42 protein-coding genes, 4 tRNA genes and 1 riboswitch (1 of these 47 running past the window's edge) are annotated in these 57671 nt (G+C 41.5%); of the genes, 36 read left to right on the top strand and 10 right to left on the bottom strand.

All coding sequences use genetic code 11. The features are described from left to right. Positions 1-230 precede the first annotated feature (230 nt). The 4 genes from recC (at position 231) to CXF93_RS15525 (ending at position 10653) form a co-directional block, all read left to right on the top strand. Complete coding sequence (gene recC / locus CXF93_RS15510) at positions 231-3623, top strand: exodeoxyribonuclease V subunit gamma (RefSeq protein ID WP_101063454.1); 3393 nt, start codon at positions 231-233, stop codon at positions 3621-3623. Beyond that, a complete protein-coding gene (gene recB, locus CXF93_RS15515) occupies positions 3623-7204 on the top strand; it encodes an exodeoxyribonuclease V subunit beta (protein ID WP_101063455.1) in 3582 nt (1193 codons plus the stop codon). The genes recC and recB overlap by 1 nt, the downstream gene beginning before the upstream one ends. Next, positions 7204-9231: an exodeoxyribonuclease V subunit alpha gene (recD, locus tag CXF93_RS15520; RefSeq protein WP_101063456.1), complete on the top strand. Its 2028-nt coding sequence runs from the start codon at positions 7204-7206 to the stop codon at positions 9229-9231. The genes recB and recD overlap by 1 nt, the downstream gene beginning before the upstream one ends. Positions 9232-9417: 186 nt before the next feature. Continuing rightward, positions 9418-10653 (top strand): dicarboxylate/amino acid:cation symporter, encoded by a 1236-nt coding sequence (locus CXF93_RS15525; protein ID WP_101063457.1) that lies wholly within the window; start codon positions 9418-9420, stop codon positions 10651-10653. A 104-nt stretch (positions 10654-10757) separates the two neighbouring features. Here CXF93_RS15525 and miaA read toward each other — a convergent pair whose 3' ends face one another. Beyond that, a complete protein-coding gene (gene miaA / locus CXF93_RS15530) occupies positions 10758-11681 on the bottom strand; it encodes a tRNA (adenosine(37)-N6)-dimethylallyltransferase MiaA (RefSeq protein WP_101063458.1) in 924 nt (307 codons plus the stop codon). Between the two features lie 270 nt (positions 11682-11951). Between miaA and asnC the strand changes: the two genes are divergently transcribed. Both asnC and CXF93_RS15540 read left to right on the top strand, forming a co-directional pair. Further along, complete coding sequence (asnC, locus tag CXF93_RS15535) at positions 11952-12413, top strand: transcriptional regulator AsnC (RefSeq protein ID WP_017222470.1); 462 nt, start codon at positions 11952-11954, stop codon at positions 12411-12413. Between the two features lie 97 nt (positions 12414-12510). Beyond that, entirely contained in the window at positions 12511-13746 is a 1236-nt protein-coding gene (locus CXF93_RS15540) for a cystathionine gamma-synthase family protein (RefSeq protein WP_101063459.1), read from the top strand. A 90-nt stretch (positions 13747-13836) separates the two neighbouring features. Here CXF93_RS15540 and CXF93_RS15545 read toward each other — a convergent pair whose 3' ends face one another. Further along, entirely contained in the window at positions 13837-15519 is a 1683-nt protein-coding gene (locus CXF93_RS15545; protein ID WP_101063460.1) for a DUF342 domain-containing protein, read from the bottom strand. 571 nt (positions 15520-16090) lie between these two features. Between CXF93_RS15545 and rplY the strand changes: the two genes are divergently transcribed. Next, positions 16091-16381 (top strand): 50S ribosomal protein L25, encoded by a 291-nt coding sequence (gene rplY, locus CXF93_RS15550; RefSeq protein WP_017222473.1) that lies wholly within the window; start codon positions 16091-16093, stop codon positions 16379-16381. A 53-nt stretch (positions 16382-16434) separates the two neighbouring features. Here the strand turns inward: rplY and CXF93_RS15555 are convergent, their stop codons facing one another. Next, positions 16435-16944: a methyltransferase gene (locus CXF93_RS15555; protein WP_101063461.1), complete on the bottom strand. Its 510-nt coding sequence runs from the start codon at positions 16942-16944 to the stop codon at positions 16435-16437. A 9-nt stretch (positions 16945-16953) separates the two neighbouring features. Continuing rightward, the gene (locus CXF93_RS15560; protein WP_101063462.1) at positions 16954-17343 is read right to left on the bottom strand and encodes a SirB2 family protein; all 390 of its coding nucleotides are present in this window, start codon (positions 17341-17343) and stop codon (positions 16954-16956) included. Positions 17344-17563: 220 nt separating this feature from the next. Between CXF93_RS15560 and CXF93_RS15565 the strand changes: the two genes are divergently transcribed. Next, on the top strand, positions 17564-19603 hold the full coding sequence (locus CXF93_RS15565) for a protein-disulfide reductase DsbD (protein ID WP_101063463.1): 2040 nt from the start codon (positions 17564-17566) through the stop codon (positions 19601-19603). Between the two features lie 214 nt (positions 19604-19817). Further along, a complete protein-coding gene (locus CXF93_RS15570) occupies positions 19818-20183 on the top strand; it encodes a nitrous oxide-stimulated promoter family protein (RefSeq protein WP_101063464.1) in 366 nt (121 codons plus the stop codon). Here CXF93_RS15570 and CXF93_RS15575 read toward each other — a convergent pair. Further along, positions 20164-20994 (bottom strand): NAD(P)H-binding protein, encoded by an 831-nt coding sequence (locus CXF93_RS15575; RefSeq protein ID WP_101063465.1) that lies wholly within the window; start codon positions 20992-20994, stop codon positions 20164-20166. The genes CXF93_RS15570 and CXF93_RS15575 overlap by 20 nt on opposite strands. A 96-nt stretch (positions 20995-21090) precedes the next feature. On the opposite strand from CXF93_RS15575, the gene CXF93_RS15580 reads away from it, so the two are divergent. The 8 genes from CXF93_RS15580 (at position 21091) to CXF93_RS15615 (ending at position 30587) form a co-directional block, all read left to right on the top strand. Further along, a complete protein-coding gene (locus CXF93_RS15580) occupies positions 21091-21561 on the top strand; it encodes a hypothetical protein (protein WP_101063466.1) in 471 nt (156 codons plus the stop codon). Between the two features lie 155 nt (positions 21562-21716). Continuing rightward, positions 21717-23666: a DNA topoisomerase III gene (locus CXF93_RS15585; RefSeq protein ID WP_101063467.1), complete on the top strand. Its 1950-nt coding sequence runs from the start codon at positions 21717-21719 to the stop codon at positions 23664-23666. A gap of 147 nt (positions 23667-23813) precedes the next feature. After that, positions 23814-24836: a protein-methionine-sulfoxide reductase catalytic subunit MsrP gene (msrP, locus tag CXF93_RS15590; protein ID WP_101063468.1), complete on the top strand. Its 1023-nt coding sequence runs from the start codon at positions 23814-23816 to the stop codon at positions 24834-24836. Positions 24837-24838: 2 nt separating this feature from the next. Next, the gene (gene msrQ, locus CXF93_RS15595) at positions 24839-25417 is read left to right on the top strand and encodes a protein-methionine-sulfoxide reductase heme-binding subunit MsrQ (RefSeq protein ID WP_101063469.1); all 579 of its coding nucleotides are present in this window, start codon (positions 24839-24841) and stop codon (positions 25415-25417) included. Positions 25418-25967: 550 nt separating this feature from the next. Continuing rightward, positions 25968-26132, top strand: coding sequence for a periplasmic nitrate reductase, NapE protein (locus CXF93_RS15600; protein WP_101063470.1), 165 nt, complete (start codon positions 25968-25970; stop codon positions 26130-26132). A gap of 39 nt (positions 26133-26171) precedes the next feature. Continuing rightward, the gene (torC, locus tag CXF93_RS15605) at positions 26172-27365 is read left to right on the top strand and encodes a pentaheme c-type cytochrome TorC (protein ID WP_101063471.1); all 1194 of its coding nucleotides are present in this window, start codon (positions 26172-26174) and stop codon (positions 27363-27365) included. A 13-nt stretch (positions 27366-27378) separates the two neighbouring features. After that, entirely contained in the window at positions 27379-29892 is a 2514-nt protein-coding gene (torA, locus tag CXF93_RS15610; RefSeq protein ID WP_101063472.1) for a trimethylamine-N-oxide reductase TorA, read from the top strand. Between the two features lie 158 nt (positions 29893-30050). Then, the gene (locus CXF93_RS15615) at positions 30051-30587 is read left to right on the top strand and encodes a YaeQ family protein (protein ID WP_101063513.1); all 537 of its coding nucleotides are present in this window, start codon (positions 30051-30053) and stop codon (positions 30585-30587) included. A 127-nt stretch (positions 30588-30714) separates the two neighbouring features. On the opposite strand, the gene CXF93_RS15620 is transcribed toward CXF93_RS15615, so the two are convergent. Together CXF93_RS15620 and CXF93_RS15625 are read right to left on the bottom strand one after the other, a co-directional pair. Then, positions 30715-31626 carry a DUF808 domain-containing protein gene (locus tag CXF93_RS15620; RefSeq protein WP_101063473.1) on the bottom strand — a complete coding sequence of 304 codons (912 nt, stop codon included), beginning with the start codon at positions 31624-31626 and terminating at the stop codon, positions 30715-30717. A 121-nt stretch (positions 31627-31747) separates the two neighbouring features. Then, positions 31748-33130 carry a DEAD/DEAH box helicase gene (locus CXF93_RS15625; RefSeq protein ID WP_101063474.1) on the bottom strand — a complete coding sequence of 461 codons (1383 nt, stop codon included), beginning with the start codon at positions 33128-33130 and terminating at the stop codon, positions 31748-31750. Positions 33131-33414: 284 nt separating this feature from the next. Here CXF93_RS15625 and CXF93_RS15630 point away from each other — a divergent pair, with 284 nt between their 5' ends. Then, positions 33415-35052, top strand: a complete 1638-nt coding sequence (locus CXF93_RS15630; RefSeq protein WP_101063475.1) for a hybrid sensor histidine kinase/response regulator — start codon at positions 33415-33417, stop codon at positions 35050-35052. Between the two features lie 35 nt (positions 35053-35087). Here the strand turns inward: CXF93_RS15630 and CXF93_RS22140 are convergent, their stop codons facing one another. Further along, positions 35088-35234, bottom strand: a complete 147-nt coding sequence (locus CXF93_RS22140; RefSeq protein ID WP_198551686.1) for a hypothetical protein — start codon at positions 35232-35234, stop codon at positions 35088-35090. 210 nt (positions 35235-35444) lie between these two features. On the opposite strand from CXF93_RS22140, the gene CXF93_RS15635 reads away from it, so the two are divergent. The 3 genes from CXF93_RS15635 to glpX all read left to right on the top strand — a co-directional run bounded on the left by CXF93_RS15635 (position 35445) and on the right by glpX (position 39217). Then, complete coding sequence (locus tag CXF93_RS15635; protein WP_101063476.1) at positions 35445-36089, top strand: lysoplasmalogenase; 645 nt, start codon at positions 35445-35447, stop codon at positions 36087-36089. Between the two features lie 47 nt (positions 36090-36136). Further along, the gene (locus CXF93_RS15640) at positions 36137-38050 is read left to right on the top strand and encodes an MOSC N-terminal beta barrel domain-containing protein (protein ID WP_101063477.1); all 1914 of its coding nucleotides are present in this window, start codon (positions 36137-36139) and stop codon (positions 38048-38050) included. A 150-nt stretch (positions 38051-38200) separates the two neighbouring features. After that, positions 38201-39217, top strand: a complete 1017-nt coding sequence (glpX, locus tag CXF93_RS15645) for a class II fructose-bisphosphatase (protein WP_101063478.1) — start codon at positions 38201-38203, stop codon at positions 39215-39217. Between the two features lie 100 nt (positions 39218-39317). On the opposite strand, the gene CXF93_RS15650 is transcribed toward glpX, so the two are convergent. Together CXF93_RS15650 and CXF93_RS15655 are read right to left on the bottom strand one after the other, a co-directional pair. Then, positions 39318-40376: a 3-deoxy-7-phosphoheptulonate synthase gene (locus tag CXF93_RS15650; protein WP_101063479.1), complete on the bottom strand. Its 1059-nt coding sequence runs from the start codon at positions 40374-40376 to the stop codon at positions 39318-39320. Positions 40377-40442: 66 nt separating this feature from the next. After that, a complete protein-coding gene (locus tag CXF93_RS15655) occupies positions 40443-40871 on the bottom strand; it encodes a GNAT family N-acetyltransferase (RefSeq protein ID WP_101063480.1) in 429 nt (142 codons plus the stop codon). Between the two features lie 83 nt (positions 40872-40954). On the opposite strand from CXF93_RS15655, the gene murB reads away from it, so the two are divergent. From murB to thiC, 15 genes are all read left to right on the top strand, one after another. Then, complete coding sequence (gene murB, locus CXF93_RS15660; RefSeq protein WP_232784239.1) at positions 40955-41986, top strand: UDP-N-acetylmuramate dehydrogenase; 1032 nt, start codon at positions 40955-40957, stop codon at positions 41984-41986. Position 41987: 1 nt separating this feature from the next. Beyond that, positions 41988-42947, top strand: a complete 960-nt coding sequence (gene birA, locus CXF93_RS15665) for a bifunctional biotin--[acetyl-CoA-carboxylase] ligase/biotin operon repressor BirA (protein WP_232784240.1) — start codon at positions 41988-41990, stop codon at positions 42945-42947. 150 nt (positions 42948-43097) lie between these two features. Beyond that, positions 43098-43173, top strand: a tRNA-Thr gene (locus tag CXF93_RS15670). A 28-nt stretch (positions 43174-43201) separates the two neighbouring features. Then, positions 43202-43286 (top strand) — tRNA-Tyr (locus tag CXF93_RS15675). Positions 43287-43305: 19 nt separating this feature from the next. Continuing rightward, positions 43306-43380 (top strand) — tRNA-Gly (locus tag CXF93_RS15680). A gap of 5 nt (positions 43381-43385) precedes the next feature. Continuing rightward, positions 43386-43461 (top strand) — tRNA-Thr (locus tag CXF93_RS15685). A gap of 329 nt (positions 43462-43790) precedes the next feature. After that, positions 43791-44168, top strand: coding sequence for a preprotein translocase subunit SecE (secE, locus tag CXF93_RS15690; RefSeq protein ID WP_019442535.1), 378 nt, complete (start codon positions 43791-43793; stop codon positions 44166-44168). A gap of 4 nt (positions 44169-44172) precedes the next feature. After that, a complete protein-coding gene (gene nusG, locus CXF93_RS15695) occupies positions 44173-44715 on the top strand; it encodes a transcription termination/antitermination protein NusG (RefSeq protein ID WP_017222499.1) in 543 nt (180 codons plus the stop codon). A gap of 185 nt (positions 44716-44900) precedes the next feature. After that, a complete protein-coding gene (gene rplK / locus CXF93_RS15700; protein ID WP_101063482.1) occupies positions 44901-45329 on the top strand; it encodes a 50S ribosomal protein L11 in 429 nt (142 codons plus the stop codon). Between the two features lie 6 nt (positions 45330-45335). Continuing rightward, positions 45336-46034 (top strand): 50S ribosomal protein L1, encoded by a 699-nt coding sequence (rplA, locus tag CXF93_RS15705; RefSeq protein WP_101063483.1) that lies wholly within the window; start codon positions 45336-45338, stop codon positions 46032-46034. 372 nt (positions 46035-46406) lie between these two features. Beyond that, positions 46407-46910, top strand: a complete 504-nt coding sequence (rplJ, locus tag CXF93_RS15710) for a 50S ribosomal protein L10 (RefSeq protein WP_017222502.1) — start codon at positions 46407-46409, stop codon at positions 46908-46910. Between the two features lie 47 nt (positions 46911-46957). Next, positions 46958-47323, top strand: a complete 366-nt coding sequence (gene rplL, locus CXF93_RS15715; RefSeq protein WP_101063484.1) for a 50S ribosomal protein L7/L12 — start codon at positions 46958-46960, stop codon at positions 47321-47323. A gap of 233 nt (positions 47324-47556) precedes the next feature. Then, positions 47557-51594, top strand: a complete 4038-nt coding sequence (gene rpoB, locus CXF93_RS15720) for a DNA-directed RNA polymerase subunit beta (RefSeq protein ID WP_101063485.1) — start codon at positions 47557-47559, stop codon at positions 51592-51594. Between the two features lie 97 nt (positions 51595-51691). After that, a complete protein-coding gene (gene rpoC / locus CXF93_RS15725; RefSeq protein ID WP_101063486.1) occupies positions 51692-55975 on the top strand; it encodes a DNA-directed RNA polymerase subunit beta' in 4284 nt (1427 codons plus the stop codon). 145 nt (positions 55976-56120) lie between these two features. Then, positions 56121-56222: riboswitch (TPP riboswitch) on the top strand. Between the two features lie 129 nt (positions 56223-56351). Further along, positions 56352-57671, top strand: partial view of a phosphomethylpyrimidine synthase ThiC gene (thiC, locus tag CXF93_RS15730; protein ID WP_198551687.1) — the 5' portion only. The gene runs 735 nt beyond the window's last position; only the first 1320 of its 2055 coding nucleotides appear in the window; it begins with the start codon at positions 56352-56354; its stop codon lies off the right edge, out of view.

The raw sequence follows: 57671 nt of genomic DNA on the forward strand, positions 1-57671 counted from the left end.
AGAGAGAGCCGATATCAGAGATGATATCGGCTTTTTTGTGTGAAATTTAAGGGCTGGCTATCTGTGTAATATCTAACATAATAAGAGCTGCCCATCCTAATCATCTAAGATTCTTCTATTTACGGATGTTTATCTATTTCTGTCGCAAAAACAAACATGTTGTTTTTTCTATATTGCATAGTTAGTAGCTATGCTCCACAATTCCAGTAGGTTATCAGTCTGGAGTTACCGTGTTTAATCTTTATCATTCGAATCAGTTAGATATTTTAAAAGAGCTTATGGCTCACTTTATTGCTAAAGACCCACTTGCCGACCCTTTTGTCGAAGAACAAGTTTTGGTGCAAAGCCCTGGTATGGCACAATGGGTGAAAATGGAGTTAGCTAAGTCGATGGGTATATCGGCTAATATCACCTTTCCATTACCGGCCTCTTTTATTTGGAAAATGTTCCAGAAAGTATTACCTAATATCCCAGACAAAAGTGCTTTTAATAAAGAAGCGATGTCGTGGAAGTTAATGCTGATACTGCCTGATTTATTAGAACATATTGAATTTGAATCATTAAAGCATTACTTAGCGGATGACAAAGATGATTATCGCTTATTTCAGCTATGTCAAAAAATATCGGATACCTTTGATCAATATTTAGTGTATCGACCAGAATGGGTTGCGGCTTGGGAGTCAGGTGAAAATGTTCATGCGGATACACACCCTTGGCAACCGCTATTATGGCGCGCGTTAGTCACAAAGACAGAAGAACTTGGTCAATCTCATTACCATCGTGCAAACTTATACGATCAATTTATTGCGTCTCTTAATCACCCGAGTTTTGATGCTAAGCTTTTACCTGCCCGGATATTTGTATTCGGTGTTTCAGCACTGCCTCCGCGCTATTTAGATGCTCTGCAAACGCTTGGCAAACACACTGATGTTCACTTCATGTTATCAAATCCGTGTCGATTATATTGGGGTGACCTTATCGACCCTAAGTGGCTGTTAAAACAACGCACTATGCTTAATCACAATAATGAAAAGTTGGGCATGAGTAATAAAGTTAGCGCTAGTGATGAAGATACAGTTCGGGCTTTATTTGATGAAGATGACGCCTTTAAAGTTGGTAATCCATTATTAGCTTCTATGGGTAAACTAGGTCGTGATAACTTGGCGCTATTAACTGGATTTGGCTGTCAGGAGTTAGACGTATTTGTTGAGCCGACAAGTGAAGGCTTACTGGCTAGTATCCATCGTGATATTTTAGATTTGTCCGATCGTAGCATGGCTGAATTTAATATATCGCTAAATAATACGCACGATCGTGACAGTAGCTATAAACTGCCTGTTGATATTTCCGATACTTCGCTTGAGTTTCATAGTTGCCACAGCCCGATGCGAGAAGTCGAAGTACTACATAATAATCTGCTCACTATGTTTGCGGAAAATCCAGATTTAAACCCACGTGATGTGGTTATCATGATGCCAGATGTGAATGGCTATAGCCCTTATATTCAAGCGGTGTTTGGTGCGATTGACCGTTATGATGAACGCTATATCCCTTTTTCTATTTCAGATAGTGGTGCCCAGTATGATAATCCGATCTTACTGAGTTTTTTACAATTATTGGCTCTGCCTTTATTACGTTGTAATGTATCTGAACTGTTGTCTCTACTTGAAGTACCAGCAGTACTTGCACGTTTTGCTATTACGCCTGATGAGTTTAACCGTTTACGTCAGTGGATCGACGAGTCTGGTATTCGTTGGGGATTAGATGAGGATGATGCAACGCGTTTTGATTTACCTGGGATGAAACAAAATACTTGGTTATTTGGCTTACATCGGATGCTGTTGGGTTACGCTTATGGCGGCGATGATATTTATCAGGGCATATTACCCTATCAAGAAGTTCAAGGTATCGAAGCCGAACTACTGGGGAAATTAGCCCAATTTATTGAGTCACTACTAGATAGCCTAATATTATTGCAAGATCCGAAATCAATCTCGGACTGGATAAAATTAGGTAATACTCTCATTGATAGTTTCTACAAAATCGATGTGGATGATGAACAGTCAATAAAAATGATCCGAGACGCTTTTTCGCATTTAGATGAACAATTAAAAAGTGCTAGTTACGATAAAGCTATTACACCGTTAGTATTACGTGATTATTTAAATAATGCGCTTTCCCAAGTTGGTTCGAGCCAAAAATTCCTCGCTGGGCAAGTTAACTTTTGTACGCTTATGCCAATGCGTTCAATACCGTTTAAAGTCATTTGCTTACTTGGTATGAATGATGGTGTTTATCCGCGTTCTATTCCACCGATGGGCTTTGATTTAATGGCTAATGATCACAAACAAGGTGATCGAAGTCGCCGTGATGATGACCGTTATCTATTTTTAGAAGCGTTGATTTCAGCACAAAGTAAATTATACATTAGTTACATTGGTAACAGTATTCGCGATAAGAGTGAACGTTTACCATCGGTATTGATTACTGAATTATTACAGTATTGCCAGCAAAGTTTTTGTATTGCGGGTGATGAACATCTTTCACCAGATGAATCTGCAGAGCGCTTATTGGCTAATTTAATTATTTATCATGCGCTGCAACCTTTTGATGCGCGTTATTTTAATCCAGAGTCGCCAATGTCTTTCGCTAAAGAGTGGTTACCTGCATTAGCGCCGAATGTTGAATTAAGAGAATTCTTAAGCGAACCTTTGCCGGCATTATCTGTTAATGATGATACTCAAGAAATTGAGCTTGCGGAGTTACTGCGTTTTTACCGTCATCCAACTAAGTATTTCTTTAACCGCCGTTTGAAAGTTTACTTTAACCAAGCAAGTCTTGATGTACTGGATGACGAACCTTTTGATGTGGATAATTTAGAAAAATATCACCTTAAAGCGCAATTGCTAGAAACAGAATTAGCGGGTGGTGATGTTGCGCAAGTGACAGCTCGATTAGTTGCCTCTGGTAGTCTGCCTCTAGGCCGATTTGGACAAATATCATTAAATAAAGAAGTGGCTACGGTAAGCCAACTTGCCCAGGTGTTAACACCTCTTTTAACTAATAATAATGATGATATCGAAGTTGATATCCCGTTGATATCTGGGCGCTTAGTTGGTTGGTTAAAACAAGTGTATAACGGTGGTTTGGTGCGACATAAGCCGAGCGGATTCAATGGTAAAGACTACTTACAAGTTTGGTTGGAGCACTTGTGCTTTTGTATTAGTGTTAAAAATCCGATGCCGACTACTTTGGTTCACTTAACTGCGGGTAAACCTATCGTACAAAGCCTGAAAGTAATTGAAGCATCTCGTGCTCGGGAATTATTATTTCAATTACTCGAAGTATATAGCGATGGTTGTTGCCAGCCTTTTGCGCTATTTCCAAAAACTGGCTGGGGCTGGGCAAAGGCAATGTGTTCAAGTTCTGAACCTGATGAATATAAATTACGTGCTGAAGCATTGTTAAATTTTGAAGGTGGTTATAACCGTATGGGTGAAAATGCGGATGATTACTTACAGCGCAGTTTTCCACGTTTAAATGATGACGTTTATGGCTTAATGAAAGCATCCTCTGAAACCACACTATTTCCGATATTTGATTACCTAGAGGATGTTGAATAATGGCTGATGTAAATATTCTAAATGCAATGACGTTTCCCTTATATGGAGAACGCCTTATTGAAGCATCTGCTGGTACGGGTAAAACATTCACCATTGCCAGTTTATATCTGCGTTTACTTTTAGGGCATGGCGGCGAAAATGCTTATCACAAAGATGGTGAAAACCAACTTCTCACGGTTGAGCAAATATTAGTTGTAACCTTTACCGAAGCGGCTACTGCAGAATTACGCGATCGTATTCGTGCGCGTATTCATCAAGCGCGGATCGCATTTAGTATTCGTCGCAGTAATGACCCTGTGATCAGCTTGCTGCTGGCAGATATTAAAGAACAAGATTACGGGCGTTGTGCAAAATTACTATTAGCTGCAGAAAGACAAATGGATGAAGCGGCTATTTATACCATTCATGGTTTTTGTCAGCGCATGCTAAAGCAAAATGCATTTGAATCGGGGGCATTATTTGAAAGTGAATTTATTACCGATGAATCACAGCTAAAATTTAATGCCGTTGCAGATTTCTGGCGTAGTCATTTCTATCGCTATAGTGATGGCATGGTGGATATGGTACATAGCTTTTGGTCATCGCCTCAAGCGCTATTACGAGACATATCTGGATACCTATCAAATACTGATATTGAGTTTATTGCTAAAACTAGTAGTGATGATATTACAGAAGATTACGACAAGCTCATGTCATCGATACAGCAGGTCAAAGATTCGTGGTTTAAAAACGTAGGCGATCTTTGTGAGTTGATTCAAGCGGGAAATTTAAACGGTAATAGTTACCGTCCTGCGAGCGTATCGAAATGGTTACATGAAATGCTGACGTGGTCGCAATCAGAAACCACACAAAACGATCTGCCTGATTGTCTGGTTAAGTTTTCCCAATATGCTTTAACGACTAAAACCAAAAAGGGTAAAGTATCACCAGAGCATCAAGTATTTGATGATATTGAACGGCTATTAGAAAAACCATTATCGCTTAAAGATTGCTTCATTGTTAAAGCCGTTGAATACGTGCGTGCGCGTGTGATGAAAACTAAAAATCAATCACAGCTGTTGTCGTTTGATGATTTACTGTCAGGGTTATCTGATGCTCTCACTGGTGACCAAGCTGTTAGCCTCGCGGAATGTATCCGTAGCCAATATCCAATCGCGATGATTGATGAATTCCAAGATACCGATCAACAACAATACGATATTTTTAATACCATTTATGGCAAGCAAGATGGTGCTGGTTTGTTCATGATTGGCGATCCTAAACAAGCAATTTATAGTTTCCGTGGAGCGGACATTTTTACTTACATGCAAGCGCGTAAAAATGTTGAAGCTCATTATACGTTAGCTAAAAACTGGCGATCTTCGAATTCGATGGTTAGCGCAGTTAACCGCGTATTTGAACATGCCAATAAGCCGTTTATTTATGAAGACAGTATCAGCTTCCAGCCAGTTGATTCACAAGGTAAAAGCAAGCCATTATTATTAAATGGTATTGAACCAGCGGCGCTACAACTGTGGTTGCATGAAGAGGAAGACCAAAAAAATATCACCAAGGGTCGATACCAACAAGTTTATGCGAAAGCAACTGCGAACCAAATTGCGACCTTATTGACGGATGCCCAGCAAGGTAATGCCATGCTATCGGGACGTCCGATAAAAGCAGGTGATATTGCCATTCTTGTGCGTACTGGTGCTGAAGCTAAATTAGTGCGTGATCAGCTTGATGCTTTAGCTATTCCTAGTGTGTATATGTCGAATCGCGAAAGTGTATTCGCCAGTCGTGAAGCGCGTGAGTTGTACCATATCTTTGCCGCCATATTGAATCCTGAAGATGAGGGGTTATTACGAGCGGCATTAGCGACATCTATTTTTGAAAAACCTGCCATTAAGTTAGACCAGCTCAGTAATGATGAAAAAGTGTGGGAACAAACAGTTGCTGAATTTAAGCTGTATCAAAAAACCTTACAGTGGCAAGGTTTCTTACCGGCATTAAGATTGTTACTGAATAAACAAAATATTGCCGCGATCATGCTTTCAGCACAAGGTGGTGACCGACGTTTAACTGACGTTCTGCATTTAGGTGAACTATTGCAAGAAGCAAGTTTAGAGCTTGATGGTGAATACAGTTTATTCCGTTGGTTTGGTGAAAAAATTGAAAACCCTAATGGTGATGCACAAGAGCAATTAGTACGTTTAGAAAGTGAAGCAGATTTGGTGCAGGTTGTTACTATTCACAAATCCAAAGGGCTGGAATATAACTTAGTATTCCTGCCATTCATTTGTGCGACCAGACAAGCATCAACACCACTTTATCATCAAGATGGGCATACTTATGTGCATCTTGATTTAGATGATGTAGAGAAGCTTGAAGCAGCTAAAGAGCAAGCGGATGAAGAGCGCTTGGCGGAAGATTTACGTTTGCTTTATGTTGCGTTAACGCGTGGTGTTTATGCCACGTGGCTAGGACTTGGCGCCGTTAAAATGGGTAACGCTCATAATAAGATGCACCTTAATGCGATGGGTTATCTATTACAGCAAGGTGACGAGTGCAAAGATACCGACTTTAAAACCTGTGTTGAAAAACTTGCAGAGCAACAAGCATACGCGGCGATTGTGGAACCGCCGTTAGCAGCAGTACCTGTTTTCCAGCCTGTTGCTGAGCCAGTGGTAATCTATCAAGCTAAAATCATGACTAACCCGATAAGTAAGAATTGGTGGGTAACGAGTTATTCGGCATTGTCTCGCCATCGCTCTAGCGGTAACTCTGGTAACAATAATTCTAGTTACGATGCTTCACTGGAATTACCGGGTTTTGATGCTGAAGTGAATACCGAGAAAGATGAAGAGAAGGAAATGAGTTGGGATATCTTTAGTTTCCCACGTGGTGCTGCCGCTGGTACTTTATTACATACTGTGTTTGAGCATATTGATTTTGCGAATGTAGATGAAGAAGCGCTAACCGAACAGATCTTACAATTGTTAGAGCGTGAAGGTTACGATATTGCTTGGTTACCGATTTTACTTGAATTGGTGAATCAGGTACTGGATTGTCCATTACAAGATGGTTTTAGTTTACGTCAATTAACCCCCTCAAAAAAGAAAGTGGAGATGGAATTCTTTATGCCTATCTCATCGCTTAACTGTGATGATTTGAACGTATTGATAAAGCAGCATGACGGATTATCTCAGCAAGCGGGCGAGTTAGACTTCCAGCAAGTCAGTGGTATGTTAAAAGGTTTCATCGATCTGGTGTTTGTTTATGAAGGCCGTTATTACGTCCTTGATTATAAATCTAACCATTTAGGTGATAGCCAAGCTGAGTACACTGCCGATGCGATTGATCATGTCATGATTGAGCATCGCTATGAACTGCAGTATCAGTTGTATACCTTAGCATTGCATCGTTTTCTACGTTCGCGTATTCCAGATTATGATTACGAACAGCATTTTGGTGGTGTCTATTACTTATTCTTACGTGGAATGAGGGTTGAGACGGGTAATGAGCATGGTGTGTTTTTCACTAAACCATCACTCGATTTTGTTATGCAGTTAGATGAATTATTTTTAGGAGAACTTGCATAATGAGCATACTTCAGTGTTTAAAAGAATTAGCCAATGAAAATCAGATCCGTCAACTTGATTATCAGTTCGCTCGATTTATTAGTAATTATGAATCTGACCCCGCGGTTATTTTATTAGCCTGTTTAACCAGTTATCAACTGGGTAAAGGTCATGTGTGCATTGACTTACAGCGTATAGATAGCAATGCGTTATTTGATCTAAACTTAACTCGTTCACACTTATTACTGACGGAAATATCGAGTCGTAATGAGTCTTGGCCAAGTTTATTAGCAAACTCAGTTGTTGTGGGTGAGTCTGCGCCACTACAGTTTGTTGCTGATTCGGGTAAATTATATTTACAGCGTTACTGGGCTTACGAGTTACAAGTTGCACAGCAGTTAAAGAGTTTAGCCAAGCAAAGCCAGCAACCTGATCTAAGTGCCAGCCTTAATCGCTTATTTAAACGTGATTATGGATTTCTATTCCCTATTTTAGCGAAAGAGCGAGAAGTTAACTTTAGCGCGCAGTCATTTGTGGCTAAGTACTTAGACGTTGTAAAGAAAGGCCGTATTAGTTGGAATGATGTTGAGCAAGTATTACTCACGGCTAAGAATGCTCAAGAATTACATGCCTTAGATAGCTTGATCCCAGAAGCCTATTGTCTTAACTGGCAAAAGTTATCTGTTGCTGTCGCTGCGACACGGCATTTTTCGGTGATATCCGGTGGCCCAGGTACGGGTAAAACAACCACAGTAACTAAATTATTAGCTTTGTTAATTGAACAAGGTTTATTAGCGCAGCAAGCGTTAACCATTAAACTTGTTGCACCAACAGGTAAAGCGGCAGCTCGTTTAACAGAGTCGATTGCGGGTGCGAAGGGCAAGTTAGATTTACAGGTGAGCGTAGCAGATTTAATTCCCGAGCAAGCAGGGACAATACATCGATTATTAGGTGTGATCCCGAATAGACAAGCATTCCGTCACAATAAAGGTAACCCATTACACCTTGATGTACTGGTTGTTGATGAAGCATCAATGGTGGATTTACCCTTGATGGCGAAATTGTTAGCGGCATTACCACCCCATGCTCGATTGATATTATTGGGTGATAAAGATCAGCTTGCGTCGGTAGAGGCGGGTTCTGTACTTGCGGATATCTGTGCTTATGCAACGAAGGGTTATTCTGCTGGGCAAGTGAACTGGTTATCTAGTATTACTGATTACGATCTAAACCAGTACCAAGCCACAGATGCGACGGCGATATATGACAGCCTCTGCTTATTACGTAAGAGCTATCGTTTCGATGCTGAATCTGGTATTGGTTGTCTAGCTGGGGCGGTGAATCGAGGTGATCTAAACGAATTTGATAGCGTCTGGGAAAACCAACATGATGATATTAACCTGCACCCTTTATCGACAGAAACCTATGACGCGCTTATTACGATGGCCAAAACTGGTTATCAAGATTACTTGGCTAAGGTAGTTGTATCGCCGAGTGACGAGGACGCCAAATCGATACTACGTAGTTTTAATGATTTCCAAATTTTAACCGCGATCAGAGAAGGCGATTTTGGTGTTGAAGGTTTAAATCAACGTATCGAAAAAGCATTATTAGCGGCGCGCAAGATACGTAAAGATCAATCGGAATGGTATGCAGGTAGACCGATTATGATCACCAATAATGATCATGGCCTTGGTTTATACAATGGTGATATTGGTATTTGTATGCAGGATGAAGACCGCCGTATACGGGTTTATTTTGAAATGGCGGACGGTAATGTGCAATCTTTCTTACCGAGTCGATTACCGCCACATCAAACCGTCTTTGCAATGACCATCCATAAATCACAAGGTTCTGAGTTTAGACACACGGTAATGATTTTACCTAATCGTTTCAATCCAGTGCTGACAAGAGAGCTGGTTTATACCGGTATTACTCGTGCCAAAGAGCAGTTAGACATATTTACCAACGTCACAGTAATGAAAAAAGCGATTAAATTGCGTACCGAACGGGTGAGTGGCTTAATGGCATTACTTAATCAAGATTGATGAATCGTAGATTTAGAGCCTAGATTATCATTTATCCTAAAAAGGCTATGCTTTGTTATCGATATTGCAAATATACACTTACAAAGTTAGTGTTTGATCACATTTATGCCTTACTTGCTGTGTTATCTTCGCCGCGTTTTTCGTTAACGTATAATATATCGCATAAAGCCTTATTTGGAGAGTGTTTTGCTTAGGGATAAAAAAAGTCTAGTTAAAAATATTGGATTTCAAGTTGTAGTTGCCATGATCATAGGTGCGGCCGTCGGTGCCTTTATGGGCGAAGGCGCTGCTATTTTTGCACCTCTAGGTGCCTTGTTCATTAATCTGATCAAAATGTTGGTGATACCGCTGGTTGCTGTATCTATTATTGCTGGCGCAGCGAACCTCGGTGATAGTCCTTCTGCAGGTAAAATTGGTGTTGGCACGTTTGTATTCTTTATGCTGACATCGGCGATTGCTGTGACACTTGCTTTAGTGATGGGTAATGTATTTGAACCAGGTGTGGGTGTTGATTTTTCTCAACATACTGCGGGTCTTGCTGTTGTAACTGCAGAGCAGGGCGCATTACCAGGTGTATTTGATACCATCATTGGCATGATCCCAACGAATGTATTTAGTGCGCTTACTAGTGGCAATATTCTGCAAATTTTAGTATTCAGTATCTTCTTCGGTATTGCGTTAACGAAAGTTGAACGTGAACGTTCAAAGCCGATTATGGATGGTTTGAACACCATTATTGACGCGTTTGTATGGATGATTAACTGTGTCATGGTTATTGCCCCAATTGGTGTATTTGGCCTGATGGCTGAATCGGTTGGTACTTTTGGTTTTAGCGCGCTTGCTGTGGTACTGAAATTATTCGTTGTTTATATCGCAGCTACTATTATCTACGGCTTTATCTTCTATCCATTAGTAGTGAAATTCTTCTCAGATACGCCAGTACTGAAATTCATGTCGGCGATGAAGAAACCACAAGCATTAGCATTATCTACAGCGTCATCAATGGCGACATTGCCTGTGACACTGGAAGTGTGTGAACAAGAATTAAAAGTAGCTAAATCAACAGCCTCGTTTGTATTACCATTAGGCGCAACAATTAATATGAGCGGTAACGCCATTTATTATGGTCTTGTTGCTGTGTTCTTTGCGCAAATGTTTAACGTTGAATTAGGTATGGCGGCTTACGCGGCTATTATCTTTACATCGACATTGGGTGCGATTGGTCAAGCGGGTGTTCCGGGACCATCATTTCTTGTGGTTGCGGTATTATTAGCGGCAGGCATTCCAATTGAAGGTTTACCACTGTTATTCGCATTAGACCGTATTTTTGACATGGTGCGTACTGCTCTGAATATTACCGGCGATGCCGTGTGTGCTGTGGTGATGGATAAATACAATCCGGAGCATCAAATCACGAAATAATAAAGGCTTAGAAATACATATTGAAGTTAATAAGCCACACCAATTCGGTGTGGCTTTTTTATGTTCGGAAGTTAGAGCTTAGATTTATTCTTGGAGATGAATCATTAACTTTTTTGAAATTGATTCATCACTGTTTGAGCTTGTAGGTTAATGTCGCCAGTCCCTTCCAACCAATGAATCTTTGCACCTTGTCGCTCCATTCTTCTAAACCAGGTATCTTGGCGTTTGGCATATTTATGAATGGCAATATTCAATATATCAAACATTTCATCATAGCTTATCTTACCTTCGATATATTGGCTTACAAAGCGGTATTCAAGGCCAAGGTACTCTAACTTTTCATGCGTAATACCTTGCGCTAATAGTCCTTCGACTTCTTCAATCATGCCGTTTTCTAAACGTTCTTTTAAGCGTAAGGTGATACGTTGACGTAATACACTGCGCTCCCATTTTATACCGAAATACAGAGGTTTTATTTCTGGTAGTACTGTTTTGACTGCGGCACTTGTTTGTAATGCTGCATGTTGCGCTATTTCAATGGCGCGATACAAGCGTGGACGTACGGTAATATCTGTCGCTTCATAGGATTGGCTATCAAGCTCAAGCAAAATTTGTTGTACATCTGCTAAAGCCATCTCAGCAAACTGCACACGCTGAGTAATATTTTTATCGACTTGCACAAATTCATAACCAGCAACCACTGCATCTATGTATAAACCCGTGCCGCCGACAAGTAGCGGTAATTTGTTACGCTGGTTAATGTCTGTAAATGCCTTGAAGAAGTCACGCTGAAATTGAAAGGCGTTATATTCTTTACCGGGTTCGATAATATCAATCAAATGGTAAGGTACATCACCGTACTCAGCTAAATCTTTGCCTGAGCCAATATCGAGGCCTGTATAGACCTGTCGAGAATCGCCCGAGATCACTTCACCGTTTAATTGCTTGGCCAGATCGACACCTAAACGTGTTTTTCCCGATGCGGTGGCGCCGAGTACGACGATAAGATTGTATTGTTGCTGAGACATTAAGTTACCTGAATAAATAATTGCGCTGTGTGCAGACCGAAATGGTAACTCAAGCAGGCTATGTGGCCAATAGTATTTTTAACATTGCCATTAAACTAATTTCGAATTTGGTAAATTAAGCCATTAATTAAGGAGATCGTGGCTAAATCGCAGTTATGCAGTCAAAAAGGTGGTGATTTATCAAGATTATTCAAATTATACGCTAGATGATTATGGTTTTAGCGTTATAATCGACTTCTTGTATTGTTACTTATGATCGGAATCGTTGTAATGTCGCTTAATGCTCATCTTGATGAATTAGATAAAAAAATCCTTAATGCACTCATGGTCAATGCACGTGTACCTTATGCTGAACTGGCGAAAAAATTTAACGTCAGTGCGGGTACTATTCACGTTCGTGTCGAAAAAATGAAATCAACAGGTGTTATCCTTGGTACTAAAGTTGAAGTGTGTCCGAAGAAACTCGGTTATGACGTATGTTGTTTTATTGGTATTAATCTAAAGAGCGCAAAAGATTACCCTTCTGCGTTAGTGCAATTAAAAGCGCTAGATGAAGTCGTTGAAGCGTATTACACCACGGGTAATTACAATATTTTTGTGAAATTGATGACGCGCTCTATCGATGAATTACAAAAAGTATTGATTGATAAAATTCAACAGATTGAAGAAGTACAATCGACTGAAACATTGATCTCGTTACAAAATCCAATTAGCCGTGATGTTCATCCGTAAATGTACCAGTAGTGAGAAAATGACATAAATGCTATAAGTTAACCTCATCCTGATCAATAATGAGGTTAACGTCAATTTGTTGTATGAAGGAATAACAATGAAAGAGCAGGGATTCACTACTCACTTAGTTCATCATGATCACAATCAAAATTTAGAGTTTGGGGCTATTCACGCACCAATTTATAACTCTGCCACTTACGGTTATGATGATATTCAAGATCTTATCGATATCTTCCAAGGTCGCCAAGCTGGCCAAGCCTATGCTCGTCAAGCTACGCCAACGATTGATATGTTACAAAATATGATCTGCGAAATGGAGCAGGGAAAAGCATCACTTTGTTTTAGCTCTGGTATGGCGGCGATTGTCGCAATATTTTTGACTTTACTAAAAGGTGGCGATCATATTGTTGCCAGCCGTTTCTTATTCGGTAATACCTCAAGTGTGTTTGGCACTTTAAAAAGTTTTGGTATTGAAGTGACGCTCGTTGATGCTACCGATGTTGCTAATGTTGCTGCCGCTTGCCAAGCGAACACTAAAATGGTGTTTGTAGAAACAATTGCCAATCCAGCAACACAAGTCTGTGATTTAGCTGAAATCGGCGAGTTATGCGACGCGAAAGGATTGCTTTATGTTGTCGATAATACTCTAACATCAGCCTATCTATTCCAGCCTAAAGCGGTGAAATGCCATCTTATCGTTACCTCGTTATCCAAGTACTTTGGTGGCCACGGTAATGTGATTGGCGGTTCTGTCACTGACACCGGTTTATTTGATTGGTCACAGTATCCAAATATCTTTGAAGCGTACCGTAAAGGTGATCCTGCAATGTGGGGTTATGTGCAAATGAAGAAGAAAGGGTTACGCGACATGGGCGCTTGCCTGAGTTCTGAAGCGGCTGGCCAATTAGCGCTAGGTTCAGAGACGATGGCACTGCGTGTTAAACAATCGTCAGGTTCGGCATTAGCACTCGCATTAATGTTAGAGAATCACCCGAAAGTTGACCGCGTTTATTATCCTGGACTCGAATCGCATCCACAATATATCCGTGCTAAATCGCTATTTGGCGCATCAGGGTCAATGCTCAGTTTGGACTTGAAAGAAGGTTTCGATTGCTGCCAATTTTTGAATGAACTAAAACTGGTTATCGGTGCGACGCATTTAGGCGATAACCGTAGTTTAGCATTGCCTGTTGCGCCTACTATTTTCCATGAAATTGGCCTAGCGGCACGTCAAGAGTCGGGTATTAGCGAGAGCATGATCCGTTGTTCAATTGGTATTGAAGATACCGATGATTTACTAGCGGACTTTACCCAAGCATTAGCGAGTCTGTAAGCGTTAACTGTACGTGTAAAAAAGCCTAAGTCATTAATGTGACTTAGGCTTTTTTGGGTTTGAATAATGATTCAAGCTATTTATTGGGACTCAACCGTGTTTAGCATAGTCAAAATCAATTTTTTTGTCTTTATGGACCACTCGACAAGGACCATATTCACGCTGGGTGATTGTTGATGCCGAACCAATATTTAATATCACATTATCAAAAATGCACTTACCAACGTCAATAAGGTGTACTTGGTAATATTGCTCTAGTTCTAGCTGCAGTTGTTGTAATTCTATTTCATCATCCACGCGTTGTTGGTTGAATCTATTTTTCGAATACAGCATTTCTTTTATTTCTGTTACTACACCGTGATCATGTTTCCATTTTTCTTTCGGTGGAAGATTATTGATTTTAATCCACAGTGAGTCATCTTCTTCAACTAATGCTTTTAATTCTAGACTGCGGTCTTGAACTTGCTCGCGTATCAGGCCTTCTTGCATCGCACAAAAAATTTCAGTTTTAGTGCCTGATGTCGCGCCAATACTGACCACGTTAATGCCATTATTGGCGTTAACACTACCACCAACGATATCACCATGGCGGTTAAAACCATCACTGACCGTCAGCTTTCCTTGGGTATTGGTAACACAGTGTAATAACTGCTTGGTAATCGTTATGTCACCAACGGCTGTTAACTCAGAATACTGCACAAATTGCGCGCGTATTTGCCCTTTCGCGGTTATCTTAGTCGCCAGTTCTTGGTGATTATCTTTGCTGGTTAACTGCCGCCCTAAAATACCTTTGTTGACTATAACATCGCCTTCGGCTATTAAAGTTGCGGAATCAACGAATCCCATCACGGTAATATCACCACTGCTTTTTACGATCATCTCGGCGTCAACATCTCCGGTGATCAGGATACTGCCTTTAAATTCAATGTGGCCAGTACTGACATCGACATTTTTAATGGTCAGTATATCATCTACCTGTAATACGCCTCTCACCTCAACGACTTGACCTGTCATGGTTGCAAGTAGTCTTAATGGGTTGTTGGGATCAATACAGGTACCAGGACCAGCTTGTAGCTTGGTATCTTTACCTGACTTCGGTAACAGTTCCTTACCCAGTAAATCGAATCCTTTTGTCCCCTCATCTGCGGGTATTTTTTCGATGAGTAAATCGTTCGCCTTTACCATCTTTATTTCACCAAGATTACGCATATCAACATTACCGTCAGCTTTAAGCTGTGGCTGTAATAAACGTTCTCGGGCTAATGATACTTGGCGTTTTAGCTCGGCGTTTTTACCATGGATAGGTAACTGGCCTTCAGCGGCGATTATATTGATCTTTTCGCCAGGAGATAAGGCTGAGAGTTGAGTCAGTTGTGCTGTTATTTTTTGCTTATCAATACCAAGGTGAATTTTGCTGTTATTGAGTTCAGTTAAAATATCATCAACTGAAATTTGGTGCTCACCCCAGCCAGCAGTTAAATTGATTTCTGCTTGCATGTTGTCTTTACTGAGCGATGCTTCTATTTTGCAGTTATTGCGCTCGGCGAGGATAAAAATAAATTCTTCAGCGCCAGCACGTTTACCGGTGAGCTTATTTATTTGGGTAACCGCTTCTTCAAGATTGGCAAGAATCGGGGATAATTGATTAAATGGCTCAGCATTGAGTAACCCAAGTAAATTCGCGACGGTGAGTGGCGCGTGTTTATTTGGGATCAGGCGGACTTCGGCTTGATTATTGTCTGTACTTAGCCTAATTAATTCTGAGTCCAGCATGCAATATCCTAAAGATTACGTTGATATTAGGGTAGTTAATGTTTCAAGTATAACAGTATAGACTTTACCTAAAGTAGTACTAACGTATTGAAAATTGCTGTTTAGTGATCTCCAGCGTTTTTTTTTATGTCGTTGAATCATTATGCCTAGTTAACGTTTTTTTTGGTGTTATTGCTCCAATAATAAAGTGTTTTTATGTCGATATATAGTACTTTGTAAACAGAGGATTACCCATATAGTTAATACTTATTGAAGCGTATTATTCTTTATCTTATTTTGTGGTTTGATTGTCGTTTCGATTGTGACGCTATATCTAGATAGTTATTTTTGCGGGGTTATGTATTCACGCGAAATAAAGATCATTTTAGCTTGCTGTGAATTTATTTTATTTGCAGGTATCTGGATTATTTTAGTTATGCGGATTTACTTGTTGTGATATCGCTGGCATGGTATTATCCTGCCCCGTTAATTATACTGTTGTTGCCCGGTCGCAGGCAGCAGTTAAAAGACGCTTACTGGTCTGGATTTTAGTCCAGATCCAATTATTTATACTTATTATTAGGAAAAGATTATGTCTTTCACTTTTGAAGCACAAGTACGTTCTGACCTTGGGAAAGGTGCGAGCCGCCGCCTACGTCACGCTAACAAATTCCCTGCTGTAATCTACGGTAAAGGCGAAGAAGCAATCTCTATCGAACTAGAGCAAAACGCAATCAACAACGCACAAGCTGGTAACGCTGAGTTTTTCTCTTCAGTTATCACTCTTGTTGTTGACGGTAAAGAAATGGCTGTAACTGTTCAAGCTATGCAACGCCACGCGTTCAAGCCAAGAATCCAGCACATTGACTTTATGCGTGCTTAATAACGTATTGTGATAAAAAAGCGCCATGTTGATGATTCAACATGGCGCTTTTTTTACGGTTTTTTACAGACTATCTGCGCAATTGCCCGATCTGGGTCTCGTTCAATCCCTTCAAAGTAATGCAAACATTCCCAATCACTGAACATCTGTTTTAATTCCCCCAACTGTAATAAAAATGCATCACGGTTAGGTCGACCAAACTGCCTATTTTCAACAGTAAACGTTTCATAAATGACAATACCGCCAGAGCATACAGCTTGCTTGATATCGTCAATGAGTGGGCGATGTAAATAGCGAAATACCACAACGCCTTGATAGCTGTTAGGTTGTAATTGCTGTTGACCCTCTTCAAAATTAACTTGCCAGCATTGCTCGGCACTAATGCCAGGGGTGGCCGCTATACTGGTTAATGCCGCTTGGTTGTTATCGGCGAAAACCGTTGGTATCTGCTGCTGTTGTAAATATAAACCATTGCGACCAGCGCCACAGGCTAAATCTAACACGGGTTTACCGGCGCTTTGAAATAACGAACTGTATTGCTGTAGTAGTACCGATGCTGTCATAGGGAACCCTTAAGCGATTGCTAACCATGACATCACATCATGGCTTTTAGCTACGCCAAGGATGTAGGCGAAAATCGCAATAGCGATAACACTTGCCCATAAACGGATCACGGCGGTTTTGCCGCGTTTAATGGCGATAGTACCAACAATAATATAGGCGATAAGCGCGATTAATTTTGCGGTTAACCAAGCATCCACAAACGGGTATTGTTGGATCGTCACCATTAAGTGACCAGCTAGCAGTATAAGCAGGGTATCAATGATGTGCGGTAATATTTTGATTACCTTATTTTGTAATAATGCTGATTCTGTGACCGACAAAATTGAACGAAAAATAAAGAAGGTGATACTAAGGTAAGCCATGCCCATGTGCATGTGTTTAACAAATGCGTAATCCATTGTAGTTGCCTGTTGTAAAGTGATGTGGTTAATTTATTAAGGGGGTAAATTTACTTCCGCCTTAATATACGTGCTCGCGTAGCTTTCGATAAGAAGCATATCTAATTGTTACTGGGTTAGATAATGAATGCAATGGTTTGGTTATACATAGATTTTTAATTTCATATCTTAAGGGCTTGGCTTAAGATAGAGACAGTATACAAATTGGGAACTTACTAGCATGCGATTTTATCTTTTACTCTGCTTATTACTGTCTTCTTACGCTTATGCACAGCAAAGTGCGAGTGCCTTTGATCCTGCGGCAAAAGTTGCTACGGCGCAGATTTTATCAACGGCGAACGGCGTTAATGGCGCAACGGTATTATCAATGGGCTTAAAAATCACCTTAGAGGATGATTGGAAAACTTATTGGAGTTCTGCTGGATTAGCGGGGGCGCCGCCAAGCATTGATTGGCAAGGTTCCGAGAATTTAGCCAATGTTGAATGGTTATGGCCTATTCCAACGCGGATGATGGTATATGACGTTGAGACCTATGGTTATAAACACGAAGTTATTTATCCTTTGCAAGTGAGCGTGCTTGACCCAAGTAAAGCGTTATCATTAACAGCCAAAACCACCATGTTGGTATGCCGTGAAGTCTGTATACGTGCGCAGGTTAATCTTGTGTTGAACTTACCGGCGACTGACAGCAGTATCGATAAAGCATCAAGCGCGCAGTTACAAGCTTATGTCGCCAATGTCCCCGTCGATATCAGTGCGACTTCTGCATCATTACAGCAACTGGGCTGGGATAGCGCATCATCACAATTGATCATTGAAGTGGCAGGATTAACGCACCCTGTTATTGATGGCTTTGTGGAAGGCGTGGACTTTACCTTGTTTAGTCGACCGCAAATCAGTCAACAAGGTGGGGTGACGCGCTTAACTATGGCTGTTGAGGATATGGCGGGCACCCCGGCACGACTCGATCCTGAGCAAGCGCTAAAAGTAACGCTTACCTCTGAACAAGGGGGGATTAGCTTTACTGATAAAATTACCCCGACGGTTATTGAGCAAACCTTACCAAGTTGGATTTATATGCTATTGCTGGCTGTTGCTGGTGGTTTCATTTTAAATTTAATGCCGTGTGTACTACCGGTATTGTCGATTAAATTATTAGGGGTGGTTGAATCGGTCAGTGAATCGAGTGCGCAACGACGGATTAACTTTTTATTAAGTGCCGCTGGTATTTTTGTCGCCTTTTGGTTATTAGGTTTACTGTTTATTGGCCTTAAATATTTTGGTATTGGCTTTGGTTGGGGCGTGCAATTTCAATCGGCGGCGTTTTTATTGGTGATGATCCCAGTGTTGGTACTATTTGCCTTAAATCTGCTCGATAAATTTGATGTGCAGTTACCACAGAGTTTGATGGATAAATTATCGGGTTCAAACAAAGGCCATTTCTATCAAGGTATTTTTGCGGTGTTATTAGCAACACCGTGTTCTGCGCCTTTCTTAGGTACTGCAATTGCGTTTGCATTAGCCGGTTCAAGTTGGCAAATTATGGTGATATTTAGTGGCTTAGCATTAGGTTTATCACTGCCGTATTTATTAATTTCGACCTGGCCAAATTGCGTGACAGTTATGCCTAAACCGGGCATGTGGATGGTTCGTTTCCGTCAATTTTTAGCGGTATTAATATGTGCGACCTTAGTGTGGTTAATTTGGCTATTACAAGCGCATTTAAGCCTGATGTTGTGGACTGGTTTTAGTCTTATCATTTGTGCCATGGTTATATTGTTAATTATGAAACCGGGACCACGAGCTTTGGTGAGTACCTTTGCGGTGTATTTATTGTTAGCGAATACCATTATTTGGTCTCCGGCATCGCTATCTGGTCGTGGAGGGGCAAGTACGCAGTCAAATTCAGCAATACAATGGCAAGCATTCGAACCGGAAAAAATAGCCGGATATATTGATGAGGGGAAAACGGTGTTTATCGATATTACTGCTGATTGGTGTATTACTTGCGTGGTTAATGACCGCGCCGTATTACAGCGTAGCGATATTATCAATCGCTTAAACGCTGACAACGTGGTGGCGATGAAAGGCGATTGGACTAAACCGGATAAGCAGATTGAAGATTATTTAAAACGTTATGGTCGTTACGCGATTCCTTTTAATCAGGTATTTGGTCCGGCATTACCGCAAGGTAAATTGCTGCCAGAACTGTTAACGAAAGATGCAGTGGCGCTAGCGTTAACCCAAGCAGGGCAATAAATAGGACGTTCTGTTGCCTTATTATTACCGCCTAAATCGAGCAAGACAAAAACGAATGCAAACTAAACGCATCAAACGTTTTGTCTTGCAGTTCGATATTTTTGCTGTTCTAATTGCGATCTTCTGAATTTATACAAGATTAATTTTATTGTTTGGCGATGGATAAGGCACAGCAAAGTGCAACTAGCTCGCTAATTAATAGAATAGATATACGATGAAAACAGTCACTGAAACTTTAGCGCACCCACGTTTAAAACGTGAAATGCGCCTGCAAAATGCAATGATCACTATGTATTGTAAACAACATCATGTTTATCAAGGTAAAGTGTGTCGAGAATGCGATCGTCTACAACAAATGACGGCACGTAAATTAGCATTTTGTGAGAGTGGTACAGAAAAACCAACCTGCGCAACCTGCACTGCGGTATGTTATACCCCGATAGTCGCGAAGCAAGTAAAGACTATTTATCGTTGGGGTCGCCTGCGTATCTGCTTACGACACCCCATTTTAATGGCGCTATACTGTTTTGATAGCCTCAAGCCAAGTCAAATGCCAAAGCCTAAGTTACTAAATCTGTAGCGGACTGATGCTTAAATTGGTAGCTTAATAATGCTTTCAATTTATCGTTGGCAATGATGCAATCTGGTTTGCTGTTGTCGCTGGTAAAGCGGGGTACTGTAATGCCGAGTTGCTTGGCACCTTGTTGATAAAATGCTTGTCTGCTAGCATGCTGATCGCAGCAGGCATTGAATATTTGTCCCCAACATTGCTGTTTTATCACGGCCTGAATAACGCCAATCGCATCACTCTGATGGATCAAATTGACTGGTGATGCACCCGCATCAAAAATATGCCCGTCTGCGCTTTTTTTCGATAAGCTTCGCGTGGGATTTCTATCTTCGCTAATCAGTCCTGCAAAACGAATTATGGTGTAATCAATATCTTGCTGTTGTTGTATCAGCTGTTCTGCGGCGTACACGGTACTGCTCGGGTTTAATGTCGATGTTTCTGTTAGCGTGTTATTGGTTTTTTGATAGATGCTGGTGGAACTGACAAAAATAAATTTACCCACGTGATATTGTTTTAACATTAGCAGTAATTGCGTTATTTGCTCTGCCAACGGGCTATCTGCATGATTACCGCGGCTCGCGGGTAACAGACAGACGGCAATATCTTTATTGGCTAATAAACTCTGCCAATCACCTTGTGGCTCACTGGTCAGTGTTGCGCTAACCGCTGGAATACCCTGAGCGACTAAGTTTGCTGTTTTGTCGGCATGACTGCAACTTACTGTTAACGGGTAGTCTTGCGCACGTAATGCACGTGCTAGCGGTTTACCTAACCAGCCAGCGCCTATGATGGCAATGCTGGGTAATTTATTTGTGCTCATATCAATCGCCTGTATATCAAGTTAGATACAAGCGTAACGATTTTTTGTTACAATAGCGATTGATAACCTGTCGTCACCTAAACTAAAGAGAAAACCATGAGTAGATTTATAGATAGCTGGGCTATCGTGCATATTGATGATTCTTACAATGCATCAGTATTAGGTAGCAGAGGCACCAAGCTACACTGGTGTAGTGGCCGTAAAGAAGCTATAGAGTTTATTTATGGCGAGTACTTGGCTATTCTAGCTGACACTGGCGAGATGGATGGTGAGTTAGTGTTTGCCGCGAAGCAACGCTTTAAGGTATTACAAGCACAAACAAATTCAGATGAAGAATGGATTGAACACGTTAACGAGCTAACCATCGATTTACGCCATATTGTTTGGTTTGGTAGCATTGCCGACATGGCAGAATTGAATAATGACTTCGCCTGTGCAGTACGTGAAGTATATTGGGAAGAGTTCGGCGAATATGACGAAGATGATCCAACAGCCTTTGTACCTGAAGATGAATGGCTTAACTTGTCTGAAGCTTTAGTGGAATATTTAGGCCGCGCAATCGTCTAATGTAATGACACTGTTTACTGGCAACAGATTAACGTATCGAATTTTGCTTAATACGTTAATCTATTCTTACTACTCCGCATTTTTAAGTCATAGACTTACACATCAAAATTAGCTACATTAACTGTTTATTCATACAGTCAGTAATTGCTAACATCATGAAACTTTATATTGCCGAAAAACCCAGCCTTGGTCGTGCTATTGCCGACGTATTACCCAAACCTCACAAAAAACAACAAGGTTATATTGAGGTTGGTAATGGCGATGTAGTGTCTTGGTGTATTGGTCACCTACTCGAACAAGCCGAACCTGACGCTTATGATGATGCTTATAAAAAATGGCGTTTAGAACACCTACCGATCGTACCTGAAACTTGGCAATTAAAGAAAAAACCGAATACCAGTAAACAGCTAACCGTATTAAGAGGGCTTGTCAAAAAAGCCACTAGTTTGGTGCATGCGGGTGATCCTGACAGAGAAGGGCAGTTGCTGGTGGATGAAGTGATTGAGTTTCTTAAAACACCGGCAAAAAAGAAAAATACCGCGCAACGCCTGTTAATTAGCGATATGAACCCCGCAGCGGTAACCAAAGCCTTAAATAATCTACAACTCAACAGCGATTACATTCCTTTGTCGGTATCCGCTTTAGCGCGTTCGCGTGCCGATTGGCTCTATGGCATGAACATGACTCGTGCTTATACCTTGCAAGGCCAAAAAGTCGGGTATCAGGGTGTCTTGTCGGTCGGGCGAGTGCAAACCCCTATCTTAGGGTTAGTGGTCAGGCGTGATATCGAGATAGCCAATTTTGTCAGTAAGCCTTTCTACGAAGTATTGGCGCATCTACAAACCCAGCAGCAAGACGCATTTACAGCCAAGTGGAAACCGAGCGAAGCCTGTCGTCCGTATATGGATGAGGATGGTCGGGTATTGGTAAAAAAATTAGCTGAAAATGTGGTGAGTCGTGTCCAAGGTCAAATGGGCGAAGTGACCAAGCTGGAAAAGAAAAACAAACAACAAGCAGCGCCACTTCCTTACAATTTATCGTCACTACAGATTGATGGCGCTAAGCGTTTTGGCATGAGCGCGCAGCAAGTATTAGATACCTGCCAAGCCTTATACGAGCGTCATAAACTCATAACGTATCCACGTTCTGATAGCCGTTATTTACCCAAAGAACATTATGCTCATCGTGGCAGTGTGATTAAGGCGATAGCTAATACCAGCAGCTCATTAAATCAAGCTGCGCTAAATGCGGATCAGAGTTTACGCAGCAAAGCTTGGAACGATGGCAAGGTGGAGGCGCATCATGCCATTATCCCTACCGAAAAAAGTAGCAATGTCGACCGACTCAATAGCAGCGAAAAGAATATTTATGAATTAGTCGCAAGGCAATATCTGTGTCAGTTTTATCCGTCTTATGAATATGCCGATACCGTGGCTGAAATTACCATTGCTGGTGGACTGTTTATTGCCAAAGCAAAAATGACCTTAAAGCAGGGGTGGAAAGTCTTATTTCCGAAATCAGCAGCGAGTGATAGCAAGCAAACTGAAGCTGAAAAAGAATTAGCTGCGCAACTACCCACCATTAAAAAAGGGGAACAGGTATTATGCCAGCAAGCCGAGTGTGTTACAAAGCAGACTCAGCCACCGAAACATTTCAGTGATGCGACCTTACTTGCGGCCATGACGGGGATCTCGCGTTATGTACAAGACAGTGAAATCCGTAAAATATTAAAAGACACCGATGGACTGGGAACCGAAGCCACGCGCGCGGGGATTATTGAACTGTTATTTAGACGTAATTTCCTCGTGCGTAACAACAAGCTAATTTTATCTACGGACGCAGGAAAAGGGCTGATTAATGCCTTGCCTGAATCGGCGACATTACCGGATATGACCGCGCAATGGGAATCGGTACTTGATGGTATTAGCAAAAAAGAAGCCAGCTATCAGCATTTCATGGGCGGACTATTACAACAACTATCTGGCATGATTGACCAAGCTAAAGCGACACTGCCGGATGGTTTACGTGGTCTTTCAAGTGGTAAACCTGCAGGACGTAACTTTAAGAAAAAACCAGCAGCAAAGCGTAGTTACAAAAAATCATAACGTTAAAGTGATTATTGGCGCTGTATTTATATAAGGCTGCATTGCATTTATATAAAATTGTACCGCTATTGTGATAATTCTGTGATGAACAATTTGTTTAAATAGACCATGATTACTACATGGGAAGTTAACCAAGCAGGTAACGGAATGATTATTAAGTCTAAAAAAAAATCTCAAGCAAGTGAAAATGATGTTATTGCGGAACCGGTATATCAGCAACGTCGACAATTCCTCAAACAATTAGGTCTTGCTGGTGTGGGACTTGCGGCCGCTAGCCCTGCGCAAGCCAGTATCTTTGATATTTTTTCTGCTGATAAGAGCAAAACCAATAGTCAGGCATTTGCACAATCGCCCCTGACTTTAACCGGCAGTAAAGATTACGCTAATGGTGAGATCTGGACACCAGAGAAAAAAGTGCTCTCGCATAATAATTTTTACGAGTTTGGCACAGCTAAAACTGACCCGCAAAAAAATGCGCAGGATTTTAAAGTCGAACCTTGGACGTTAACGATCACCGGCGCCGTCGAAAAAGAAATTACCTTAGGCTATGACGACTTGTTTAAAGTGGCGGATTTAGAAGAACGGATTTACCGGATGCGTTGTGTGGAAGCATGGTCGATGGTGATCCCGTGGACGGGTTTTTCACTGGCTGAAATCATCAAAAAAGCCAATCCGACATCGAAAGCCAAATATGTCGCGTTTGAAACCTTGTACGACCCGAAACAAATGCCAGGTCAAGCCTCTGCTTATCTTGGGGGGAGTCTTGATTGGCCGTATGTCGAAGGACTACGTATGGACGAAGCGATGCACCCACTAACTATGCTGTCAGTTGGTACCTTCGGTAAAACCCTAGCGCCGCAAAATGGGGCGCCAATACGTTTAGTTGTGCCGTGGAAATATGGTTTTAAAGGCATTAAATCGATTGTAAAAATTCACTTGTTAGAAAAAGAGCCACCAACTACCTGGAATCGTCTTGCTGCACGTGAGTATGGTTTTTATGCCAATGTTAACCCCGCAGTGGATCATCCACGCTGGAGTCAAGCGTCTGAACGTCGTATCGGTAATGGCAGTATTTTTTCATCTAAACGTATTAAAACCTTACCGTTCAATGGTTATGCAGAAGAAGTGGCGAGTTTATACCAAGGAATGGATCTGAAGAGGTTTATTTAATAATGCCAGTGCTAACTTACAAACACATGCCGTATTTGAAAGCCTATATTCATGTGCTGGCAATTATGCCATTAATATATTTGGGGTTAGCAATAGACGCTGATGCATTAGGTGGTGATCCTGTGCAAGCGGTGATCCATTTTTTAGGTAAAGGCGCATTAAATTTATTGGTATTAACACTCGTTATCTCACCGTTAGCTAAACGTTATAAGGAAGGTTTGTTGATTTCGACACGCCGTCTTATTGGCTTATATTGTTTCTTTTATGCAAGTTTACATTTAACTGCGTTTGCCTGGCTCGATCAGGGGTGGGATATCGGCTTGTTATTCCAAGAGTTGGTTAAAAGGCCATATATTTGGCTTGGTATGATCGCGTTTGTTATTTTACTCTTGTTAGCGTTGACCTCTCCGATGTGGGTGCGACGTAAAATGAAACAAAACTGGCAAAAATTACACAACCTTGTTTACCTTGCTGCTATCTTAACCCCTGTTCATTACTACCTTTCGGTGAAATCTGGCTGGATAGAACCTATTATATATGCCCTATTAATGGTGTTGTTGCTATTGCAAAGAAGAAAATAGCGATAAGAATTACTGGGTAATATTTATTGTTGGCTGATGACTTTATATTGTTCTGATCTTTTGCAATTAACCTACCTTCCCCCACTCTAGTTGACTTCGCCAAAAACAAAAAAACACAGGATTATTCTGAGCAAAAAATTATTACTATCCAGTGTAAGTGTTTTGTATATATTATAGATGGTTACATTTTTTAACAAAGTATAACCATCTAGTTCATAGATATTTTGGCGTTCTTAAACTAGTGTAGTTGTATATCCCTACCTCATGCGAGAAAGAAGTGCGGGTTAATTATTGTGTGATGTGCTCATTAACGACCGTTCGACATAAGTTGACGTAAGCTGACGTAATTCTTCACAACTTGTCATATCCGCACTCTTGTTTTATATAAAGCGACATAAGTTGACTCAATATTGCGTTGTTTTATAAAGGATTTTCAGAATCAGGTTTTCTTTGATCTATTGCACTTTTTTTTAATTGACCTTACTTTACACTGCTATAAACGCTATAATTACCCCACATTCTATAGGCCCTCATTGTTGCAGGAGTTAACATGAACCAACAGACAAGTAGTACAGGAACTGAAAAAAAAGGCGAGTGGAAATTATTCATCTTTCTCACCATATTCTTATTTCCGATCCTCGCAACCATTAGTGTATTTGGTTATGGTTTTGTTATTTGGATGAGTCATATCCTTTTTGGTCTACCAACACATTAATCAAATTACTCAACTAATCATTATCCAGGTATTACAATAATGAAAAAATTATTTTCTATGATCGCGCGCTCTTGGCGTGTATTTAGTAAGCCAAGTAAACATATCTCTTTAGGTGTTATTACTTGTGGTGCTTTCCTTGCTGGTATTATTTTTTGGGGTGGTTTCAATACTGCACTGGAAGCAACCAACACTGAAGCATTCTGTATTTCTTGTCATAGTATGAAAGAAAATAACTACCAAGAAATTCAAAGTACTATTCATTGGTCTAACCGTAGTGGTGTTCGCGCTACTTGCCCAGATTGCCACGTACCGCATAAATGGTCTGATAAAATGGCCGCTAAAGCACGTGCAAGTAAAGACGTATTTGGTTGGTTATTAGGGACTGTTGATACCAAAGAAAAATTCGAAGCTAAACGTTTGCATCTCGCGCAAAACGAATGGGCACGTTTTAAAGCCAATGGCTCACTTGAATGTCGAAACTGTCATGACTACAAGAGCATGGATTTCACTAAAATGTCTGAGCGTGCACAAGTGCAAATGCGTAAAGCGGCAGAACGTGATCAATCTTGTCTAGATTGTCATAAAGGTATTGCGCATCATTTACCTGAAATGGATACGTCTGCGATCAGTGAACTGGGTAAAATGGCGAGAAACCTTGAAGGTCATTCGTTTGAAGTTGGCAAAGAGTACTACTCACTGGTACAAACACCACTTTATAAAAATGACAAAGAACCTGAGTACCTAGGTGTATTAACACCTGCGACTAAGTTTAAAGTGATTGCAGAATCAGGTAACCGTCTAGAAATTGAATTAGTCACTTGGCATAAAGCTAAAGGTTACGGTCGCGTACTGTACTTTGATTTTGCTAAGAACATTGTTCAAGCAACACTGTCAAAAGAAGCATCACAAGATGAATCATTATTCGTTCGTGGTGATAAGAGAGAAGATGATTTAACTGGTTTACCTTGGGAACAAGTAACGTTCACGCTATGGGTAGATAAAAAAGGTTATGAAGAAAACCTACAAAACATTTGGGATTATGCGAAAGGCGCTTACCAAACAACCTGTAGTGTTTGTCATACCCAACCAGCAGAAGCTCATTTTGATGCCAATACTTGGGTTGGTATGTTTGCCGGTATGCAAGGCTTTGTGAACTTAGATGGCGATACGCATGATGTTATCTTGAAGTATCTACAAAACCATTCATCTGATTACAGCAAAGATGCTCACTAATTCAAAGAGAAATATGACTATGTTTAATAAAGACAAAAAGTCTAATAATGACAATGTATCGGTAAGTCGTCGCTCCTTTCTAAAAGGGGTGATGGCGACATCTGCAGTGGCGGTGATTGGTCCTAGCTTGTTAGTACCAAATACAGCAAGCGCGGCTACTATGGCTGAGCGTGCAGAATGGAAATTAACTGGTTCGCACTGGGGTGCGTTCCGTGCCAAGATTCATGGCGGTAAAGTTACAGAAGTGAAAGCGTTTGAATTAGATAAATACCCAACGGACATGCTAAAAGGCATCGAAGGTATTATCTATAGCCCATCACGTGTACGTTACCCTATGGTACGTTTAGATTGGTATCTAAACCGTGAGAAGAGTGACACAAAACAACGTGGTGACAATCGCTTCATCCGTGTTACTTGGGATCAAGCATTAGACATGTTCTACGAAGAACTAGAGCGTGTTCAGAATACTTATGGTCCATCTGGTCTACATACTGGTGCTAACGGTTGGCGTGCCACAGGTCAATTACACAGCTGTGGTAGCCACATGGCTCGTGCGATCGCAATGCACGGTAATTCTGTAAAAGATGTGGGTGATTACTCAACCGGTGCTGGTCAGACAATTCTACCTTATGTACTTGGTTCGACAGAAGTATATGCACCGGGTACATCATGGCCGTTAATCCTAGATAACAGTAAAACTATTATCTTATGGGCGACGGATCCAGTGAAAAACCTACAAGTAGGTTGGAACTGTGAAACGCATGATAGTTTTGAATACCTAGAACAGCTAAAAGACAAAGTTGCAGAGAAGAAAATTCGTGTAATTAGTGTTGATCCCGTGAAGAACAAAACTCAAAACTTCTTGGGCAATGAACATCGTTACATCAATCCGCATACCGATGTACCTTTCATGCTGGCTGTTGCACACACTATGGTGAAAGAAGATCTGCATGATCAGAAATTTATCGATACTTATGCGCTTGGTTTCGATAAATTCTTGCAGTATGTGCAAGGTGAAACTGAAGACAAAGTAGAAAAAACACCGGAATGGGCAAGTGCAATCTGTGGTGTACCTGCTGATGAGATCCGTGATTTTGCACGGTTAATCTCAAATGGTCGTACTCAACTGTTATTTGGTTGGTCAATTCAACGTCAACAACATGGTGAACAACCATATTGGATGGGCGCGGTATTAGCGACAATGATAGGTCAAATTGGTCTGCCTGGTGGCGGCATCAGTTATGGTCATCACTATAGCTCGATTGGTGTTCCTAGCTCTGGCGCTGTTGGTGCGGGTGCATTCCCACGTAACCCTGATTCAGGCAAGCCAATTCGTCACGAAAGTAAAGACTTTAAAGGTGCCAGCAGTACATTACCGGTAGCGCGTTTCGTTGATGCATTGCAAAACCCAGGTAAAGTGATTGATGCCAATGGCTCTAAAATCACTTTCCCAGATATTAAAATGATGGTATTCACGGGTTGTAACCCTTGGCATCGTCATCAAGATCGTAACAAGATGAAAGCAGCATTCCAGAAATTGGAAACTGTGATCGCGATTGATTACAACTGGACAGCAACATGTCGTTTCTCTGATATCGTATTGCCCGCTTGTACTCAGTACGAACGTAACGATTTAGATATCTATGGTTCATACCGCGCCAAAGGTTTACTGGGTATGAAGAAGCTAGTTGACCCACTGTTCCAATCTAAAACTGACTTTCAGATCTTTACTGAACTAACGAAACGTTGGGGCAAGAGCAAAGACTATACCCAAGGTAAGAGTGAAGTGCAGTGGTTAGAGCAGCTTTATAACGAATCTAAAACGGCCAATGCCGGTAAATGGGAAATGCCAGACTTCCACGAATTTTGGAAAGAAGGTTACTTCCATTTTGGTGACGGTGAAAACTGGACGCGCCATGCTGACTTCCGTGAAGATCCTGAAGTGAATGCCTTGGGCACACCTTCTGGTTTCATTGAGATCTACAGCCGTAAGATTGCTCGTTTTGGTTATGAACACTGTAAAGGTCACCCAATGTGGTTCGAGAAAGAAGAACGCTCACATGGTGGTCCGAAATCAGATGAATTCCCAGTATGGATGCAGTCTTGTCACCCGGACAAACGTCTGCATTCACAAATGTGTGAATCAGAAGCGTTCCGTGCGACTTACACAGTACAAGGTCGTGAGCCTGTGTTCATGAACTCTGCTGATGCGAAGAAACGTGGTATTAAAGACGGCGACATCGTCCGCGTATTTAATGACCGTGGTCAGCTATTAGCAGGTGCGGTAGTTGATGATAACTACCCTGTAGATGTTATTCGTATTCAAGAGGGCGCTTGGTATGGTCCTGTGGATGAAAGCATTGGCGCGTTAGATACTTATGGCGATCCAAATACCCTAACAATCGATATCGGTTCTTCTGAACTTGCGCAAGCAACATCAGCGAATACGTGTCAGGTTGAGTTTGAGAAATTCAAAGGAAAAGCACCGGCTGTTACTTCATTCGGTGGTCCAAAAGAAGTTGTTTAATTAACGTAGCAATGCATTAATTAGTCAGTATAAATTAAGTCTAATGGTCGATGTTGTGAAAGCAATATACGATTATTAGGCTTTTTTTTTGGCTTAAGCTTTCTTGCTCTGTTGACTGGTGTATCATGCCTGTCATATCTCCTTTATTAGTGAATTCCATGGCTTTAACAGCAACGATTTTAAAAGCAAAAGTATCTATTGTTGATCTCGACAATCATGTTTACCTTAACGATATCCCGCTAACCCTTGCACAGCATCCGTCTGAGAACGACAATCGTTTAATGCTACGTTTGTTAGCATGGATGTTAAACGTTGATGCAGAAGCGCGTTTAAGCTTTACTAAAGGCTTAGGTGAAGATGAAGAACCTGATATCTGGTTTAAGTCTGATATTGGTGTAATCGAACAGTGGATCGATCTGGGTCAACCATCGGACAAGCGTTTAAAGAAAGCCAGCAACCAATCGCAGAAAGCGACAATCTATACCTATGGCGGTCGTAGCGCAGGTTTATGGTTTAAGAAGATTAAATACAGCGCAGACAACTTATCAATTCAATACATTGATGATGAAACGGCAGAGCAAATGGAAAAGCTATATAGCCGTAACATGGAACTACAACTAATGATCCAAGATGGCGACATTCAAGTTATGTCGGGTGATGTGACTATCGCAATCAAACCTGAAGTTTGGTGTTAAGCAGTCGGCTTGATTAGATAGAGCGAATGAGTAACGACGCCGTAAAATTAAGCTTCGTTACTCATTATTTATTGAGGTAATTATTACCTTAACAACGACCTAACAATCACCTTAAATATTGCCTTAATCAGGCTTTTAATTTTTGTACGCCACTGACAACCAGCAACACCATAAAGCCTGCCAATAATCCGACTAAGCCATCGATTACAATCGGTGCGAGAGTACTGATGACCACGTTATGTACTAAGGCCTCTGGTAACATAGTCAGTAGCGTGTGGACGACATCGTGAGATCCTGGAATACTGTGCAGGACAATACTGCCACCAACCAAGAACATAGCAACGGTCCCTATCACCGCTAATGAGCGCATCAGTTTTGGTGCGAAAGTCAGTAGGCCATTACCCAAGTAATATTTTAGTGTTTTTACTTGGCTATTATTGACTAAGTATAAACCGACATCGTCCATCTTGACGATGCCAGCAACTAGACCATACACGCCTACAGTCATGAGTAGGGCAATTAAGCTCACCACGGTTAACTGCGTTGTTAATGATTGAATTTGTACTGTGCCTAAGGCAATAACAATAATTTCGGCAGATAATATAAAATCGGTTCTAATCGCGCCTTTGACTTTTTGGTTTTCGAACTCTTCAACTGACAGTCCAGCTAATGCATCATCGTCGCTGTCATTCTCATCCGCGGCTGTCGATTTAGCATGATGAAGCTTCTCGGCACCTTCAAAGCACAAAAATAAGCCGCCGATAAGTAACAGGGGGGTAATTAACCAAGGGGCGATAGCGCTAATAAGGAGTGCGGCAGGTACTAGAATCGCTTTGTTCTTAAAAGAACCTTTAGCGACTTTCCAAACCACGGGCAGTTCGCGGTCGGCGCTGACACCGGATACTTGTTGGGCGTTGAGTGCCAGATCATCACCTAACACACCAGCGGTCTTCTTCGCGGCGACTTTTGTCATTAGTGCGACATCATCCAGTACCGATGCAATATCATCGAGTAGGGCGATTAAACTTAATCCAGCCATGGTTGCTCTCCTGTGAGCTAAATTGGTCTACCAGTTTCATAAAAAGTCTTATAAAACAGTATAAACAAAAAGATACAACCAGTATAAATAAAAAAACCTGCTCGGGAGCAGGTTTTTAGGATTAATCTTCTTCGTGACCATCGTCGATGATTTCAGCTCTTGGCTTTCTCTTCATCGGAGCGAAACCGCTATCCACAGCACTTGCCATTGAATCGCGCATAGATTGTTTCTTCTCTTGCTTCGGCGCTGTGTTCTGCTTGTGCGTAGGAGCATTTTTATCACCTTTACGCGCCAGCTTGGTTGGGCGACCTTGATTGCTAGCCGGCAAGCGTTTCTTCGCTGGTTTTGGTTTAAGGCCTTTAAACTTAGCTTCAAAACCTTCTAGCATAGTGCAAGGCAGTTTTACTTTTAAGTAGCTTTCGATCTTACCAAATGAAAGCCAATCTTTCGGGCTTACTAGTGAGATAGCAATACCTGTTGCGCCAGCACGACCAGTACGACCAGTACGGTGAATAAAGTCTTCTGGGTTAATCGGTAAATCAAAGTTGATAACATGGCTTAATGTACGGATATCAAGACCACGAGCGGCAACGTCTGTTGCAACTAATACTTCAACACGACCACGGCGGAAATCTTCTAAGGTACGTTTACGTTGATTTTGTAACATGTCACCGTGAATTGAAGTGGCATTGATATCGTTATCAACTAATAATTTTGCTAGACGTTCAGTATCTGATTTTGTTGCAGTGAAGATCAACAGTTGGCGATAGTCTTCAGTCTTAGCAATATGGACTAATTGTTCTTCTTTGTGCGTTAAATTGTCAGAGAAATACAGACGCTGTTCAATCTTTTCATGTTGATCGTTTGAACGGTTAATCTCAATACGTTCTGGTGCGCGTAATACTTGGTTACAAATATTTGCTACATCAACGTGCTCTAGTGTTGCAGAGAACAGCATAGTTTGACGTTTTACGTTTGGCGCGCTGTTTGAAATTGCAGATACGTCATCACGGAAACCCATGTCTAACATACGGTCAGCTTCATCTAGCACTAAAAATTCTAAGTGCTCAAGTGAAATAGATCTGCCACGGATATGATCAAGCAGACGACCTGGTGTCGCAATTAACACCTCTGGATTTTTACGCAGTAATTTTTCTTGGTGTTGAAACGACTCACGACCAATAATCAATTGGATTTGATAGTCTAGGCTCATGCCCAAGTGTTTCATGTTTGCATGTACTTGGATCGCAAGCTCACGTGTTGGTGCTAAGATCACAGCACGTACAGCACGGTGCTCGAAACGACGTTGCTTTAACATACGTTGTAATATTGGCAGACCATAAGCAATGGTTTTACCACTACCCGTTTGCGATGTAGCCATGATGTCACAGCCACCTAAAATAAGTGGGATAGCTGCTTCCTGCACCTCTGTTGCTTGTTCAAATCCTAAATGTTCGATTGAACTGATTAAACGTGGGTCGATACCGAAATCTTGAAAGCGCAAAGAAGCTACCTCTTAAATAGAATTGAATAAATATAATTGCTAGAAAGCATTTATGGGGCAGGAACTATATAGGAGCATTGCTCAAATTCCAACCCTATTTTCTAGTCGATGCTTACTATTGTACAGCATAAACCGAGCAGGCTAGCAGAAATAAACCATTATCCTCTTTTAAAAACCTTATAGGAATTTTGTATTAGTGAAAAAACAGCAGATATTCAAGCAATTTTGGCAATTTTGGCAATATTGGCTAAATTTATTAGATAAGAATTAAAAGGATGACAGGTATGCGAGCGATCAAGGTCGATTCCAATAAAATAATTTTACAGTCTTCGTTATTCAGTAAAATACGAACGTTAATATTAATTATGTTAGCGTCTGTGATTGCCGTTATATTCATTACTATTGCAGTGTTGAGTCAACAAGTGGCACCGCTGCAGGCTGAAATATTAACAACGCTGAAAACAAATTTGCTACTGGTTACATTACCGTTATTACTTACCGCCCTGGTTATTTCGAAGGTGGTATTACAGAGATTGATTTCTCAACCTTTAGCGATACTGCAGCAACAATGCCAAGCTGCGGCTGCGAATAGTGACAGTCCTTATGCATCATTTAGTTCTCCTTATATTGAGTTAGACGGGCTGGTGGATTTACTGAATTCACAGCAGCAGAACATGGCTGAAGCTAAGAGCAATAAATTACAGCTCGCGCAATCTAAGCAACATTTTGTCGAAAACTTAACGAATGATATTCGCACCCCAATGAATAGTATTTTGGGAACTGCTGAGCTATTGTGTGAAATGCCACAAGATATGAAATCAGCAGAATATTTGAAGTTAATGCAACAGTCTGCCACCCATATGCAAATGGTGCTAAATGATGTCGTGGATTATTCTAAAATAGAGTCGGGAAATTTAGAGTTAGCAGAAGTGCGTTTTGATTTATTAGCCATACTAGATCGGGTTTATACTTCCCTGCGACCATTAATAAATCATAATTTACGGGTACGTTTTAGTTTGAATTACGATGAAGATTTACACCGCTTCTATATTGGCGATCCGGTTCGCCTGCAACAAGTGTTAGTTAACTTGGTCGCTAATGCGTTGAAATTTACCGATAGAGGATTTGTAGAGCTCAAAGTCATCTGCAGTCAGGTTGATGATAGCCATGAAAACGGTGAAATGGCTGATCTTGTTTTTACTATTAGTGATTCGGGGATCGGTATTCCAGTGACCAAGCTAGCGCACTTATTTGATAACGAACAACTGCCGTATAATCATAAGTCGAATGACTTACCTAGTGGTGGTCTAAGCTTAGCCATTTGCTCGCGTTTAATTAACCTGATGCAAGGGCATCTACAGGTGGACAGTACGTTAGGTGAAGGGGCGCAGTTTAAAATAAATTTAAGATTACTTCGTGCTTATCAATTACGTGCTCAGCATATAGTCGGTAGTAATGATCTCGCCGTCGATAAATTAGCGGGACTGAAAGTATTACTGATCGAAGATAATAAAATAAATCAACTGGTCGCTCAGCAAATGATGACACAGTTGCAGATGCAGGTCGTTACCGCAAATAACGGTTTAGCAGCGCTAGAGCTCATGCCTAAATATAACTTTGATGTTATTTATATGCAGATACCAGGTGCGGATGGTATTGCGACCACTAAAATGTTGCGTTCTGGTTGCAGTGATAATACTAGTTTTAGTCATAATAACACCCCCATTATCGCGTTAGTTGAGGATGCCTTAAAGTTTGATTTACAGAGTTGTTTGCATGCTCAGATGCAAGGCTGTATTAATAAACCCATATCCAGACAAGGCTTAATTGATGAGACTGTGCGTGTACTCGGTTTTGAGCTGCCTGTCTCTGATGTGGTATTACCGTTCAATAAAAAAATAAAAGTCGGCTCAGAAGAATAATTTTAATCGACTATCCTCAGTTATGCAGGATTTACTTATGCGACCATCATGCTTTTTAGCGCAAGCTGGTCGGTAATATCAAGGTTCAGTTCATCACACGCTTCTTCAAATGTTTTACCTAAATGGCAAATGTACATTTCAATCGCGATAAGGTGATTCTGTAATGCTTGTTGCTGTTCCATGATAATAATCTCCATCAGTGTTTATTAGCCGTTTTATGAGTGAATAAACTAGTCTAGTTCGCTAATTTCTGTCTAGCATTTCGTTAATATTACAGGTTGTTATGTTTATAATTGTTAACCCACGCACATTTATAGCGTTTTAATGCTTGTATATACCAGTGGGAATGACTCAGAATTGAGCATTTATTCAATGCGATGGAAGAGTCAAAAATGGACGTTACAACGACGCTAATAATAAGCACACTGATTATCTTGGTGTCCGCAGCACTGCACTTATATGGTGCCTATAAAGAACGAAAATGGTTGTTCTATGTATTCAAACCGATCACGACATTGGCAATTGCGGCGCTATGCTGGCATCTAGCCCCAACCCTCAGTGATTATGTTTGGCTTATCTTACTAGGGCTATTGTTGTCGACCTTAGGTGATATCTTCCTGATGCTCCCCAAAGATAGGTTTATCCCCGGTTTATTAAGCTTCTTAGTAGCCCATGTTGCTTACATTATTGCTTTTTCTATGCAGCTAGATCTGACTTATACTTGGGCGCTTATCATGCCTTTAATCCTTGTCGCAATGCTGTATTTAACCATACTGTGGCCATCACTCGCGGCAATGAAAGCGCCAGTTTTTGTGTACATGAGTATTATTGTCATCATGGCATGGATCAGTGGCGAACGTTACTTTAGTCTAAATAGCTCAACCAGTCTTTATGCCTTTATTGGTGCCATTGTGTTTTTGTTTTCAGACGCAACACTGGCATTCGATCGATTTAAGAAACAGTTCCATAGTGCTTATGGCGTTATTATTGTAAGCTATTATCTTGCTCAGTATTTTATTGCGCTATCAGTTATATAAACAGCTATCTGAAGGTGTCAACGTCGTTACAGTAAGGGAATTAATTCGTGGCTAAAATAAATTTATCTGGACTGGCTATTTATCCATTAAAGTCTGCAAAAGCAATTAACTTAACCCAATCACAGGTCAGTGAGATGGGTTTAGATCATGATCGCCGTTTTATGATTAGTGACATGCAAGGACAGTTTATTACCGGTCGAACGCAGCCTAAAATTTCGACCATCAAGATTGAAGTTGCTGCCCAAGGGATTATGCTGTCAGCGCCAAAAATGCCGCCGATTGCCTTCACGTTTAAAGAGTTACAACCGAATTATACTGATGTAACGATCTGGGACTCGATTGTTCAAGGTCAGCATTGTAGCTATGATATTAATCGCTGGTTAATGAAATTTCTGGATATTGATTGCCAGTTACTGTATTTCGGTGCGCAGTCTTCACGCCAAGTCGCGAATGTTGATAAGCAGACGGGCTTTGCTGATGGTTATCCACTGTTATTAATCTCACAAGCTTCGCTAGATGAACTTAACCGTAGTACCGCACGACCAATCGATATGCGTCAATTCCGAACTAACTTAGTCGTGACTGGTTGTGAACCTTTTGCCGAAGACACTTGGAAGCGGATCAAGATAGGTGATGCTAAGTTTGAATTAGTCAAAGCCTGTGAACGTTGTATCTTTACGACATTGAGCCCTGGCGAGACCCATTTTGCTGATGATAAAGAGCCACTTAAAACGCTAATTTTATTCCGCAAAGATAACGATGGCCGAATTGATTTCGGCCAAAACTTAATTAGTCATAACGATGCCGTGATTAAGTTGGGTGATAGTATTGAAGTATTGGAATATCATGCCCCTAAGTTTTATGCCGATAATCGCCCTAAACAGCAACCAGTGGTATTAGCACCCAAATCGATAGTGAAACATCCTGCTCAGCAACAAGCTAAAACCTTATGGGGCAAAGGCGAAACCCGCCAGTTATGTTGTGTCGCGGTTATTGATGAAACGCCAGATACTAAAACGTTTCGTTTTCGGGTTGAACCCGCTGCGCTATTGAATTATAAACCGGGGCAATTCATTACGCTTAATCTAAAGATTGGTCAGGATCTGGTGATGCGCAACTATACCTTGTCATCATCACCCAGCCGACCAGACTTATTAGCGATTACGGTAAAGCGTGTGCCTGAAGGTAAAGCTTCCAACTGGTTGAATGATAATTTAACGGTTGGCGGTCGCTTAGGCGCATCATCACCGCGTGGCCCATTTCATGCATTTACTGCGACAACACAGAAATTACTATTACTGTCAGCTGGCAGTGGTATTACCCCTATGCTGTCGATGGCGCGGTATTATGCCGATACTGAATGTGATAAAGACATTGTCTTCTTTTACAGTGCAAAAACTGCCGAAGACTTGATTGCCCTTGATGAACTACAGCTACTGACACGTCAGCATACCAATATGCGCTTGCTATTAACCTTAACAGGTGAAAAAAAACAAAGTGATTGGACAGGGTTAACGGGGCGTATTGATCAGCAAATGCTAGCTGATGTGGTGCGTGATATTAATGAACGCTCTGTGTATGTCTGTGGTCCTGAAGCGTTTATGAGTACCATGACCTCGGCGTTAACGGCGCTAAATGTATCCGCTGAGCAACAGTTTACTGAAAGCTTTGGTGATCATAAACATTCAGAGACGCCGGGTAAGCCGGTGAATATCCTATTGGATAGTTGGGACACCAGCTTTGTTGGTGATAACAAAACCACCTTATTAGAACAAGCAGAAAAAAATGGCGTAAATATCCCTTATAACTGCCGAGCGGGTTACTGCGGTGTTTGTCGAGTGACCTTAGAATCGGGTGAAGTACGGGTACTTGCCGATCATGCATTAACTGATGATGGTAAAAAGGCTAAAAAAATACTGGCGTGTAGTTGCATACCACAAACGGATGTAGTTATTAGTTAGGTCATAATGCTGATGTATTGGGGGTTATTACTTTTAATATGAGTTTTAAATATGATCTTAAATATTAGATGTATAAATATAACGGTTCTCAAATTGTAATTAAATAAGTAGTGCTTTAAAATTTACCTACTTATGTATAGGAGTTAACAAATGAAACGTACACTTGCCATTGAATTTTCGCGCGTCGTTGAAGCGGCTGCCCTTGCTGGTTATAAATGGCTAGGCCGTGGTGATAAGAATATTGCCGATGGTGCTGCAGTTGAAGCCATGCGTGTGATGTTAAACAAAATTGATATTGATGGTGAGATCGTCATTGGTGAAGGTGAAATCGATGAAGCACCTATGCTCTATATCGGTGAAAAAGTCGGTACCAAAATAGCCGGTGCTGATGCGGTCGATATCGCGGTAGACCCGATTGAAGGCACGCGCATGACTGCGATGGGTCAGTCCAATGCGGTTGCTGTACTAGCCGTTGGTGAGAAAGGCGCATTTCTAAAAGCACCTGACATGTATATGGAAAAATTAGTCGTTGGCCCAGATGCGAAAGACGCCATTGATTTAAATTTATCGCTTGAAGACAATATTCGTAATGTCGCTAAGGCGCTGAATAAAGACCTCACAGAGTTAACTGTCGTGACTTTAGCTAAACCACGTCACGATTCAACAATTAAAGCGATGCAAGCGATGGGTGTGCGTGTATTCGCACTACCTGATGGTGATGTCGCTGCGTCTATCTTATGTTGTATGCCAGATAGCGAAGTCGATATGATGTATTGCATTGGTGGCGCGCCTGAAGGGGTTATCTCGGCGGCGGCAATACGTGCAATGGACGGTAACATGCAGGCGCGATTATTAGCACGTCATGATGTGAAAGGTGATACGCCCGAAAACCGCGCTGCAGGTGAAATTGAAATTTCACGTTGTCAGGCATTAGGCTTGGTTGTTGGTGAGATCTTACCGCTGGATAAATTAGCAAAAACCGATAATGTGATTTTTGCCGCGACAGGTATTACCAAAGGTGATTTGGTTGAAGGTGTGCAGCGTAAAGGTAATATTGCTACCACGGAAACTTTGGTTATTCGTGGTAAGTCAGGCACCATTCGTCGCATTAAGTCAATACATATGCTTAACCGTAAAGGCGCAGATCTGCAGAGTATCATTCTTTAAAGCGTGTCTAAAAATAAAGACTGATGGGATAGATAACAAAAAGCCGCGTCAATAACGCGGCTTTTTAATTTCTACAATATAGTACTATTTAGTGCTGCGCTTATGCGATAGCGATACGATCACTTGCTGCTAGTGCAAGATCCGCTAATAATTTTTCAGTGTCTTGCCAATGGATACAAGCATCAGTAATGCTCTTACCATAAACAAGTGGCTCGCCAGCAACAACAGCTTGATTACCTTCTTCAATAAAGCTTTCAGCCATAATGCCTGAAATCTGCATGCTACCTGTGCGCATCTGCGCCATTACATCTTCAGCCACAATAAGCTGATTAGTGTGGAGTTTTTGGCTGTTACCATGGCTGAAATCAACGATAACAGACGGTGCTAAGCCAGCATCAGTTAATGCTTGGGTTGCAACATCGATATGTGATTGTGCATAGTTAGGGGTCTTACCACCACGTAAGATAACGTGACCAAATGGGTTACCGTGCGTCTGGTATACCGTCATCAGACCATCTTTATCTGGTGAATAGAAGATATGCTCTACCTGTGCCGCTCGCACTGCATCAATAGCAATTTTAGTATTGCCGTCAGTGCCATTTTTGAAACCTACAGGGCAAGATAATGCTGATGCCATTTCGCGGTGCACTTGGCTTTCTGTTGTTCTTGCGCCAATTGCGCCCCAGCTGATTAAATCGGCAATATATTGACCGTTAACCATATCTAGGAATTCAGTGGCTATAGGCAAACCGATTTCAGTAATATCAACTAACAACTCACGCGCTAAACGTAAGCCTTTATTTGCTTGATATTTACCGTTTAAATCAGGATCGCTGATCAAGCCTTTCCAGCCCACAATTGTACGTGGTTTTTCAAAGTACACTCGCATTGCAATGACTAAGCTGTCTTTATACTGCTCTTGCAATGGTTTTAGACGGCGAGCGTAATCTAAAGCCGCGCTAGTATCATGAATTGAGCAAGGACCAATGATAACCAACAAGCGTTTGTCTTTGCCTTCAATAATCGCTTCTATTTCACGGCGGTTATTGACTAGCTGCTGTGCGGCGCTATCAGATAATGGAAACTCTTTAATCAGTTGACTCGGAGTGATCACCTGATCGATATAGGTAGTTCTAAGTTCGTCTGTTTTAATTGTCATGATGTCTATTAGTCTAATTATGGGCTGTGATCAGCTTAACGTAATTTCATATTATTATAAAGATAATCAGGTGTCAGCTTGATTAGAATCATTAAAGCCTAATAACAGTAGGGATTTTCCTTGCTGCTGATAGGCCAAAAAACGTTGCTGGATATCGTTTGGTGCCTGTTCTGTCGGAGTAAAACCATGCTGATGATAAAAATCGGCAAGGTGCGGCAGAGCAAAGGTAAAGGTTTTATCTGAGGTGAAGTGAGAACGCATATCGCGTAATAACCGATGACCTAGCTGTTGGCCACGGTAATCGGGCGAGACTAACATCCCGGTTAATAACATCAGCTCTCCTATAGGGCGTAAACGGGCGCAGGCGACAATGGTATTGTTATCTTTTAATACCGCAATACGTTCTGCCTTGTTGGGCCGAGAGTAGGGTAAATATTGTTTATAAAAAGGCTTAACTAATGGGTTCTCTATTTTCTTTAACCACTGAAACTGCATCTCGTTACCTTTTATTATTCGGTTTTGCATACAGATACGGTACTATCTGCATGGGATCATGCTTTACGAGTGCTAATTATTTCATGCAAATACTAAAAAATCATAATTTAAAACCTTACACCAGTTTTGGTGTTGATGCTTATGCGGCGCAATTTGTCACAGTGACAACCTTAACTGAGTTGAAATTAGCATTAGCAATCCCCGCACCTCAGCGGTTAATCCTTGGTGGCGGCAGTAATTTATTGTTTTGTGATGACTTCAATGGACTCGTTATTCGAATTTGTTTAACCGGTATTACAGTTAATGAATCAGCCGATGATGTGGTCAGCTTACATGTTGCTGCAGGTGAAAACTGGCATGGGTTTGTCCAGTGGACCTTGGCGCAAGGCTATGCAGGTTTAGAAAATTTAGCCCTGATCCCTGGTGTTGTCGGTGCCGCGCCAGTGCAAAACATTGGTGCTTATGGCGTTGAGCTGAAAGATTTCTGCGATTATGTCGATGTACTTGATATTGAAAGCTTAAAGGTACGACGTTACGCACCTGCAGAATGCCAATTTGATTACCGTGATAGTATTTTCAAAGGCGCGCTTAAAGATAAAGCAGTGATCACGGCTGTGGGTATTAAATTACCTAAACCTTGGGTGGCTAAAATTAATTATGGTCCGCTAGCCAGTTTAGGCGCTGAAGCCTCGGCATTAACAATTTTTAAGCAGGTTTGCTTGACTCGCCAACAAAAACTGCCCGACCCGAATAAACTGGGTAATGCGGGTAGCTTCTTTAAAAACCCGATCATCAGTAAAGCCCAATTTGACATAATTGCTGATAAAAACCCAAGCATGCCGCATTATCCCGCGGGCGGTAAGATTAAATTAGCGGCGGGCTGGTTAATTGATCAATGTAATTTAAAAGGTTATCAGCAAGGTGGCGCGCAAGTGCACACTGAGCAAGCCTTGGTCATCGTCAATACTGGCACGGCGACGGCACATGATATCGTTATGCTTGCGAAACATATACAAACGACGGTGTCAGCACGTTTTGCGGTCGAGCTACAGCATGAAGTGCGCTTTATCGGCCGTGACGGTGAAACTAACTTGGCGGAGGTGTGCCGTGGTTAATATGACAGCGTCACGACAACAGTTAATTCGGTTACTTGCTGATGGTGAATTCCATTCAGGTGAAGCCTTGGGTGAAACCTTAGGTGTCAGCCGCATGGCTGTTAGCAAGCAGGTCAAGGTATTAGAAACCATAGGCTTGGATGTATTTAAGGTCACCGGTAAAGGTTATAAACTTTCTGCGCCTTTGCAGTTAATTGATGCCCAACTGATTGCTGCAGGTAGTTGTGTCACGGTTGAAAGTCATCAAGTACTCGGATCGACCAATCAACATTTATTGGATAAAGCCGCGTTATTACATAAAGGCCACAGCTGCTTTGCGGAATATCAGACTGCTGGACGCGGACGCCGGGGTAAAAAATGGGTATCGCCTTATGGCTCTCATCTGTATACCAGTACTTACTGGAACCTTGACGCCGGTATTCAGGCCGCATCAGGTTTAAGCTTGGTGATCGGTATTGCCGTAGAACGTACGCTCACCGATTTAGGCATTGCCAATACCCAGTTGAAATGGCCGAATGATGTCTATGTTGATGGTAAAAAAATTGCCGGGGTACTGGTTGAAATTATCGCCACGGCTGGTGGTGAATGTCATTTAGTCATAGGTTTGGGACTTAACGTCAATATGCCATTGCAAGCAGGGTTAGAAATAGATCAAGCTTGGACTGATATCAGTCAACAACTGCAACAGCCGATAGATCGTAATCAGCTGGCAACGCGCTATTTATCCCATCTAGTTAAAATATTAACTGACTTTGAACAATTTGGTTTTTCTCATTTTGTCGAAGAGTGGAATCGTTGTGATGCATTTAAAGATTGCCCGGTGATTTTAACCTTGGGTGAGAAACAAAAACACGGTATAGCCAAAGGCATTGATCATACTGGCGCGTTATTATTAGAAATTGACGGTATTATCTGTCCACATGTCGGTGGTGAGGTATCATTGCGACGCGCTGAAGTCTAATCGGCAGTTGATGTTATGCTGTCTTTTGACTCGAAGCTTAGTCGAAGTGGCTAATAATTCATCAGCTGAATTAAAAAAAACTAGTTTTTAGCGATTAAGGTTGCAAGAGGTAGGGGCTTACTCTAATATCCTTCCTCGTTAAGTGACGCCGCCGACTTAGCTCAGTAGGTAGAGCAACTGACTTGTAATCAGTAGGTCGCCAGTTCGACTCCGGCAGTCGGCACCATTTAACTAGTTACTGAAGTACAATATGTGGAGGGGTTCCCGAGTGGCCAAAGGGATCAGACTGTAAATCTGACGGCTCAGCCTTCGAAGGTTCGAATCCTTCTCCCTCCACCACTTTGTATTCAGGACGCATGCGGGCGTCGTATAATGGCTATTACTCCAGCCTTCCAAGCTGATAATGCGGGTTCGATTCCCGCCGCCCGCTCCAAATTCGCTGATATGGCTCAGTCGGTAGAGCGCATCCTTGGTAAGGATGAGGTCCCCAGTTCGATTCTGGGTATCAGCACCATTTTTTAGGTAAAGTATTTCTTCTTCTCTGTATTCTTCATATCAAATAATTACACCTTAAAAATAACTACACCTTAAAAATAATCAAAAATAATTTAATCATAATCTATTTAAGCTATTTGTAATTCAAATATTATTCATAATTATTTACGAATAACTTGCATGAAAAATGAAAGCCCCTATAATTAGGTGCTCCGTTTGTAGGGGTAGTTCCAATTGGTAGAAAGGCGGTCTCCAAACTGATGTTTGTGAGTTCGATTATCTCCCTCCTGCCACTGTCATCACCGTGTAACAGCGGATTTTTTTGTCTTTAAGGTACAGGTTAGTAGTATGACTTCAAATACTGAAAACCAAGGAAAAGCACTAGAAACTGTAAAATGGGTACTAGTTGCTATAATTCTAATTGGCACAGTTATTGGTAACAATATTTTTAGTGAAGAATCAGTGTTAATCCGCGCAGTTGCTGTAATTATTGCCGCTGTTATTGCTGGTGGCATTGCATTACAGACAAGTAAAGGGCGCAATGCGCTTGAGTTTGCATCTGAATCAAGAACAGAAGTACGTAAAGTAGTTTGGCCTACACGCCAAGAGGCAATCCAAACTACACTTATCGTATTAGTTGTTACCGCTATTATGGCGTTAGTGCTATGGGGATTAGATGGTATTCTAGTTCGTGTAGTTGCATTTATCACAGATGTAAAGGTATAAGTTCATGTCTGAACAGAAAATGAGATGGTACGTAGTTCAAGCCTTTTCCGGTTTTGAAGGTCGTGTTCAAAAAACATTAACAGAACACATTCGAATTCACAACATGGAAGAATACTTCGGTGAAGTACTTGTTCCAACGGAAGAAGTTGTTGAAATGCGTGCTGGTCAACGCCGCAAGAGTGAACGTAAGTTCTTCCCTGGCTACGTTTTAGTTCAAATGGTAATGAACGATGAATCATGGCATTTGGTAAGCAGTTTACCACGTGTGCTTGGTTTCATTGGCGGTACTAAAGAACGTCCAGCTCCAATTACGACTAAAGAAGCTGATCGTATTCTTAACCGTCTTCAAGATGCAATTGATAAGCCGCGTCCTAAGACGTTATTTGAAGTGGGTGAAGTGGTTCGTGTATCTGACGGTCCATTCGCAGACTTTAACGGTGTTGTTGAAGAAGTTGACTACGAAAAGAGTCGCTTAAAAGTTTCTGTATTGATCTTCGGTCGTTCTACTCCGGTTGAATTAGATTTCGGTCAAGTAGAAAAAGGCTAATACCAATAACCATTTAGGTTAAAGGTAAGGTCGAATACAATCATATTTGCGTTTTATTGAATGAATTTTCAACAAAATGCTTGGCAAGGGCAGCAATTATATCTATAATTCGCTGCCCTTGTTTTTCGGGAAGCTAGTATCTATGTTGGATACAGCGTTCGCACCCATATTTAAGGTAAATTAAAATGGCTAAAAAAGTTACTGCATATATTAAGCTGCAAGTTTCAGCTGGTATGGCGAATCCTAGTCCACCAGTTGGTCCTGCACTAGGTCAACACGGTGTTAACATCATGGAATTCTGTAAAGCGTTTAACGCAAAAACAGATTCTGTTGAAAAGGGTTCTCCGACTCCTGTTGTTATCACAGTTTATTCTGATCGTTCATTTACGTTCGAAACAAAGACTTCACCAGCATCTTTCTTACTTAAGAAAGCAGCAGGCATCAAGTCTGGTTCTGGTCGTCCTAACACTGATAAAGTGGGTACTGTTACTCGCGCTCAGCTGGAAGAGATCTCTAACACTAAACAACCAGACCTTACGGGCGCTGATCTAGAAGCAATGGTTCGCACTATTGCTGGTACAGCTCGCTCGATGGGCTTGAACGTAGAAGGATAATTCGGAATGGCTAAACTTTCTAAACGTATGCGTACGATCCGCGAAAAAGTGGAATCTACAAAAGCTTACGAAATAAACGAAGCAGTTGAACTTCTTAAAGAATTAGCATCAGCTAAATTCAAAGAAAGCATCGATGTTTCTGTAAACCTAGGTATTGATTCACGTAAATCTGACCAAAACGTTCGTGGCGCTACTGTGCTACCACACGGTACTGGTCGTGAAGTACGTGTTGCAGTATTTACACAAGGTGCTAACGCTGAAGCTGCTAAAGCTGCTGGCGCTGACATCGTAGGTATGGACGATCTAGCTGCACAAGTTAAAGCCGGTGAGCTTAACTTTGATGTTGTTATCGCATCTCCAGACGCTATGCGTGTTGTTGGTCAACTAGGTCAAATCCTAGGTCCACGCGGTTTAATGCCAAACCCTAAAGTTGGTACTGTAACTCCTGACGTTGCGACTGCAGTTAAAAATGCTAAGTCTGGTCAAGTTCGTTACCGTAACGACAAAGCTGGCATCATCCACACTACTATCGGTAAAGTGGATTTTGAAGCTGTACAAATCAAGGAAAACCTTGAGTCTCTATTGAAAGCTCTTAACAAAGGCAAACCAGCCTCTGCTAAAGGTCAATTCATCAAGAAGATCAGCCTATCTACTACGATGGGTGCAGGTCTTTCTGTTGATATTGCAACGCTAGAGACTAAATAATTTACAGGAAGTAATTTATCTAGTATAATTTGCTTCCTTAAAATTAGTAGACTGGTTAAGACTAATTTATTAGTACTAACGGGTTTGCAAAAATGTGGGTTGAAGTAACAATGTTGAGTTTATACTTGATACTGCTTGCTTCCGTCCAAGACCGTAGGAGTTAGACTTACATTGTAAGTATAACTTAATAATGATCGGCTATTTTAGTTAATACTTGATCTTTCCTACGTAGATGGTGCAGGGCCCCTGAAGAATTTATTTCTTCTGGAATCCAAGCCGTAATGGTTCGTCTAGTATTTAAGTTTAACTTTAGGTATTAGTCGGAAATTTTTAATACCGATTTCATATCGGTTTTATCCAGGAGTATAGACCATGGCATTAGGTCTCGACGACAAAAAAGCAATTGTTGCTGAAGTCAACGAAGCTGCCAAGGCTGCGCTTTCTGCAGTAGTTGCTGATTCACGTGGCGTTACTGTAGGTGCAATGACTGGTCTTCGCAAGCTAGCTCGTGAGAATAACGTATACATTCGTGTAGTACGTAATACTCTTATGAAGCGTGCTGTTGAAGGTACTGATTTTCAGTGCCTGAACGAAGTATTTACCGGTCCAACTCTGATCGCATTCTCTAATGAGCACCCAGGTGCTGCAGCTCGTCTATTAAAAGACTTCGCTGCACAAGAAGAATCTTTCACAGTTAAAGCGTTAGCATTTGAAGGCGAATTTATCGGTGCGGAAAACATTGATAAACTAGCAACACTACCAACATACGACGAAGCAATTGCTCAGTTAATGATGACTATGAAAGAAGCATCAGCTGGCAAACTTGTACGTACATTGGCTGCTTTACGCGATCAAAAAGAGCAAGAAGCTGCTTAATTTAGCCGCTTTGTCTAAAATAAATTTTACAATACTAGGAATGACACATGTCTATTACTAAAGACCAAATCATCGACGCAATTGCTGAACTTTCTGTTATGGAAGTTGTTGAATTAATCGAAGCAATGGAAGAAAAATTCGGCGTATCAGCTGCTGCTGCAGTTGTTGCTGGCGGCGCTACTGCTGCTGCAGAAGAAGAGCAAACAGAATTCGACGTAATTCTTACTTCTTTTGGCGAAAACAAAGTTAAAGCTATTAAAGCTGTTCGTGCTGCTACAGGTCTTGGCCTTAAAGAAGCAAAAGGTGTTGTTGAATCTGCACCTGCAGCTATCAAAGAAGGCGTTGATAAAGCTGAAGCAGAAGCACTTAAAGCTACTCTTGAAGAAGCTGGCTGTACTGTTGAGCTTAAATAATCTATTCTTGAATAGATTATTGCCTTCATAAGGCATTGGCTGGTGATTTTTTAATCGCCGGCCTTTTTGCGCTATAGGATGTTTGGATATTTCACATCATTTCAACCAAAATTCTGCGCACTGTTTAGCTCAATTCATTTGGTCGAGACAGTATAAAAAACATATAATGATGTTGTTAGAGCTGTCCTTTTTCAGGGCAGAGTGGGTCACTTATCAGCGAGCTGAGGAACCAAATGGTTTACTCTAATACCGAAAAAAAACGTATCCGTAAAGACTTTGGTAAAAGTGCACCAGTTGTGGCTAAACCGCAAATGTTGGCTATCCAAACTAGCTCTTTTAAAAAGTTTTTAGAAATGGATCACACAGGTGAATACGGCCTGGAAGCAGCATTCCGTAGCGTGTTCCCTATTAAAAGTTACTCTGGAACTTCAGAACTTCAATATGTATCGTACCGTTTAGGTGAACCTGTTTTTGATGTTAAAGAATGTCAAATCCGTGGTGTTACTTATTCTGCACCGCTACGTGTTAAATTACGTCTTGTATTATACGATCGTGATGCACCAGCAGGTACTATTAAAGATATCAAAGAACAAGAAGTCTATATGGGTGAAATCCCATTAATGACTGAAACTGGTACTTTTGTTATCAATGGTACTGAACGTGTTATCGTATCTCAGTTACACCGTAGTCCTGGTGTATTCTTCGATCACGACAAAGGTAAAACTCATTCATCAGGTAAAGTATTATATAACGCACGCGTTATTCCTTACCGTGGTTCATGGTTAGACTTTGAATTCGATCCGAAAGATAGCTTATTCGTTCGTATTGACCGTCGTCGTAAATTACCATCATCAATTATTCTTCGTGCACTTGAGTTCACGACGGAAGAAATCTTAGCAATCTTCTTTGATACAACACGTTTCGAAGTTAAAGATGGCAAGTTATTGATGGAACTAATGCCAGACCGTCTACGTGGCGAAACTGCTGTATTTGACATCATCGTTAATGGCGAAGTATATGTTGAAAGTGGTCGTCGTATTACTGCTCGTCATATCAAGAAATTTGAAAAAGACAGCATTAATGAGATCGAAGTACCGTTAGAGTATATCGCTGGTAAAGTAGCTTCTAAAGATTACATCAATGAAGACACAGGCGAAGTGATTGTTGCAGCGAATGCTGAACTAACACTAGAGTCTGTTGCTGAATTGTCTCAAGCTGGTATCAAGGTAATTGATGTTCTTTATACGAACGACCTTGATGTAGGTAGTTACATGTCTGACACATTGCGTGTTGACTCAACTACTAACAAACTTGAAGCGTTAGTTGAAATCTACCGTATGATGCGTCCTGGTGAACCACCAACGCGTGAAGCGGCAGAAGGCCTATTCCAAAATCTATTCTTCGCTGAAGAACGTTATGACCTATCTAGTGTAGGCCGTATGAAGTTCAACCGCCGTATTGGCCGTGAAGAAGATACTGGTGCAGGCATACTGGACAAATCAGATATTGTTGAAGTGATGAAAACTTTGATTAATATCCGTAACGGTAAAGGCGAGGTTGATGATATCGATCACCTTGGTAACCGTCGTATTCGTTCAGTTGGCGAAATGGCAGAAAACCAATTCCGTGTTGGTTTAGTTCGTGTAGAACGTGCTGTTCGTGAACGTCTAAGTCTTGGTGATCTTGATGCAGTAATGCCACAAGATTTAATCAATGCTAAGCCGATTTCAGCTGCGATTAAAGAGTTCTTTGGTTCATCACAACTGTCTCAGTTTATGGATCAAAATAACCCATTGTCAGAAGTGACGCACAAACGTCGTATTTCTGCATTAGGGCCTGGTGGTCTAACACGTGAACGTGCTGGTTTTGAGGTACGTGACGTACATCCAACTCATTACGGTCGTTTATGTCCGATTGAGACTCCAGAGGGACCAAACATTGGTCTAATTAACTCACTAGCTGTATTTGCCCGTACTAACGATTATGGTTTCTTAGAAACTCCATTCCGTAAAGTAATCAACGGCCAAGTAACTAATGACGTTCAATACCTTTCTGCTATCGAAGAAGGTCTGTATGCAGTAGCACAGGCTAACGCGACAGTAGATACTAACGGTATCTTACAAGATGAATTTATCCCATGTCGTCACAAAGGTGAAACTACCTTTATGTCTGCGGATAACATTCAGTTTATGGACGTATCACCACAGCAGATTATTTCTGTGGCAGCATCGCTAATTCCGTTCCTAGAACACGATGATGCTAACCGTGCATTGATGGGTGCGAATATGCAACGTCAAGCAGTACCAACGCTAAATGCTGATAAGCCATTAGTAGGTACTGGTATTGAACGCGCGGTAGCAATCGATTCTGGTGTAACTGTTGTTGCGCTACGTGGCGGTTCAATCGACTATGCTGATGCAAGTCGTATCATCGTTAAAGTTAACGAAGATGAACTAGTACCAGGTGAAGCGGGTATTGATATCTACACGCTAACTAAGTACACACGTTCGAATCAAAACACATGTATTAACCAACGCCCAACAGTATTAACTGGTGAAGCAGTGGTTAAAGGCGACGTGCTTGCTGACGGTCCTTCAACGGATCTTGGTGAATTAGCACTTGGCCAGAACATGCGTATTGCATTCATGCCTTGGAATGGTTACAACTTCGAGGATTCAATCCTTGTATCAGAACGCGTTGTAAAAGAAGATCGTCTAACGACTATCCACATTCAAGAATTGTCATCGATTGCGCGTGATACTAAACTTGGTAGTGAAGAGATTACAGCTGACATCCCTAACGTGGGTGAAAGTGCATTATCTAAACTAGATGAGTCTGGTATCGTTTACGTTGGTGCTGAAGTTAAACCGGGTGATATCCTGGTAGGTAAAGTAACCCCTAAAGGTGAAACACAATTAACGCCTGAAGAAAAGCTTCTACGAGCTATCTTCGGTGAAAAAGCATCTGATGTAAAAGACAGTTCATTACGTGTACCTAACTCTGTTTACGGTACTGTAATTGACGTGCAAGTATTTACCCGTGATGGCGTAGATAAAGACAAACGTGCACAAGACATCGAGCAGATGCAACTGCGTGAAGCGAAAAAAGACTTAACTGAAGAATTATCTATCTTCGAAGAAAGCTTATTCGGTCGCGTTAAATCTCTATTACTAGCTGCTGGTAAAACGGAAGAGCAACTTAATGCTGTTTCTCGCTCGCAATGGTTAGAGATTGTTCTTGCTGATGAAGAACAACAGACTCAATTAGAAGGCCTAGCTAAGCAACATGATGAGCTACGTGCTGAATTTGATTCTAAGTTCGATATCAAACGCCGTAAAATTACCCAAGGTGATGACCTAGCACCAGGTGTACTTAAGATTGTTAAAGTATATCTAGCTGTTAAACGTCGTATCCAACCGGGTGATAAAATGGCCGGTCGTCATGGTAACAAAGGTGTGATTTCAACAATCGTTCCTATTGAAGACATGCCGCACGATAAGTTTGGTGAGCCAGTTGATATCGTACTGAACCCGCTGGGTGTACCATCGCGTATGAACATCGGTCAGGTACTTGAAGTTCACTTGGGTCTTGCTGCTCGTGGAATCGGTAGTAAAATCGATAACATGATCAAAGAACAACAAGATCTTGCTAAGATCCGTGAGTTTATGCAAAAAGCTTACGATATCGGCAACTCGCATCAAAAAGTAGATTTATCTACTTACTCTGATGATCAAGTTCGTGTGCTTGCACAAAACTTACGTAAAGGTCTGCCAATGGCAACACCTGCGTTTGATGGTGCTGCTGAAGCTGAAATCAAAGAAATGCTTAAATTAGCTGATTTACCAGAATCAGGTCAATTAGAGCTATTTGATGGTCGCACAGGTAACGTCTTTGAACGTCCAGTTACTGTTGGTTACATGTACATGCTGAAACTGAATCACTTGGTTGATGACAAGATGCATGCACGTTCTACCGGTTCTTACAGCCTAGTTACTCAGCAGCCGCTGGGTGGTAAAGCTCAGTTCGGTGGACAGCGTTTCGGTGAGATGGAAGTATGGGCTCTGGAAGCATACGGTGCAGCATATACTCTACAAGAGATGCTAACTGTTAAGTCTGATGACGTGAACGGTCGTACTAAGATGTATAAAAACATCGTAGACGGCGATCATCGTATGGACCCAGGTATGCCTGAATCATTCAACGTATTGTTGAAAGAGATCCGCTCGTTGGGTATTAACATCGAACTAGATGAAAACAAAAACAAGAAATAACTCTAATTAGAGTTAATTCTGATTTTTGATTAGCATTGCGCCTCGACTCATTCTGTGAGTTGAGGCTGCTTAGTTTTCACTCCCAGTGGAGAAAAACGTGAAAGACTTATTAAAGTTTCTAAAACAACAAGGTAAATCGGAAGAATTCGATGGTATCAAGATTGGTCTAGCTTCTCCGGAACAGATCCGTTCTTGGTCTTTTGGTGAAGTTAAAAAGCCAGAAACCATCAACTACCGTACCTTTAAACCAGAACGTGACGGTTTATTCTGTGCGCGTATTTTCGGCCCAGTAAAAGATTACGAATGTCTTTGCGGAAAATATAAGCGTCTGAAGCACCGTGGTGTTATCTGTGAAAAATGTGGCGTAGAAGTAACGCAAACTAAAGTTCGTCGTGACCGTATGGGCCACATCGAATTAGCGTCTCCTGTTGCACACATTTGGTTCTTGAAATCATTACCATCTCGCATCGGTCTTTTATTAGACATGACGCTACGTGATATCGAACGTATTCTTTACTTCGAATCATATGTTGTTATCGAACCTGGTATGACTTCGCTAGAGCGTGGCATGATGCTGACTGAAGAGCAGTATCTTGACAACCTAGAAGAATGGGGTGATGAATTTGACGCGAAGATGGGTGCAGAAGCTGTACTTTCTTTGTTACAAGATCTTAACCTAAACCAAGACATCGAAGAAATGCGTGAAGAATTAGAGACTACAAACTCTGAAACTAAACGTAAGAAGATCACTAAACGTCTTAAATTAATGGAAGCATTCGCTATATCTGGTAACAAACCAGAGTGGATGATCATGAACGTACTGCCGGTATTACCGCCAGATCTTCGTCCATTAGTACCACTAGATGGTGGCCGTTTTGCGACTTCTGATCTGAATGACCTTTACCGTCGTGTGATCAACCGTAACAACCGTCTAAAACGTCTATTAGACTTAGCTGCTCCAGATATCATTGTACGTAACGAAAAACGTATGTTACAAGAATCTGTTGATGCGCTATTAGATAATGGTCGTCGTGGTCGTGCGATTACTGGTTCTAACAAACGTCCTCTTAAATCTCTTGCTGATATGATCAAGGGTAAACAAGGTCGTTTCCGTCAGAATCTACTTGGTAAACGTGTGGATTACTCTGGTCGTTCTGTAATTACAGTTGGACCAACGTTACGCTTACACCAATGTGGTCTACCTAAGAAAATGGCACTTGAGCTATTCAAGCCATTCATCTACGGTAAATTAGAAGCACGTGGTTTTGCGACAACGATTAAAGCAGCTAAGAAAATGGTTGAACGCGAAGGCCCTGAAGTTTGGGATATCCTAGACGACGTGATCCGCGAACATCCAGTAATGCTTAACCGAGCACCAACTCTACATAGACTTGGTATTCAAGCATTCGAACCTGTTCTAATTGAAGGTAAAGCAATTCAGTTACACCCTCTAGTATGTTCTGCATACAACGCCGATTTCGATGGCGATCAGATGGCTGTACACGTACCGTTAACAATTGAAGCTCAATTGGAAGCGCGTACACTGATGATGTCTACGAATAACATCTTATCACCTGCGAATGGTGAGCCGGTTATCGTACCTTCTCAAGACGTTGTATTAGGTCTTTACTACATGACTCGTTCTGGCATTGCTGCCAAGGGTGAAGGCATGGTATTAGGCAGCCCTGAAGAAGCTGAAAAGCTATATCGCAGTGGCCATGCTGAACTACATGCACGTGTTAAAGTACGTATTACAGAAAATCTTAAAGACGAAGACACTGGTGAAGTTACAGTTCGCACTGAACTGAAGAACACAACAGTAGGTCGTGCGATTCTTTCTTTAGTAGCCCCTAAAGGTCTACCATATGAACTAATCGATCCGGCTAAAACTTTAACAGCGGAAGAAGAAGCTAAACTTGCAGCGAACCCAGCTAACTGGATCCTGAAAGTATCTAACGAAGCGTTAGGTAAAAAGCAGATTTCTAAGCTACTAAATGACTGTTACCGTCTATTAGGCCCTAAAGATACGGTTGTTTTCGCCGATCAACTAATGTACACCGGTTTCCATTACGCTGCCCTTTCTGGTGCATCTGTTGGTATCGATGACATGGTTATTCCGGACGAAAAGAAAACCTTAATCGCAGAAGCTGAAGTTGAAGTAACTCAAATCCAAGAGCAATTCCAATCAGGTCTTGTTACAGCGGGTGAGCGTTACAATAAAGTTATTGATATTTGGGCACGTGCCAATGAGCACATCTCAAAAGCGATGATGGATAACTTGTCTACAGAAACTAAACTTAACTCGTTAGGTGAATCTGAGACACAGAAATCATTCAACAGTATCTTTATGATGGCCGATTCTGGTGCACGTGGTAGTGCCGCTCAGATCCGTCAGTTAGCGGGTATGCGTGGTCTGATGGCGAAACCGGATGGTTCAATTATTGAAACACCGATTACCGCTAACTTCCGCGAAGGTCTAAACGTACTTCAGTACTTCATCTCAACGCATGGTGCACGTAAAGGTCTAGCCGATACAGCACTTAAAACAGCAAACTCGGGTTACCTAACTCGTCGTCTTGTTGACGTTGCACAAGATCTTGTAATTAACGAGATTGATTGTGGTACTGAAAACGGTCTAATCATCACACCTCATATTGAAGGTGGCGATGTTGTTGAACCGCTACGTGATCGTGTTCTAGGTCGTGTTGTTGCTGAAGATGTATTAAACCCAGTTACGGGTGAAGTAATTCTTCCACGCAATACATTACTAGACGAAAAATACTGTGATTTCTTAGAAGAACACTCAGTTGATCAAATGAAAGTTCGCTCGGTAATTACTTGTGACAATGACTTCGGTGTTTGTGCAGCTTGTTACGGTCGCGATTTAGCACGTGGCAATATCGTTGGTCAAGGTGAAGCAGTTGGTGTTGTTGCAGCACAATCAATTGGTGAACCTGGTACACAGTTAACGATGCGTACATTCCACATTGGTGGTGCGGCATCGAGAGCATCTGCAGAAAATAATATCCAAGTGAAAAACACGGGTACTATTAAGTTCCACAACGAGAAATTCGTTGAGAACGCAGACGGCAAACTGGTTATTACTTCACGTTCATCAGAAATCACGATTATTGATGAAAACGGTCGTACTAAAGAAAGCCATAAACTACCTTACGGTTCGATTGTTGACTATAAAGATGGCGCAGCTATTGAGTCTGGTAGCATCCTTGCTAACTGGGACCCGCATACTCACCCAATCATCACCGAGGTGGCTGGTCAAATTAAGTTTGTAGACTTGATTGAGAGTATTACGGTTACTAAGCAAACGGATGATCTTACTGGTCTATCTAGCACAGTTATTCTTGACCCGTCAGCACGTGTTACTGCAGGTAAAGATTTACGTCCTATGGTTAAACTTGTTGACGCAGCAGGTAATGATTTATTCATTCCTGGTACAGAAGTTGTTGCACAATACTTCTTACCGTCAAATGCAATCGTTAACCTAGAAGATGGCGCATTAGTTACTATTGGTGAAGCGCTAGCGCGTATTCCTCAAGAAAGCTCGAAAACACGTGATATTACGGGTGGTCTACCACGCGTAGCGGATCTGTTTGAAGCGCGTCAGCCAAAAGATGCTGCTATCTTAGCGGAAATCTCAGGTACTATTAGTTTCGGTAAAGAAACTAAAGGTAAACGTCGTCTAGTTATCACACCTACTGATGGTGCTGAAGCTTACGAAGAAATGATCCCTAAATGGCGTCACTTGAACGTGTTCGAAGGTGAGAAGGTTGCTAAAGGTGAAGTTATCGCCGATGGCCCTGAATCAGCACACGATATCTTACGTCTACGTGGCATTAGCCATGTTGCGAACTATATCGCGAACGAAGTTCAAGAAGTATACCGTCTACAAGGCGTGAAGATTAACGATAAGCACATTGAAACTATCGTTCGTCAAATGCTACGTAAAGCGAATGTAATCTCTGCTGGTGATAGTCATTTCTTACCAGGCGAGCAAGCTGAAGTCTCACGTCTGAAAATTGCTAACCGTCAGCTAGAAGCTGAAGGCAAGCAACCAGCCGTGTACCAACACATGCTTATGGGTATTACTAAAGCTTCTCTTGCAACTGAGTCATTTATCTCAGCTGCATCTTTCCAAGAAACAACACGTGTTCTAACAGACGCAGCTGTTCATGGTAAGATCGATGACCTTCGTGGTCTGAAAGAGAACGTTATCGTTGGTCGTCTAATCCCTGCTGGTACTGGTTTCACTTATCATCAAGAACGTGCTAAAAAACGTGCTGGTAAAGTAGAAGCAGTAATGACAGAAGTAACAACTGACGAAGCTGAACAGAACTTAGCTAACCTATTAAATAACCTTTAATTGATTTGCTGAATGCAATTAAAGTTGTTTGCAAGTGATGACAGACCCACTGATTTACTTGCTTACTATTATTAAATAGTGAAGGCGCCCTTTATAGGGCGCCTTTTTTTTACTTGTTTTTTAACGTCATAGCAGTCTATACTCTGACCTCTTGTCGGAGTGCTTTAGGGCTGAGACCATTTAAATATGGGATCCGTGGAACCTGATCAGGCTAATACCTGCGTAAGGAAACAAGAGTGATTAATACAATAATGTGAGTGTAAAACTAGGTTTGCCCGAGGTAATTTAAGGCGGCTTTTTATAACATAAACAATCAATATATCTGTATCACTACTCTCCACATACTCAACGACAAGCAATCATCTTATTAAAAGGAATGAATGCTATGTCTACTACCAATGTTAACCAAACCAGCAATACCAAAAAACCAACACGTCGTGAAAACCGTGAAAACGCCCAAGAATTTATTAACAACCTCAGTTGTGAACCCTTTCCAAATTCAGAAAAAATCCACCTTACTGGCAGTCGTGATGATCTGCGAGTGGCGATGCGCAAGATTAATCTTGATGAAACGTTAGTCGCTGGCAGCAAAGACGACCCTGTATATGAATACAATGAATCAATCCCAATCTACGATACTTCAGGTGCCTATACCGATCCGGCGATTGAAATCAACGTGCACCAAGGTTTACCTAAATTAAGACAAGGCTGGATTGCAGAGCGTAACGATATTGAAGAACTCGAGATCGTGACCTCGCAGTTTGCTCAACAGCGTTTAGCTGATGACGGTATTGACCATATTCGTTTTGAACATCTACCAAAGCCACTGAAGGCCATTGACGGTCAAAATGTTACCCAAATGCATTATGCCCGCAATGACATCATCACCCCGGAAATGGAATACATCTCGATCCGTGAAAACATGGGGCGAGAATTGATCCGCAATGAACTGTTATTAAAGCAACATGCCGGTAATGATTTTGGTGCCAGTATTCCGGATCTTATTACCCCTGAATTTGTCCGTGAAGAAGTTGCCCGTGGTCGTGCGATCATCCCTGCCAACATCAATCACCCTGAATCTGAGCCGATGATCATCGGTCGTAACTTTTTAGTGAAAGTGAATGCCAATATTGGTAATTCGTCAGTGACATCGTCGATTGAAGAAGAAGTAGAGAAGCTAGTGTGGGCGACACGCTGGGGTGCGGACACGGTGATGGACTTATCCACAGGCCGTAATATTCATGAAACTCGTGAGTGGATCCTGCGTAATTCACCTGTTCCGATCGGTACAGTGCCGATCTATCAAGCTTTAGAGAAGGTAAATGGGATCGCCGAGGATCTTACTTGGGAAGTATTCCGCGATACCTTGATCGAACAAGCAGAGCAAGGGGTTGATTACTTCACGATCCATGCTGGCGTATTACTGCGTTATGTTCCGATGACCGCAAAACGTCTTACCGGGATCGTTTCTCGAGGTGGTTCGATCATGGCGAAATGGTGTTTGACTCACCATAAAGAAAATTTCGCTTACGATCATTTCGAAGAAATTTGTGCAATCTGTAAAGCCTACGATGTATCACTGTCGTTAGGTGATGGTATGCGTCCAGGTTCTGCTGCGGATGCTAATGATGAAGCGCAATTTGCAGAATTACAAACGCTCGGTGAATTAACCAAAGTTGCGTGGGAACAAGACGTA

Source organism: Moritella sp. Urea-trap-13, from assembly GCF_002836355.1.
In the GTDB taxonomy this organism is placed as follows: domain Bacteria; phylum Pseudomonadota; class Gammaproteobacteria; order Enterobacterales; family Moritellaceae; genus Moritella.

Coding starts and splice junctions, on each gene's coding strand:
- recB (WP_101063455.1), top strand. CDS start 3,623: ATGGCTGATGTAAATATTCTAAATGCAATGACGTTTCCCTTATATGGA.
- recD (WP_101063456.1), top strand. CDS start 7,204: ATGAGCATACTTCAGTGTTTAAAAGAATTAGCCAATGAAAATCAGATC.
- miaA (WP_101063458.1), bottom strand. CDS start 11,681: ATGTCTCAGCAACAATACAATCTTATCGTCGTACTCGGCGCCACCGCA.
- asnC (WP_017222470.1), top strand. CDS start 11,952: ATGTCGCTTAATGCTCATCTTGATGAATTAGATAAAAAAATCCTTAAT.
- CXF93_RS15540 (WP_101063459.1), top strand. CDS start 12,511: ATGAAAGAGCAGGGATTCACTACTCACTTAGTTCATCATGATCACAAT.
- CXF93_RS15545 (WP_101063460.1), bottom strand. CDS start 15,519: ATGCTGGACTCAGAATTAATTAGGCTAAGTACAGACAATAATCAAGCC.
- rplY (WP_017222473.1), top strand. CDS start 16,091: ATGTCTTTCACTTTTGAAGCACAAGTACGTTCTGACCTTGGGAAAGGT.
- CXF93_RS15555 (WP_101063461.1), bottom strand. CDS start 16,944: ATGACAGCATCGGTACTACTACAGCAATACAGTTCGTTATTTCAAAGC.
- CXF93_RS15560 (WP_101063462.1), bottom strand. CDS start 17,343: ATGGATTACGCATTTGTTAAACACATGCACATGGGCATGGCTTACCTT.
- CXF93_RS15565 (WP_101063463.1), top strand. CDS start 17,564: ATGCGATTTTATCTTTTACTCTGCTTATTACTGTCTTCTTACGCTTAT.
- CXF93_RS15570 (WP_101063464.1), top strand. CDS start 19,818: ATGAAAACAGTCACTGAAACTTTAGCGCACCCACGTTTAAAACGTGAA.
- CXF93_RS15575 (WP_101063465.1), bottom strand. CDS start 20,994: ATGAGCACAAATAAATTACCCAGCATTGCCATCATAGGCGCTGGCTGG.
- CXF93_RS15580 (WP_101063466.1), top strand. CDS start 21,091: ATGAGTAGATTTATAGATAGCTGGGCTATCGTGCATATTGATGATTCT.
- CXF93_RS15585 (WP_101063467.1), top strand. CDS start 21,717: ATGAAACTTTATATTGCCGAAAAACCCAGCCTTGGTCGTGCTATTGCC.
- msrP (WP_101063468.1), top strand. CDS start 23,814: ATGATTATTAAGTCTAAAAAAAAATCTCAAGCAAGTGAAAATGATGTT.
- msrQ (WP_101063469.1), top strand. CDS start 24,839: ATGCCAGTGCTAACTTACAAACACATGCCGTATTTGAAAGCCTATATT.
- CXF93_RS15600 (WP_101063470.1), top strand. CDS start 25,968: ATGAACCAACAGACAAGTAGTACAGGAACTGAAAAAAAAGGCGAGTGG.
- torC (WP_101063471.1), top strand. CDS start 26,172: ATGAAAAAATTATTTTCTATGATCGCGCGCTCTTGGCGTGTATTTAGT.
- torA (WP_101063472.1), top strand. CDS start 27,379: ATGACTATGTTTAATAAAGACAAAAAGTCTAATAATGACAATGTATCG.
- CXF93_RS15615 (WP_101063513.1), top strand. CDS start 30,051: ATGGCTTTAACAGCAACGATTTTAAAAGCAAAAGTATCTATTGTTGAT.
- CXF93_RS15620 (WP_101063473.1), bottom strand. CDS start 31,626: ATGGCTGGATTAAGTTTAATCGCCCTACTCGATGATATTGCATCGGTA.
- CXF93_RS15630 (WP_101063475.1), top strand. CDS start 33,415: ATGCGAGCGATCAAGGTCGATTCCAATAAAATAATTTTACAGTCTTCG.
- CXF93_RS22140 (WP_198551686.1), bottom strand. CDS start 35,234: ATGGAACAGCAACAAGCATTACAGAATCACCTTATCGCGATTGAAATG.
- CXF93_RS15635 (WP_101063476.1), top strand. CDS start 35,445: ATGGACGTTACAACGACGCTAATAATAAGCACACTGATTATCTTGGTG.
- glpX (WP_101063478.1), top strand. CDS start 38,201: ATGAAACGTACACTTGCCATTGAATTTTCGCGCGTCGTTGAAGCGGCT.
- CXF93_RS15650 (WP_101063479.1), bottom strand. CDS start 40,376: ATGACAATTAAAACAGACGAACTTAGAACTACCTATATCGATCAGGTG.
- CXF93_RS15655 (WP_101063480.1), bottom strand. CDS start 40,871: ATGCAGTTTCAGTGGTTAAAGAAAATAGAGAACCCATTAGTTAAGCCT.
- murB (WP_232784239.1), top strand. CDS start 40,955: ATGCAAATACTAAAAAATCATAATTTAAAACCTTACACCAGTTTTGGT.
- birA (WP_232784240.1), top strand. CDS start 41,988: ATGACAGCGTCACGACAACAGTTAATTCGGTTACTTGCTGATGGTGAA.
- secE (WP_019442535.1), top strand. CDS start 43,791: ATGACTTCAAATACTGAAAACCAAGGAAAAGCACTAGAAACTGTAAAA.
- nusG (WP_017222499.1), top strand. CDS start 44,173: ATGTCTGAACAGAAAATGAGATGGTACGTAGTTCAAGCCTTTTCCGGT.
- rplK (WP_101063482.1), top strand. CDS start 44,901: ATGGCTAAAAAAGTTACTGCATATATTAAGCTGCAAGTTTCAGCTGGT.
- rplA (WP_101063483.1), top strand. CDS start 45,336: ATGGCTAAACTTTCTAAACGTATGCGTACGATCCGCGAAAAAGTGGAA.
- rplJ (WP_017222502.1), top strand. CDS start 46,407: ATGGCATTAGGTCTCGACGACAAAAAAGCAATTGTTGCTGAAGTCAAC.
- rplL (WP_101063484.1), top strand. CDS start 46,958: ATGTCTATTACTAAAGACCAAATCATCGACGCAATTGCTGAACTTTCT.
- rpoB (WP_101063485.1), top strand. CDS start 47,557: ATGGTTTACTCTAATACCGAAAAAAAACGTATCCGTAAAGACTTTGGT.